We start from the raw sequence: 57400 nt of genomic DNA on the forward strand, positions 1-57400 counted from the left end.
TGCGGCTGCGCGAACGAATGCAACGTTCACCAGCATGCGCACGCGAGCGCATGGGCGAACGCATTGCCGACGTCGGACGCGAAGGGTTTCTGGGGCGCGTTCGGCTGTTCGTGCTGGGCGGTCTGACAGGGCGATGCGTGCCACTTGCGACACCGCGGCGCAGGTCCGCGCGCTGCCGTCGCGGCCATGGGAAATCCAGCAGCGCGTCACCGTGCTCGACGATATACGACGCCAGACCGGCAGCGTTCCCGCCATTCGGTGACGTTGCGGCGACCGCGCTGAAACGACGAGTCTGCGCCGTCTCCCGCCGAGCGGGAAGCCGCGCGCCGCTCGTGTTTCTCGCCGGTCGTCCGGCCGCCCGGACGCGTGGCCCGTATCCCGCTGAATCCGAATCCGCGCGCGGCGCTGGCCGCGCGCATCACCATCAAGGAGAAAACCGATGAGTTCATTGAACCTGCGCAACATGCTGCGCATGACCGCCGCGTCGTCGGCCGTGCTCGCCGCGCTGCTGGCCGGCGCGCCGGCGCTCGCCGACGAAACCCATCTCGACGACATCGCGTCGCCGGCCGCCGCGGCGCGGTTCCCCGCCGTTGCGGTCGGCCCGCAGTACGACACGACCCACGTGTGCGTCGCGCCTGAGGACTTCGACCGCTTCACCGACAGCTTCGTCGCGACGTTCGGCGGCAAGAAGTCGAAGCAGGGCGTGTTCCAGGTCACGCCGACGCCGAGCCAGACGATGTCGCAGCTCGTGCTGACGCCGGTCGGCACGATCTCGGTGTTCGGTTTCAAGACGCCGATCCCGTATCCGTTCTGCGAGGAGCGCACCGGCTATCTCGTCACCGACATGGACGTCGCGGTGAAGTCGGCGCACGCGCATGGTGCGGACATCGTCGTGGCGACGTTCCCAGACCCGATCGGCCGCGACGCGATCGTCCGCTGGCCGGGCGGCGTGAACATGCAGCTGTACTGGCATACGCAGGCGCCGAACTACGACCCGCTGCAGACGGTGCCGGAGAATCGCGTATACGTGTCGCCGGAAAGCGCGGGCAAGCTCGCGCGCGACTTCGCCGCGTTCTCGCACGGCAAGATCGTGTCGGACGTGCGCCATGCGCCGGGCATCGAAATCGGGCGGCCGAACGACACGTATCGCCGCATTCGCATCGAATCGGGCTTCGGCAAGATGACCGTGCTCGCGACCGACGGTCATCTGCCGTACCCGTTCGGGCGTGAAATGACGGGCTACGAAGTGGCCGATCTCGCCGCGACGCTGAAGCAGGCCGAAGCCGCGGGCGTGACGGTGCTCGTGCCGCCGTTCAAGTCGGACGGGCGCGACGCGGCGCTCGTGCAGTTCCCGGGCGGCTACGTCGCCGAGATCCACGCGCGGTCGAAATGACGGTGCGCCGGCCGATGAAGCGATCGTGGCGCGGCGCGCTGTCGTGCGTCGTGCTCGCGGGCGGTGCCGCGTCGCACGCGGGTACCGCCGTCGGCGCCGAGGCCGAGGCGGCGTCGGCCGGCGCGGCCGCGTCGCCGGCTGCCGCGGCCGCGTCGTGCACCGCGAAACGCCCGACGGTGCTGTTCAACCGCTGGCAGGAAGACTGGTCGGCGCTCGCGAATCCGTGCGTGCCGCGCAAGCCGTTCGACGCGCTGAAGTACGTGCCGCTCGGCGACGACCCGTCGACCTATCTGTCGCTCGGCGCGAACCTGCGCGAGCGCTTCGAGCTGAACAACGCGCCGCTGTTCGGCCTCGGCGCCGCGCACGACGACAACTACGTGATCCAGCGCGCGAACGTGCATGCGGACCTGCGCTATCGCGGGCACCTGCAGGCGTTCGTGCAGTTCGTCGATGCGCGGCCGTTCGGCAAGGATACGGTCGGCCCGGTCGACAAGGACCAGCTCGACCTCCAGCAGGCGTTCGTCGCGTACGTCGATCAACTGGGGCACGGCACGTTCAAGACGCGGATCGGCCGGCAGGAGATGGCGTTCGACTTGCAGCGCTTCGTGTCGGTGCGCGACGGCCCGAACGTGCGCCAGGCATACGACGGACTGTGGACCGATTACGAAATCGGCAAATGGCGCGTGATCGGCTATGTGACGCGTCCGGTGCAGTATCGCAACGCGGCCGCGTTCGACGACGTGTCGAACCGGCACCTGCGATTCGACGGCGTGCGCGTCGAGCGCACGGGCACGGGGCCCGGCGATCTGTCCGCGTACTGGTCGCGCTACACGCGCGACAACGCGCGCTATCCGGATGCATCCGGCACCGAGCGGCGCGACGTGTTCGACATGCGCTACGCGGGCAAGACCGACGGGTTCGACTGGGACGTCGAAGCGATGCTGCAGACGGGCCACGTCGGGCAGGACACGATCGGCGCGTGGGCGTTCGGCGCGCTGGGCGGCTACACGTTCGCGAAGACGGCCGGCACGCCGCGCGTCGGCATCCAGGTCGACGGCGCATCGGGCGACGCGCATCCGGGCGACCGGCGCGTCGGCACGTTCAACCCGATGTTTCCGAACGGCTATTACTTCACGCTCGCCGGGTATACCGGATACAGCAACCTGATCCACGTGAAGCCGTCGCTGACCTTCAAGCCGGCGAGCTCGGTGACGGTGCTCACCGCCGTCGGCTTCCAGTGGCGGCAGACGACGGCCGACGCGATCTACGGGCAGGGGATGTCGGCGGTGCCGGGCACGGCGGGCAAGGGTGGCGCGTGGACGGGGATGTACGCGCAGGCGCGCGTCGACTGGCTCGTGAACGCGAACGTCGCGCTCGCGCTCGAAGCCGTGCACTTCCAGCTCGGCTCGTCGATTCGCGCGCTCGGCGCGCGCAATGCCGACTATGTCGGGATGGAAGCGAAGTTCGGCTGGTGACGCGCCGCGCCGGGCTCTCGCGTATCAGGGCTGCGCGCGGGCGAGCGATTCGACGAAATCGATGAACGCGGTCACGCGCTTCGAGCCGCGCTGGTTCGGCAGGTACAGGGCCGTGATCACCGCGCGCGCCGAGCCCGGCGTCACGTCGTACTGGTCGAACAGCCGCTGCAGGCGGCCGGCTTCGATATCCGCCCCGACCAGCCAGTCGGGCAGCAGCGCGATGCCGGCGCCGTCGAGCGCGGCCTCGCGCAGCACCTCGCTGTGATTCGATTTCAGCCGCCCGGTGACGACGACCTGCGTCGTGCGTGGCGCGCCGGCGAACGTCCACGCCTGCTGGTCGACGCCGAAATGAAAGCGCAGGCACGCGTGATCGACGAGTTCGCCGGGTGTCGCCGGCGTGCCGTGCGCGTCGAGGTAGCCGCGGCTCGCGACCACGTAGCGCCGGAACGTGCCGAGCGGACGCGCGACGACGTCCGCGGTCGGGGCCGCGTCGCCGAGCCGGATCGCGACGTCGATCCGCGCGGACACGAGATCGACGCGTTCGTCGGTCAGTTGCAGATCGAGGTCGAGCTTCGGATGGCGCGCGACGAACGCGGCGACGTGCGGCGCGATGCGGCGCAGCCCGTAGGCGACGGGGACCGATACGCGCAGCGGGCCGGACGGCGCGTCGCCGCGGTCGGCCACCAGCGCGTCGGCATCGGCGAGCTCGCCGAGCACGCGTTTCGCCCGCGCATAGTAGACGGCGCCCGCGTCGGACAGCGTGACTTGCCGCGTCGTGCGGTTCAGCAGCACGGTGCCGAGCGACGCCTCCAGCGCGTCCACCGCGCGCACGACCGACGAAGCGGCGAGATCGAGCCGGCGCCCCGCGCTCGAGAAGCCGCCGGCTTCCGCGACTTCGACGAACGCGCGCAGCGCGGAGAATTTGTCCATGAGATCGTCCTTGGGCGGGTGGCAACGTCGCGTTGCATGCGGTTCGCATTCTAGCGCCGGGCGGTGCGGCGGCCGGATCGCGTGCGGCGTGTCTTCAGGACAATTCAGGCGTCGCTCAGGATTTTCGCCGCGGCGGCCGATAAGCTGCGCGACATCGCGTGTTGCGCTGGCCGTTCCGTTCGTGACGGGCCACGCGCACGATTCGCCACGGAGATCCGATGAAGAACCTGTTTCGGCACGCGTGCGTCGCGCAGGCGGCCCGTTGGTTGATCGTGGCCGGGTGCGCGGGCCTGTTGGCGCCCGCGGCGCATGCGCAGGCCGGCGTGCGGGCCGATGCGGCGTCCGGCGTGCAGCCCGATGCGCCGGTGCCCGCCGCGGGCCGGCAGCCGCCCGGCTTCTATCGGCTGAAGATCGGCGACTTCACGGTGATCGCGCTGTCCGACGGCACGCATCCGTTTCCGGTCGACACGGTGTTTCGCGACATCTCGAAGGACGAGATCCGGCGCGACCTCGACCGCGCATTCCTGGAGCCGCCCGTGCAAGGGTCGATCAACGCGTTCCTCGTCGATACCGGAGCGAAGCGGATCCTCGTCGACGCGGGCGCCGGCACGCTGTACGGCGACTGCTGCGGCAAGCTGCTCGACGACCTGCGCGCGGCCGGCTACGCGCCCGCGCAGATCGACGAAGTGCTGCTCACGCACCTGCACAAGGACCATGTCGGCGGGATTGCGTCGAATGGCGCGATGACGTTTCCGAATGCCGTCGTGCGGGTGAACGCCGTCGAGGCCGCATACTGGCTCGATCCGGCGAACAAGGCGCACGCGCCGGCGTTTCTCGCGTCGTTCTTCGATGCGGCCGCCGCGGCGGTCGCACCGTACGTCGCGGCCGGCCGCTTCAAGACGTTTCGCGGCGACGCGACGCTCGCGCCCGGCATTCGCGCGGTGCCGATGCCCGGCCATACGCCGGGCCATACGGCTTACCTGATCGAGAGCGGCCGCGCGGGCCTGCTCGCGTGGGGCGACATCGTGCACGTGGCGGCGATCCAGTTGCGCGACGTCGACGCGACGGTCCAGTACGACAGCGATGCCGAGGCCGCCCGCCGCACGCGGCGGGATACGCTGAAGCGCGTCGCCGAGCGGCGCTATCTCGTCGGGGCCGCGCATATCGCGTTTCCCGGTCTCGGCCACCTGCGCCGGCACGGTGCGCAATACGACTGGGTGCCGGTCAACTACGACGCGACGCCGGTGCGGTGACGTCCCGGCGTGCGTCCCGGCGTGCGCCATGCCGCCGGTCAGCGCGCCCGTGCGCGCCGCCACGCGCCGGGCGGGTGCCCGACGATCCGCGCGAATACGCGGTTCAGGTGGCTCTGGTCGGCGAAGCCGCACGCGACCGCGATGTCGGCCAGCGTCATGTCGGACGTCTCGATCAACTCGCGCGCGCGCATCACGCGCTGTTCGAGCAGCCACTGGTGCGGCGTGCGGCCCGTGGTGCGCGAGAACGCGCGGATGAAATAGCCGCGCGACAGGTCGCATTCGTTCGCGACTTCCTCGATCGACACGCCGAGGTCCGCCTTTTCCATCAGCAGCTCCTTGGCGAGCGCCACCTTCGCGGGAGACAGCGCGCCCTTGTGCTCGAGTTCGCGCGCGCACGTTGCCGTAGCGGCGCACGAGATGCGTGCCCATCGCGAGCCCGACCTGCTCGATGAACAGCGCGTTCAGCGGGCCGGGCGCGTCGAGGCTGTCGGCCACCGCGTGCGCGAGATGCCCGAGCACCGGGTCGCGCGCATCGACGCGGCACGTGAGGCCGTCGACCGGGCTGCCGCCGTGTTCGGGGCCGATGCGCGCCAGATACGGGTGCGGCAGCTCGACCAGCACGAAGTCGAAATTGCCGTACAGGTCCGCGTGGAAATGGCGCGAGAAGTCGCGAATGTAGATCGAGTGATGCTGGAACCGGCGTTCGCTCGCGCCGGCGCGCCCATAGAGCGTGCGGCGGTGGCCGCCGTTCAGCGACACGCCGACCAGGAAGCCGCGGTCGCACGCGGGCATGTCGATTCGCTCGACGTGCGCTTCGCGCATGCATTTGCGGTGGAGCTTCAGGCCGCCGGATGCCGTCTCGACATCCTTCGCCAGCAGGCTCGACACGCACCCGAGCGTGTCTTTCGGCCGTGGCGGAGGCGATGCCGTCGGGGCTGCGATGACGGAGTCTGACATGGAATTCCCCAGCGAGGGACTCGGAGCGTGAAATGACGAGTCCAGTTTAGATGCGCGCGCGAACGTTCAAAATGAATTTGCATAAACGTCCGCTCTTCATCCTGACAAATTGCTTTCAATGCGTGCGCGCGGTGAGTGCGTGCCCCGGCGCGACGCCTGCGCGAGCGGCCCGGCAGAGTATAGCGCCCCACTTTTACACGCAAGCGATCGTGCCGGCCGCGCGTGCGCGGCATGCGCGGACAGCGCATTTTCCTTCAAGATTTTCACGGCATGCCCCTCTACACTCGACCCGTATTTCGACATTTATCGTCCGGCGCGGCAGCACGCCGGACTTGGACTCTCCGCCGGGCGAACTGCCGCGTTCACCCGGCGCTCATCCCGAGGTACCCGGAGGCGGCCATGGTCCAGATCGGAACTTTGTCGGTGGATTTCGAGCAGCGGGACATTCGCCGTCACGGCGCGTCGCTGCGCATCGGCGCGCGCGCGCTCGACATTCTCGAGGTCCTGCACCGCGCGAGCGGTTCGGTCGTGTCGAAAGACGACATCATGGATGCGGTCTGGCCGGGCCTGATCGTCGAGGAAAACCGGCTGCAGGTGCATGTGGCGACGCTGCGCAAGGCGCTCGGCGCGAGCCGCGATCTGATCAAGACGGTGCCCGGGCGCGGCTATCTGCTGGTCGCGAGCCCGTCGCCCGGCCCGGACCTCGTGCCCGCGGCCGACGCGCCGGCTGTCGCGGCGCCGCCCGACGCCCCCGCGTCGTCGCTGCTCGCGCCGCTCGTCGGGCGCGACGCCGAAATCGCGCAGATCGTCGACATGCTCGAGCGTACGCCGGTCGTCACGCTCGTCGGCGCGGGCGGCATCGGCAAGACGAGTCTTGCCGTACGCGTCGCGCACGGCGTGCGCAGCCGCTCGCGCGAGCGCGTGCTGTTCGTCGAGCTGGCGCGCGCGTCGACGCGCGACGACATGCTGATCGCGCTGGCCGCCGAGCTCGGCCTCGACACGCAGGGCGTGCCGGCCATCGAGCGCATCGGCGACGCGTTCGCGACGTCGCGCTGCCTGCTCGTGCTCGACAACGCGGAGCACATCATCGATCTGGTGGCGAGCCTCGTCGAAACGCTGACGTCGCGCGCGGGCTCGCCGCGCGTGCTCGTGACGAGCCGCGAGCCGCTGCACATCTCGGCCGAAGCGGTGCTGCGGATGAGCCCGCTCGCGGTGCCGGACGGCGGCGCGTCCGTCCCGGAAATGGCCCGCTGTTCGGCCGTCGAGCTGTTCCTGGAGCGCGTGCGCACGGCCGCGCCGGATTGCCCGGTCGACGAAGCCGGCGTGCGGGTGATCGCGGACATCTGCCGGCGCCTCGACGGGCTGCCGCTCGCGATCGAGCTGGCCGCGGCGCGCGTGGCGACGCTCGGGCTCGCGGTCGTCGCGTCGCGTCTCGACGACAGGCTGAACCTGCTGACGGGCGGGCTGCGCTCGGCGCTGCCGCGTCATCAGACGCTGCGGGCGACGTTCGACTGGAGCTACGTGCTGCTCGATCCGGCCGCGCGCGCGCTGTTTCGCCGGATGGGATGCTTCATCGGGCCGTTTTCGTTCGATGCCGCGCGCGCGGTCGCGACCGAGCCCGGCACATCGGCCGCGGACATGATCGCGGTGCTCGGCGAGCTGGTGGCGAAATCGCTGGTGACCGTCGAGTTCCATGGCGCGTATGCGCGCTACCGGCTGACCGAATCGACGCGCGCGTACGCGCTCGAAAAACTGCACAACGAAGGCGAATTCGAACGCATCGTCGCGCGCCACGCGGCGTACGAGCGCGAGCATGCGCCCGCGCGTCCCGCGACGCTCGCCGACGCGCTGCCCGCGGATGCACCCGCGCCGGCCGCGGACGAACCGGCGGAGGCCGCCGTGGCCGCAGGCGTGCCCGAGCCCGACCGGCTGGCGCGCGCGCTGCTCGAGCCGGCGCGGATGCGCGCGTGCACGGCGCGCGCGCGCCAGGTACTCGACGCGCTCGACACGGGCGCCGCGGGCCCGGTCGACGCCGCGCGCGAGATGCGGCTGCGGGCGGCCTGCGCGTCGGCGCTGCTGCATACCGATGGCGATGCGCCGGCCGCCGCCGCGATGTGGAACCGCACGCTCGGTCTCGCCGCGCATATCGGCGACGATGCGTTCGACGCGCGCGCGCTGGTCGGGCTGTGGCATACGATGCTGACGCTGTCGGACATCCACGAATCGCTGCGCTACGCGACGCGCTTCGAGCGCGCGGCCGAGCGGCGCGGGGACCGGTCGCAGCGGTTGCTGGCGAACACGATGGTCGCGACGTCGCTGCATTACTTCGGCGAGCATGCGCAGGCGCGCGAGCGGCTGGAAGCGGCGACGGCCGAACTCGCCGACGCGGACGAACCGGCGTGCGCGCAGGCCGCGCTCGGCGTCGACATGGCGACGCTGGGGCGCACGATGCTGATCCGTCTGCTCTGGATGCAAGGCGAGCCCGAGCATGCGATGCGCGTCGCCGCGCAGGCGGTCGAGTGCGCGCGCCGCGGTCCGTCGGCGCTCACGCTGTGCATCGTGCTCGGTGCGGCCGCCGCGCCGATCGCGCTGCGCTACGGCGATCACGACATCACCTCCGACTATCTCGCGACGCTGCGCGCGACCGCCGACGCGCACGGCTTCGACATCTGGCGCAGTCACGCGGAATGCCTGACCGGGCAGTTCGACATCCAGGCCGGCCATCCCGGCGCCGGCCTCGCCCGCCTCGAACCGGCGCTGCGGCGCGTCGAGGCGAGCGGTTTCCGGCGTCTGCTCGCGCCGTTGACCGTTGCGTACGCGGAGGGCCTCGTGCGGACCGGTCGCGCGAACGAAGCGCGCTCCCGGCTCGATGCGACGCTCGCGCGCTGCCGCGCGCACGGCGAGCACCTGTTCGTCCCCGAATTGCTGCGGGTGAACGGCGTCGCGATGCTCGAACAGGCGCGCACCGTCGGCGCGGATCTCGCGGTGGCGTACGAGGCCGACGGCCATCGTCATCTGCAGATGGCGATCCAGACCGCGAACGCGCAGGGCGCCGCGATGTGGGCGCTGCGCAGTTCGCTCGATCTCGCCGATCACCTGATCGAGCGCGGGCACACCGCGCAGGCGTCGACGCTGGTCGCCGCGGGCGCGCGGCACTTCGATCCGGATTCGCGCGCGCACGACGTGCGCCGCCTGCTGCGCGTGCAGAACTTCGTCCGTCAGGAGGCGCCGCTCGCGCCGTGCCGGACGCGCGCGCGACGCGATGCCGCCGACGCGGCGCAGCAGGCGGCATAGCGATGCGCGAATCCGGTGCAGCAGCGCGCCCGCGCGATCGCGGCATGCGTGCCGACGCGCGCGGTGCGGCCGCCTGCCAGGCAGCGGCGCCGAGCAGCGCGTCGCGCGCGGATGCGCACGGGAGGGCCGACGGTGCTTAGGGCGACGGAACCCGCGCGCTCGGCGGACCTCGTCGTCTTCAACGGCAAGATCGCGACCCAGGACGAACGACGCTCGTTCGTCCGCGCGCTCGCCGTGAAGGACGGGACCATCGTCGCGACCGGCGACGATCGCGACGTGCTGCGCCATGCGCGCGACGGCACGACCCGTATCGATCTGAACGGCCGTACCGTGATTCCGGGCCTGATCGACGCCCACCTACAGGCGATCCGCGGCGGCATGAACTTCAACCTCGAGGTGCGCTGGGACGGCGTGCCGTCGCTTGCCGACGCGCTCGAACTGCTGGGCCGGCAGGTGCGACGCACGCCCGCGCCGCAATGGGCGCGCGTGGCGGGCGGCTGGACGGCGCTGCAGTTCGCGGAAAAGCGCGGCCCGACGGTGGCCGAGCTCAACGCGATCGCGCCCGACACGCCCGTATTCATTCAGCATCTGGGCGACAGCGCGTGGCTGAATGCGGCCGCGCTGCGCGCGCTCGGCTACGGCCGCGACACGCCCGATCCGCCCGGCGGCGAACTGCGGCGCGATCGCCACGGGCGGCCGACCGGGCTGCTGCTCGCGCGTCGGGATCCGGCCGTGCTGTTCGCGGCGCTCGCCCGCGCGCCCATGCTCGATGCGGCCGACCGGGTCAACTCCACGCGGCAGTTCATGCGCGCGCTGAACCGCGTGGGCGTGACGAGCGCGATCGACGCCGGCGGCGACGGCCTCGCGTATCCGGACGACTATGCGGCGGTCGCGACGCTCGCGCGGCGCGGCGAACTGACGACGCGCATCGCCTATGCGCTGGGCGCGCGGCACGCCGGCCGCGAACTCGACGATTTCGCGACATGGATCGCGCGGACGGCGCCCGGCGACGGCGACGCGTTCCTGCGCGTGAGCGGCGCGGGCGAGCGGCTGCTGTGCTCGGCGATCGATCTCGGGAATTTTCTCGAACCGCGCGTCGAGCTGGCCGCGTCGGTCGACGCGGACCTGGCGGCCGTCGTCCGGCTGCTCGTGCGCCATCGCTGGCCGTTCCGGCTGCATGCGACCTACGACGAATCGATCGGCCGCTTCCTCGACGTGTTCGAAGCGGTGGATCGCGACACGCCGTTCGACGGGCTGCGCTGGTGCTTCGACCGCTGCGAGACGATCTCGGATGCCAATATCGCGCGTGTCGCGGCGCTGGGCGGCGGCATCACCGTGCAGCCGCGCATGGCGTTCCAGGGCGAAGCCTTCATCGCCCGCCACGGCGCGGCGGCGGCCACGCGCGCGCCGCCGATCCGCGCGATGCTCGCGGCCGGGCTGCCGGTCGGCGCGGGCTCCGGGGCGACGGGCGCGGCGAGCTACAACCCGTTCGTCGCGCTGTACTGGATGGTGTCGGGGCGCTCCGTCGGCGGCACCGCGCTGTATCCGGCGCGCAACCGGCTCGGCCGGATGGAGGCGCTGCGCCGCTATACGGTCGGCAGCGCATGGTTCTCCGCCGACGAGCATCGCAAGGGCGCGCTGGTGCCCGGCCGGTACGCCGACTTCGCGGTGCTGAGCGACGACTACTTCACGATCGACGCACGGCGCATCCCCGCGTTGTCGTCGGTGCTGACGGTCGTCGACGGCAAGGTCGTGCACGCGGAGCAGGAATTCGCGCCGCTGGCGCCGCCGCCGCCGCCCGTCAGTCCCGCATGGTCGCCGGTCGCGGAAGGCGGCGTCGGCGGCGCGGCGCTCGCCCGTCCGCATGCATCGGCGGCGGGCGACGCATGCGCGGCGCCCGGCAGCGATGCGTGCCGGGCGCGCGGTCACGGCCGCCGTTTCGCGCGGCCGCGCTATCCGACGGCAAGTGCGGCCGCCGAGCGCTGCGAAGCCTTCGGCCGCTGCTGCGTCGCGTTTTGAGCGGCGCATGCCGGTGTGCGACGCGCCGCGCGCCGGGTGCCCCCGGGCATTGAACGATTTTCCGCCCCGTGCGCGGGGTATGAAGGAGACAGGATGAATGCTGCGCACCCGCGCGCACCGGCCATCGGCGACGAAGTGGCCGGCGTTCGCATTCCGCGCACGCCCGTTGCGCTCGATGCTGCCGACGCGGCCCGCGCGTCGTTGCCCGCCGTGCTGGTCGATCATGCGGCGCGCGTGTTCGTGTTCGCGTCGCTCGCCGCGCGGCGGGCAGGCGTCGCATGCAACGCATGCGACGCCGACGCGCTGTACGTCGCCGCGATGTACGCGAACATGGGGTTGAGCCACGCGTATTGCCGCTCGACCGAGCGCTACGAGCTCGACGGCGCGGATGCCGCATGCGCGCTGCTGTTGCGCCATCGGCGCTCGCGGCGCGTGCGCGACGACGTGTGGCAGGCGATCGCGCTGCATACGACGCCCGGCGTGGCCGCCCGCGCGTCGCCGCTCGCGCGCGCGCTGGCGGCCGCCGTGTCGACCGATCTGATGGCGACCGACTTCGACGCATACACGCTCGACGAGCGTGACGCGTTGCTCGCCGCGTATCCGCGCGGCAGCGGCTTTCGCGAAACGTTCCTCGCGACGGTCGCGCGCGGCGTCGAACATCGGCCGCAATCGACGTTCGGCACGTGGAGCGCCGACGTGCTCGAACGCGCGGATCCGGATTTTCATCGGCCGAATTTCTGCGGGCGCGTGCTGGGCGCGCGGTGGAACGATACGTGACGGCGCCGCTCCGGCACGCGGCGGCCGGACGCGTCGCGGCACCGCGTCCGGCATGCCGGGCCCTGCGCGCCGCATGCGCGGATCATGCGTGCGACTGCACGGCGTCGTGCCGCGCATAGTCGACGTAGCCGGCGCGGTCGCCGCCGTACCAGCCGATGGTCTTCGGCTCCGCGAGCGGTGCGCGGGCCGCGATGCGCTCCACGAGATCCGGGTTCGCGATGTACGCACGCGCAAACGCGACGAGATCGGCGTCGCCCGCGTCGATCAGCGCGTTCGCCGCGTCCGGTGAAATGCCGCCGTTGACGATCAGCGTGCCGCGGAACGACCGGCGCGCGTGCTCGACGATGCGCGGCAGATCGGGCTCGCCGCTCCAGCCGTTGGTATCGGCCGCGTGCAGATAGGCGACGCCTGCCGCGTCGAGCATCCGGCCGACGTAGGCGAGCGTCGCGTCGGGGTCGGCGTCGCGCACGTTGTTGTATTTCGCGTACGGCGAGATGCGCACGCCGACGCGGTTCAACGGCATCACGCCGCCGACCGCGTCGACGATTTCCTCGAGAAAGCGCGCGCGGTTCGCGACCGAGCCGCCGTAGCGATCGTCGCGGCGGTTCAGCGTCGACGACAGGAACTGGTGCGGCAGGTAGCCGTTGGCCGCATGGATCTCGACACCGTCGAAGCCCGCGGCCATCGCGCGCGCGGCCGCCTGCCGGAATTCGTCGACGGTCGCGACGACTTCATCGGTCGTCATCGCGCGCGACGGCGTCGCATGAATCTTCGTGTAGTAGCCGTTCTGCAACTGTGCCCAGACCTGCAACTGTTCGAGGTCGTCGTTCACGCCGGACGGCGACAGCGGCGCGGCGCCGCCGAGCAGCGTCAGCGAGCTGACGCGGCCGCCGTGCCACAGCTGCGCGAAGATGCGCCCGCCGTTCGCGTGGACGGCGTCGGTGACGATTTTCCAGCCGGCGGCCTGTGCATCGTCGACGAGGCCGGGCGTCAGCTCGAACGCCGCGGAGGCCGCGCTGACGTTGGTGGCCTCGGTCACGATCAGGCCGGCCGACGCGCGCTGCGCGTAGTACTCGGCCATCAGTTCGGTGGGCAGGCCGCGCGACGGCGCGCGCGAGCGCGTCATCGGCCCCATCACGACGCGGTTCGGCAGCGCGAGGCCGCGCAGATCGTAGGCACTGAGCAGGGAAGACATGATGGACTCCTGTGGTTCGACGTGGAGCGGGGCGGCGGCGCGCCCCGCGAACGGATCGATTCGATGGGTGAGGGCGGCTCAACCCGCGGCGTGACGTTGCGCGTGCGTCCGCCCGACGAGCAGGTAGTGGGCGAGCGCGACGATCGGGAACGCGCCGGCCGCCGCGGCGACGAGCGGCCAGCCGCCACGCTCGTACAGCGGGCTCGCGAGCGCGGAGCCGACGGCGCCGCCGACGAAGATGCTCGTCATGTACAGCGCGTTCAGCCGGTTGCGGCTCGCCGCGTGCAGTGCGTAGATCTCGCGCTGGCCGAGCACCATGTTCATCTGCACCGCGAAGTCGAGCACGATGCCGGTGACGACGAGCCCGTACAGGCCGGTGCCGTGCACGAACCCGACCGCATACGACAGCGCGCCGGCCACGAGCGCGATCAGCGTCGCGCGCACCGTATGGCCGGCATCCGCCAGACGCCCCGCTACCGGCGCCGACGTCGCGCCGATCGCACCGACCAGCGCGAACAGGCCGATCGCCGATTGCGACAGCCCGTAGTGACGCGTCAGTTCGACCGGCACGGCCGTCCAGAACAGGCTGAACGACGCGAACATCAGGCCCTGGTAGAACGCGCGGTGGCGCAGCACCGGCATCGTGCGAACGAGGTGCAGCAGCGAGCCGATCAGCTCGAAATAGGTCGCGCGGTGATCGGGCTGGCGCGACGGAATCGTCAGCGCGAGCACGGCCGTGACGAGCGTCATCAGCACGGCCGCGGCCGCGAACACGAAGCGCCAGCCGAATGCGTCGGCCACCACGCTCGACAGCGGACGGGCCAGCAGGATGCCGAGTAGCAGCCCGCTCATGATCGTGCCGACGATGCGGCCGCGCGAATGATCCGGCGCGAGGTGCGCGGCGAGCGGCACGAGAATCTGCACGGCCACCGAGCTGAACCCGATCAGCAGCGAAACCGCGAGAAAGAGCCCGGGCGTGCGCACGAGCGCCGCCGCCGCGAGGCTCGCGATCGACACGACGGCCGTCACGATCATCAGCTTGCGGTTTTCGAGCAGATCGCCGAGCGGCACGATGAAGAAAAGGCCGAACGCATAGCCGATCTGCGTTAGCGACACGATCAGGCTCGCCGTGTCGCCGGACATGTGCAGGCTCGGCGCGATGAGCTCGGTGATCGGTTGCGCGTAGTACAGGTTCGCGACGATCGCGCCGCAACTGAAGGCGAACAGCAGGATCAGCCCCTGCGTGAGCTTGGCGCCGTGCGCGGGCGGCGCGAGCGGTGTTGAATCCGTTGACATGGTCGACTCCTGGAAAAGGGAAAGGCCGGCTACCGGAGCGCCGCGCCGGCATGGAGGCCGGCCGCGATACGGTGCACCGCATTGCCGTCAATACTATTGATCAATCGATAAAGCCGGAAGCGGAACGCCGCGCAATCGAGCGTTGCGCGGCACGCAAAGGTACCGCGCCGGGCGGGTTCAGCCGCGTTTGCCCTGCAGCGTCGGAATCTGCTCGAACAGCCCCGCGAGCCAGTCGACGAACACCTTCAGCTTGACCGGAATGTGCCGATTGGGCGGATACAGCACCGAGATCGGCCGGGCCGGCGCGTTGAAATCGGTCAGCACCTCGCGCAGCCGGCCCGATTTCAGGTACGGCTCGACGAGGTACAGCGACGTCTTGATCAGCCCGATGCCGGCGACGCCGCACTCGATGTAGTTGTCCGCGTCGTTGACGGCCACCGTGCCGCACATCTGCACGATGCGCGGCTCGCCGTCGACCACGTAGTCCCACGCGCGCGGCCGGCCGGTATCGGCGGAGATGTGACTGACCGCGACGTGCCGTGCGAGATCGTCGACGGTCTCCGGCTCGCCGAACCGCGCGAAATACGCGGGCGAGCCGCACGTGCAGGTGGTCAGGCTGCCGATCCGCCGCGCGATCATCCCCGAATCGTCCAGCGCGCCGATGCGCACCACGCAGTCGACCCCTTCGCCGACGAGGTCGATCTGCCGGTCGGTCACGCCGAGTTCGAGCATGATGTCCGGATGGGCGTCGAGAAACGCCGGCAGCGCGGGCACCACGACCTGCTTCGCCATCGCCGGCGGCAGGTTCACCTTCAGCCGGCCGCGCGGCACGTTGCGCGCCTGCGAGACCGACGCCTCCATGTCGTCGATCTCGCGCAGCACCGCGACGGACCGTTCGTAGTAGGCCTGGCCGTCCTCGGTCAGCGAGATGCGGCGCGTGGTGCGGTTCAGCAGCCGGCAGCCGAGGTGCTGCTCGAGACCGCTCAGCAGCGCCGACACGCGCGGCGTGGTGAGGCCGGTCGTGTCGGACGCGCGCGTGAAGCTGCCGGTTTCGACGATGCGCGTGAACACGCGCATCGAAAGCAAGGTATCCATCGTCGGAAGTTCTCCAGCCTGTCGGCATGCGGCGCCGGTGCGTGCCGGCGCCGTCTGGTCGGATATCGGGTATCGCGTAGCGGGGGCGACCGGGCCGCTATGCGTCGATGCGCTTTCTCAGCGCGTCGCCGGCAAACGGCATTTCACGCATGCGCTGGCCGGTCGCGTCGAAGATCGCGTTGGCCAGCGCGCCGGCGGTCGGCCCCATCGACGCCTCGGCCGCGCCGAGAAACGGCGCGCCGGGACGATTGATCAGATGAACCTTCACGCTTTGCGGCGCCGCCGAGAAACGCAGGATCGGATAGCTGCTCCAGTCGAAGCTGCGAATCCGTTCGGTGTCGTACTTCAGCGCCTCGTACAGCGTCCAGCTCGCGGCCTGCACGATGCCGCCCTCGATCTGGTTGCGGATCCCGTCCGGCGACACGACCTGGCCCGCGTCGACCGCCGCTTCCGCGCGCTCGAGCGTCACCTGGCCGGTTTCCGGCACGACCGACACCTCGACCGCGATCGCGACGTAGGCCATCAGGTTCTTGTACTTGCCGAACGCGAAGCCGACGCCACGGTTGCGCGCACGCGGCGGCCGCGGCCAGCCGAAGTGCGTCGCGGCGAGCTTGATCACCTGCCGCGCGCGATGGTCGTCCATGTGGCGCAGCCGGAATTCGACCGGATCGACGCCGGCCGCGTGCGCGAGCTCGTCCATGAAGCTTTCGATCGCCCAGACGTTGGTGTGCGCGCCGAGCGAGCGCATCGCGGAGGTCTGCAGCGGCATCGTCGGCGAGAAGTTGTTGACGATGTGCTGGTTCGGCAGCGCATACAGCGGAATCGCGTTGCGGTCGCCGCCGCCTTCCGGTTGCAGCATCGGCGTCGACGGCGCGGGCACGAACGGCGGCTCCAGCATGCGCGCGGGCAGCAGCCGGCCGGCGTTGACGATCCGCTCGTTGTGCGAGCTGCTCCACAACGCATAGTTCCAGTCGACGATGCGCCCGCTCGCGTCCAGCGATGCGCTGACCTCCGTCACCATCGCGGGCGTGAAGTGGTCCCACGTGTGTTCCTGTTCGCGCATCCATTGCACGCGAATCGGCTTGCCCGGCATCGCGGCGGCGATCAGCGCGGCGTGCGCGGCCGCGTCGTCCGCCGCATTGTGCCCGTAGCAGCCCGACCCCTCGGTGTGAATGCAGCGGATGCTCGCCTTCGGCATCGACAGCATCTCGGCGAGCGCGTCACGCAGCGGGTAGACGCCCTGCGAGTGCGTCCACACCGTCATCATCCCGTTCTCGAGATGCGCGACCGAACACGACGGCCCGATCGACCCGTGCAGCAGGTAGTTCTTCAGGAACGTCGCATTGAGCGTCTTCACGGCCGGCGCGGTGGCCGCGTGCGTGTTCGCGATCTCGATGCGCTGTGTCGCGATCCGCTTCAGGTCCGCGTGCACGGTGCCGCGCTCGGGCAGCGTGCGGCCCGGCGACCAGCGGCAGCCGGCGGCGAGCGCGCGCTGCGCGACCACCGCCTGCCATTCGCCCTGCGCGACGACCGCGAGCATGCTGCCGTTGCGCACGATCCGCACGACGCCCGGCAGCTTCAGGACCGCGGCTTCGTCGAACGACAGCAGCTTCGCTTCATATACCGGCGGCATCACGACGCGCGCGTGCAGCATGCCGGGCAACTGCATGTCCTGCACGTAGCTGACGCCGCCCGTGACCTTGTTCGGGATGTCCACGCGCGGCAGCGACGTGCCGATCACGGCGAACGTCGCCGGGTTCTTCAGCGGCGACGTGGGCGTCGCATTGCGATGCAGGTCGACCGTGCGGATCGCGTCGCCGTAGGTCATCGTGCGTCCGTCGGGCGCCGTGATCACCGCGTCGGCGGTCGTCAGCACGCGCGGCTCGACGCCGAAGCGCTTCGCCGCGCCTTCCACCAGCAGCGCACGCACCTGCGCGGCCGCGTTCAGCAGCGCGGAGCCGCTGTCGGCCATCGTGTGGCTGCCGGCGGTCAGGCCCTCGTCGGGCGACGCGCCGGTGTCGGCCGTCAGGAACGTGATCAGCGACGGCTTCATGTCGAGTTCCTCGGCGGCCACCTGCAGCAGCGCCGTGCGCACGCCGGTGCCGAGCTCGACCTTGCCGGTAAACACGGTGACCTTGCCGTCGGGCGCGATCTTGATCCACGCGTCGAGCAGCGGATTGGTCTTCAGGCTGCCGGCGAGCGCCTGCGTGGCTTTCGCCACGTGCACGGCCGCGCCTTCGTCGGCGATCACCAGCTGCGCGGCCGCGCGCGATGCGGGCGCGAGACTGAACGCGACGAACAGCGCGCCGGAGACGATGAAGTGCCGGCGGCTTTCGTCGATGTCGTCGTGGGAATTCATTACAGCCCCTTGCTGATCGTGACGGGAGCGGAAGCGGGTTCGGGGGCCGGCAGCCCCGCGACCGAGCGCACCGCCGCGAGAATCCGCATGTGCGTGCCGCAGCGGCACAGGTTCGGTTCCATGTGCGTGCGCAGTTCCTGTTCGGTCGGTTTCGGGTTGCGTTCGAGCAGCGCCTGCGCGCGCATGATCATCCCGGCGATGCAGTAGCCGCACTGCGCGGCCTGGTGCTCGATGAACGCGCGTTGCAGCGGGCCCGGACGCTCGGCGGTGCCGAGGCTCTCGATGGTACGCACGCTGCGCGAACCGACCGCGGCCACGGGCATCAGGCACGAGAACGTCGGCTTGCCGTCGACGATCACGGTGCACGCGCCGCACTGCCCGAGGCCGCAGCCGAACTTCGCGCCGTGCAGGTGCAGGTCGTTGCGCAGCGCGTACAGCAGCGGCGTGGACGGGTCGATGTCCAGCGTGTGGCGCACGCCGTTGACGGTGAGGGTGATCATCGTGCGGTGTCCTCTTTTCTGAGCTTCGCGGCCATCGCGTCGACGCCCGACCACGCGGGGCGGTCGGTATAGGTTTCTCGCACGTACGCGGCGAGATCGGCGATCTGCGCGTCGTCGTACTGGTCGATGAACGACGGCATGTAGTTGAGCGTATCCTCGCCGTGCCAGCCGATGCCGTTGAACATCATCTGGATCGCGTTGCGCGGCGTGTCTGCGTTGACCGCCGTGCTGAACGCGAGCGTCGGCCGTTCGCCGATCGACTGCATCGGCGCCGCCGGCCCGTGGCACTGCGCGCACGATGCCTGGAACAGCACCGCGCCGCGCTGCGCGGCCGGCGTCGTCGCGACGCGTTCGACCGGATGCGCGGCCGCGGCCGCACGTGCGTTCGCCGGTTTCTGGATCGACAGGATGTACGCGGCGATCGCCTCGACGTCCTCCACCGGCACCGTCGCGAGGTCGCGCGTGACAGGCAGCATCGGCCCGGCCGCCGCGCCGTGTTCGCTCGCGCGGCCGGTGCGCAGGTAGGTGACGAGCTGCGCCTGCGTCCACGGCCGCGCGGCATCGCCGAGCGCATTGAGCGGCGGCGCTTCCCAGCCGTCGACGATGCCGCCGTCGAACGCGCGGCCGCGCTGCTCGCCGCCGATCGCGTTCAGCGGCGAATGGCACGATGCGCAGTGGCCCAGCCCGTCGACGAGCATCCTGCCGCGGTTCCATTGCGCGGACTGCGCGGGATCGGGTTGATATGCGCCTTCGCGCAGGAACAGCACGTTCCAGAACGCCACCAGCGGCCGGAAGTTCAGCGGGAATATCAGGTCGTTGGCGGGCGCCGTCGCGCGCACCGGCTCGCGGGTCATCAGGTACGCATACGCGGCGGCGATGTCGTCGTCGGACATCCGCGTGAAATGGATGTACGGAAACGCCGGGTAGAGCGGCTGGCCGTTGCGTCCGATGCCGGTGCGCAGCGCGCGGGCGAACGCGTCGCGCGACCAGCGGCCGATCCCCGTTTCGGCATCCGGCGTGATGTTGGTCGCGTAGATCGTGCCGAACGGCGTCGCGAGCGGCAGCCCGCCCGCGAACGGCTTGCCGTCCTTCGCGGTGTGGCACACGACGCAGTCGCCGAGCGCGACGACGCGCGCGCCGGCGCGCACGAGTTGCGGATCGAACGAAGCGGGGGCGGGCGGATCGATCGGCGCGATCGACGGCCGCACCATGATGCCGATCGCGATCGCCAGGCCGGCGACCGCGATGCCGGCCGCGCCGAACCAGAGTCGTTTGTGCTTCATGCGCGCTCCGCGCGAAGCGGTGCGCCGCACGTCGCGCGCGGCGTGCCCGGGCCGTCGTGCGGCGGCCGGCCGGGCCGCGAACGCGTTGCGGCGAGGCGGTAATTGGCAACTGGATTCACGTCGTCACTCCATCAGTCGAAAAGGCGCGCGGGCTGACCAGCGCGGTCGCTCTTGCAGCCAGTCTACGCAGACGCCCGCATCATTTCCTGAAGTCCGGCTGAAACGTTCTGAACGGCGGGCCGGGCCGGTTCGGCGACATCCGGCACGCGCGCGCCAGCTAGATCCGCAGCAGCCGGCCCGCATTGCCGCCGAGCACCATCGCGCGCTGGTCGTCGGGCAGGTCCAGCCGATCGAGAAAACGCACCGGTTGCGCGTAGCCCATGTCGAAGCAATAGTCGCTGCCGAGCACCAGCCGGTCGATGCCGACGTTCTCGATCAGGAAGCTCAGCACCGGCCCCGAGTGGGACACCGTGTCGTAGCTGAAGCGCCGCAGGTAGCTGCTCGGCTTGTGCGCGAGCCGACGCGTTTCCGGCCGGACGGTCCAGCCGGCGTCCAGCCGGCCGACGAGGATCGGCAGCGCGCCGCCCGCATGCGGCAGCGTGACATGCAGCGCCGGATGGCGGTCGAGCACGCCGCCGAGGATCAGGTGCGAGGCGGCGATGGCCGTATCGAACGGATTGCCGAGCAGGTTGCTCAGGTAGAAATCGCCGAGGCGCGCGCCGCCGACGGTTTGCTGCGGATGCAGGAACACCGGCAGCCCGAGCTGTTCGATGCGCGCGAACACCGGCGCGAACCGCGGATCGTCGAGGTCGCGGTTGTCGATGTTCGTGCCCATGTACACGCCGCGCACGCCCGGCAGCGTCGACGCGCGCTCGAGCTCGTCGATCGCGTCGGTCGCGTCGAGCATCGGCAGCGTCGCGAGTACGACGAAGCGCGCCGGATGCTGCTGGTGCACGCGCGACGCGGCCGTATTCCATGCGCGCGCCAGTTTCGCGTTGAACGGCCGGTCGCCCCAGTACGCCATCGGCACGCTCAGCGACAGCGCCTGCACGTCGACGCCCGACGCGTCCATGTCCGCGAGCCGCGCATCGACGTCGATGAATTTCATCGGCAGCGGCCCGAGGCCGCCGGCCGGCGTGCGGAACGTGAACGTCGTGCCGTCGCACGCGAATGCGCCGCCGAAGCGCTTGCCTTCGCCGCCGACGAGGTCGCAGAAGCTTTCCGGGTAGTAATGCGCGTGGATGTCGATCGCGCGCGGACGCCGGACAGCCAGCGTGGCCGAAGCGGCCGACGCGGGCGACACGGCCGACACGGGCGACGCGGCCGACGCGGGCGCCGGTTGCGCTGCCGCGGCGGGGCGTCCGGCAACGGCCGCGCCGGCAAGCGCGGCGAACGCGCCGAGCATGCGGCGGCGCCCGGCGGACAGACAGCAGGAGCAGGTCATCGAATCGTCTCCAGGTCGGGATTGTCGTGTTGCCGCGCGCCGTGGCGCGGCAGGGTGCCGAGTTCGCATGCGACGAGCTGCGCGTCGAAGCGCGCGCGTTCGCGTCGCGCGCGGGCGGACCCGTCGGTGGCCGATACCGCGACGATCGCGATGAACGCGGCGGCCATCGAGAACAGCGCCGGATATTCGTACGGGTAGGGCGCGTGCGCGTGGCCGAGCACCTGGACCCAGACGGTCGGGCTCAGCACGGTGAGCGTGACCGCCGTGACGAGGCCGATCGTGCCGCCGGCCACCGCGCCGCGCGTCGTCAGGCCGCGCCAGTAGATCGAGAGCAGCAGCACCGGAAAATTCGAGCTGGCGGCGATCGAGAACGTGAGGCTGACGATGAACGCGATGTTCTGCTTCTCGAATGCGATGCCCAACACGATCGCGAGCACGCCGAGCACCAGCGTCGTCGCGCGTGCGACGCGCATTTCGTCGCGGTCGGTCGCCCGGCCGCGGCGCAGCACGTTCGCATAGAGGTCGTGCGAGATCGCGGACGAGCCGGCGAGCGTCAGCCCGGCGACCACGGCGAGAATCGTCGAGAACGCGACCGCGCAGATGAAGCCGAGGAAAAAGTTGCCGCCGACCGCATGCGCGAGATGGATCGCCACCATGTTCGCGCCGCCCGCGACCGCGCCGGACGCATCGTGATACCGCGGGTCCGCCGCGACGAGCGCGATCGTGCCGAAGCCGATCACGATGATCAGCGCATAGCCGGCCCCGACGATGCCCGTCGCATGGAGGATGCTCTTGCGCGCCGCGCCGACGTCGCCGACCGTGAAGAAGCGCATCAGGATGTGCGGCAGGCCGGCCGTGCCGAAGATCAGCGCGAGGCCGAGCGATACCGCGGACACCGGATCGGACACGAGGCCGCCCGGCCGCATGATGGCCGCGTGCTTCGGATGGACGCGCAACGCCTGCGCGAACAGCGCGTCGAGGCTGAAGCCGAAGCGGCTCAGCACCATGAACGCCATGAAGGCCGCGCCGGCGAGCAACAGCACGGCCTTGACGATCTGGATCCACGTGGTGGCGAGCATGCCGCCGAAGAATACGTAGACGACCATCAGCACGCCGACGATCACCACCGCGACCGTGTAGTCGAGCCCGAACAGCAGCTCGACGAGCTTGCCGGCGCCGACCATCTGCGACACGAGATACAGCAGGACGATGACGATCGAGCTCGACGCGGCGAACGCACGGATCGGCCGTTGCTGCAGCCGATACGACACGACGTCGGCGAGCGTGTACTTGCCGAGATTGCGCAACGGCTCCGCGATCAGGAACAGGATGATCGGCCAGCTCGCGAGAAAGCCGACCGAATAGATCAGCCCGTCGTAACCGCTCGTGAACACGAGCGCCGAGATGCCGAGCAGCGACGCGGCCGACATGTAGTCGCCGGCGATCGTCCAGCCGTTCTGCAGCGCGGTGATGCGCCCGCCGGCCGCGTAATGATCGGCGACGCTGCGGTTCTGGCGGGCGGCCCAGCGCGTGATGACGAGCGTCGACGCGACGAACAGCACGAACATGCCGATGGCGACCGGATTGTGCACGTGCGCGAACGCGGCGGGGCCGGCCGCGAACGCCGGCGCCGCCGCGACCGCGGCCGCGGTGACGAGGATGGCGACGGTGCGTTTCATTGGCCGCCTCCGTCGCGGATCGACGCGACGAGCGCGTCGTGCACCGCATTCGCACGCCACACGTACAGCGCGACGAGTGCGAACGTCGCGACGAACATGCCGAAACCGACCGGGATGCCCCACGTGGTCGGGCGGCCCGCCACGATCGGCCGGCCGAGCCATGCCGGCGAGAACGCCAGCGACAGGATGAATGCGAAGTAAAGCGCGAGCATGACCGCGGTCAGCGACCACGCGAATCGCCTCCTTCGCGTGACGAGATGGCGGAAGCGGGCATCGCGCGGCAGCGGATGCGTGGCCGCGGCGGGCAGGTCCGGATCGGGTGCGGGGCCGGCGGCAGCCGGAATCGAGCGGTTCACGGTGTCTCCTTGTCGGTATCGGATGGGGCGCGATGCGGCGGGCGCGACACGTCGTGCATGCGCCCGCCGGTGGTCAGAGCGACGGCGGCACGGCCGTTTCGCGCATCACGACTTCCGCGGTGCGGTAACGCTCGGCCATCTCGCGTTCGGTGTCGTTCTTCAGTTGCGCCTGCATGTACGCGCCGAGATGGCGCGCGTGTTCGACGATCGCGGCGCCGAACGCGGTGCGCGTTTCGCTGTACGCGTGCAGTGCGTCGAGCGGATCGGCATGCGCGGCCAGCGCGCCGACGAGCGCCAGCGCGTCGCCCGCGGCCTTCGTGACGCCCATTCCGCAATGCGGCCGCGCGACGAATGCGGCATCGCCGAGCAGCGCGATGCGGCCGAACGCCATGCGCGGCACCTCGAGATCGTAGATCGGCTGGAACAGCGGCTGCGCGGCGCGCGACACGACTTCCGCGAACTGCGGCGCGAGCAATGCATGCGCGGCGTCTTCCATGTCGGCGAGCACGTCGCGGCGGATCAGCGTCGGCGGAATGCCGGCCGCCCACAGCTTGCCCGTCGCGTCGGTGAGCAAGTTCGGCAGGTCGGTGTCCTCGCGGGTCGCGCGATACCACACGAAGTTGTAGCGGCGCTCGCCGGGCTGCGTGCTGTTGTGCTGGCCGGCGACCGGGTAGCCGAGGATCTGCTCGTGCGGCGGCAGGCCGAACGCGAACTTGTCGAACAGCGCCGCATGCGTGCGCCCGGACAGTTCGCGTTCGTCGACGAGGCCGCGCCACGCGACATAGCCCGCGTACTGCAGGCGCGCGTCCGGCAGCAACCGTTCGCGGATTGCCGAACGGAAGCCGTCGGCCGCGACGACGAGGTCGGCATGCACGACCGACCCGTCGGCCAGCGTGAGCGTCGCGCGCTCGGGCCCGTCCGCGACGTCGGCGACGACGGCCCCCGCGTGATGGTGCTGGTCGGGCAGCGCGGCGCGCAACACGTGGTACATCTTGCTCCATGCGGTCAGCGTCTGCGGCTGTTGCCGCTCGGCGGCGAGTGAACCGTCCCGCGCCAGCGTGATGCGCGATTCGACGTTCACGCCGATCGATGCGTCGATGCGCACGCCGGCCGCGCGCAGCACGTCGAACAGCTCCGGATGCGTGACGATGCCGGCGCCCCGGCCGGACAGCGCGTCGGGCACGCGTTCGAACACGTCCACGTCCCAGCCGTGGCGCAGCAGCAGGTTCGCGGCGAACAGCCCGCCCAGCGAGCCGCCGACGATGGCGGCCTTGCGATGCGTCGAAGTGGTGCGCATGTCAGTCTCCACGGGTGGCGGCGGCCGCTGCGGCGCCGCGTATGTCGAGGCCGGCGACTTCGGCGGCCGGGTAGTTCAGTTCGATCGTCACGCCCGACGGATCCTCGATGAACACCTGATGCAGCCCGAGGCTCGGCACGGTGCGGTCGCGCCACGCGATGCGCTCGTCACGCAGCGTGCGCCACATCGCCTCGACGCCGGTCGCGACGAACGCGATGTGGTCGACGGTGCCGGTGCCCGCGGCCGGCACGGGCTTGTCGCCGAGATACGCGGCCAGCCCGTGGGGGTTGGCCGGATCGATGCCGATCAGGTGGACCGTGCCGTAATCGGCTTCGTCGTCGCCGAGATAGAGCCACGCGCCCGGAAAGTCGAACGGCGGGCGGTAGCCGCGTCTGAAGCCGAGCACGCGTTCGTAGAAGCGGCACGAGGCTTCGAGATCAGGCGTGCGGATCGAGTAATGCGCGAGTCGCGAGACAGGCATGGCGAACCTCTTGTTTATCGAAGGATAAGTTATCGTTCGATAAATTCTAGGCCGAAAACGACGCGGCGCAAAGCCGTGATCCAGCCGTGTTAATCCTTGGCCCGGAACCGGGGGCGAATCGGCGACGAACGGGCGCCGAGTGCGCCGCGCGTCACGTTACGACGGCACCTCGCCGGCGACGACTTCGTCCTCGTAGCACCAGATCCAGCGCTCGCCGGGCTCGATCGAGCGGACGAGCCGGTGTCCGGTGTCGCGGAAATGCCGGCTCGCGTGGCGATTCGGCGACGAGTCGCAGCAGCCGACGTGTCCGCAGATCAGGCACATCCGCAAATGCACCCAGCCGCTGCCCGATTTGATGCATTCCTCGCAGTAGTCCTTGTCGGTGTCGAGCACGCGTGCTTCGTCGAGATGCGTACAGGCGATGGCCATCTTGCGCTCCGGTGCCGGCGCGGGGAACGACGCTTGCGACGCGGCCGGCGCGATGCCGCAAGCGGGGACGGGGATGCCGCATTGTGCGGCGCCGCGCGGCGGCCGCGCCTTAATTGTTATGAAATCGCGCGTGCGGCGCGTCGGCGCGGCGTACAGTCGCGGTGCGTCCGGCTCACCCTTTCACCCTGGCGACGGCCGGACCGTATCCAGCATCGATTTCTTCGGGAGCCGCACATGATTCAGTCGCAACTGGTCCGGATCGTCGGCCTGCCGCACAGCAAGGACGCGTACGCGATCCGCGATTTCCTGCAGCGGCGCATGGTCGCGTACGACTGGTGCGAGCTGACGTCCGACGCCGACTGCGCGCGCGAGCTCGGCATCGCGCCGCTGCGCGACATCCGGCTGCCGGTCGTGATCTTTCCGGACGGCTCGCGCCTGTACCAGCCGACGCTGGCCGACATCGCCGCGCGGCTCGGCTGGGTCGCGCGGCCGCGCTTCGTCGAATACGACGTATCGATCTACGGCGCCGGGCCGGCCGGGTTGTCGGCGGCGGTCTACGCGGCGTCCGAAGGGCTGCGCGCGGTCGTGATCGAGCGCGGCGCGGTGGGCGGGCAGGCCGGCACGAGTTCGCTGATCGAGAACTACATGGGCTTCCCCGACGGCATTCCGGGCGCGGAACTCGCGGAACGCGCGCGCGAGCAGGCGGTCAAGTTCGGCGTCGAGCTGCTGACGATGCGCGAGGGCGTGCATGCGACCTTCGTCGACGGCAAGATCCGCGTCGAGCTCGCCGACGGGTCGACCCTGGTCGCGCGCGCGAACATCTGCGCGACCGGCATCGAATATCGCAGCCTCGGCCTGCCGGAAGAGCCGGCGTTCCTGAATGCCGGGCTGTTCTACGGCGCCGGTTCCAGCGAAGCGCCGATGTGCGCGGGCGAACAGGTGTTCATCGTCGGCGGCGGCAACTCGGCCGGCCAGGCCGCGATGAATTTCTCGCGGCATGCGCGTCAGGTGACGATGCTCGTGCGCGGTGCGTCGCTCGCCGACACGCTGTCGCGCTACCTGATCGACCGGATCGAGCGGACGCCGAACATCGAGGTCCGCTACCAGTCGAGCGTCGTTGCCCTGCACGGCGACGGCTGGCTCGACGCGATCGAGCTTCGCTCGGCGGACGGCACGCGCGAACGGCTGCCGGCCACGCGCCTGTTCGTGTGCATCGGCGGCGCGCCGAACACCGACTGGGCGAAGGATACCGACATCATCCGCAATCCGGACGGTTATCTCGTGACCGGCGGCGACCTGTACGACTGTCCGGCGTTCGAGCGCGTGTGGCCGCTCGAGCGCCGGCCGTACCATCTGGAAACCAGCGTGCCGGGATCGTTCGCGGCCGGCGACGTGCGATCGGGGTCGGTCAAGCGCGTCGCGTCGGCGGTCGGCGAAGGCGCGATGGCCGTGACCTTCGTGCACCGGTTTCTCGGCGAGGACGCGCATCGGCTCGCGAGGGCCTGACGCGCGTGCGAAGGCGTCGCGACCGCCCGGATCGCGGCTTCATCCGGCTTCATCCGGCGTCGGCCTGCGTCGAACCGCGCGACCCGTCACGGCCCGTCCGCGCCGGCGGCGTCCACCCGCCGCCCAACGCACGCACGAGGCTCACCGTCGCGATCGCGAGCGCCTGCCGGCTGTGAATCAGCTGGCGCCGCGCGTTCAGTGCGTCGCGATCGGCATCGATGACTTCGAGGTAGCTGACGTAACCGTGCGCGTAACGGCTCAGCGACAGGCGCGCCGCCGCGTCGGTCGCGCGCGCGGCGCTGGCGTAGCGTGCGATCCGTTCCTTTTGCGCGGCGATGTCGTTGAGCGCGTCCTGCACGTCGCGCAGCGCGCCGAGCGCCGTCGCGCGATAGTTCGCGTCGGCGATGTCCGTGCCGGCCCGCGCGGCGGCAACCGCCGCGTCGCGCTTGCCGCCGTCGAACAGCGTCAGTGCGACGTTCGCGCCGAGGCTCCACAGCGAGCTGTTGCGGTCGAGAAACGAGCGCAGGTCGCGGGTGGCGAAACCGCCGTCGGCGGTCAGCGTCAGCGTGGGCAACCACGCGGTGCGCGCGATGCCCAGTTCGAGCGACGCCGCATCGGCGCGCCGCGCGGCCGCGAACACGTCGGGGCGTCGCGCCAGCAGCGCGGACGGCAGCCCGGCCGGCACGTCCGGCACGCGCACGGGTACGGCGCGCGTGTCGACGTCGAACGCAGTCGGCGACACGCCGGTCAGCACCGCGATGGCGTCGACGAGGTTGTCGCGCAGCCGGCGGCTTTCCGCGAGATCGGCATGCGCGGTATCGAGGTCGGCCGACGCGCGCAGCCCGTCGAGGTCGCTCGCCGCGCCGGCCCGCACGCGTGCGGCGATCACGTCCAGCGCGGTGCGGCGCAGCCCGATCGCTCTGTCGAGCGTCGCGAGATCGTCGTCGACGTAGCGTAGCGTCAGGTAGTCGACGGCGACTTCGGTCGCGATCCTCAAGCGGATCGCATCGCGATCGGCCGCGGCCTGCAGCACGTTCTGTTCGCCGACGTCGGCGTCGCCGCGCAAGCGCCCCCATAGATCGACTTCGTAGCTCGCGGCGACGGGAACCGACCAGTTGTGCATCGTCCGCTTCGGCAGCGCGTTGTCGACCGTGCCCGATACGCGCGTGCGGCTGAACGACGGATCGACGCGCACGGTCGGCGCGAGCGCGGCATCGCGGATGCCGAGCAGCGCCCGCGCCTGGTCGACGCGCGCGGCCGCCGCGCGGATATCGAGGTTGTGCGCGAGCGCGGCGTCGACGAGGCGGCCGAGCTGCGGATCGCCGAACCACGCGGGCCATGCCGCGAGCGACGGCGCACCCGCATCGGTCGACGGATCGGCATGGCGGAACCCGTCGTGTCCGACCGGGACGGGCGCGAGCGGTTGCGGCGAGATCGAGCACGCGGCCAGCACGCTCGCGGCGACGAGGATGCATGCGCGCTTCATCGCGATTCACCGCCGGGTTGCAGCGTGACGACGACCGACAGCCCGGGCCGGATGCGCGGCTCCGTCGCCGCCGGGCCGTCGAGCAGGATCTTCACGGGCACCCGTTGCGTGACCTTCGTGAAATTGCCGGTCGCGTTGTCGGGCGGCAGCAGCGCGAACTGCGCGCCCGTCGCGGGCGACAGGCTGTCGATGCGGCCGGTGAACGCGCGCTGCGGCAGCGCATCGAAGCGCAGTTGCACGGCGTCGCCGGCGCGCACGTGCCGCAGTTGCGTCTCGCGGAAATTGGCGACGATCCACGGATGCGGCTCGACCAGCGTGAGCAGCGCCTGACCGGGCGCGACATGCTCGCCGGTCTCGACGGTCTTCTTGCCGACGTAGCCGTCCGACGGCGCGACGACCGTCGTGTACCCGAGCTGCAACTGCGCGTCGCGCAGCTCGGCATCGTTCTGGCTCGACGCGGCATCGGCGGCCTGAGCGGCGGCGGCGGCGCTGCGCCGTTGCGCATCGGCCGCCGCGACGCGCGCGCGGGCCGACTTGCGTGCGGCATCGGCCGCATCGAACTCCTGCTTCGACAAGCCGCGCGGCGTCTCGCGGGTCAGCTCGCGGGCACGCGCGTAATCGAGTTCGGCTTTTTCGGCATCGGCGTGCGCCGACACGAGCGCCGCGTCCGCCTGTTCGATCAGCGCGCGTGCGCGGCTCGCATCGGCATGCGCCTGGGCGACGCGTGCGCGCTGCACCGCGACGCGCACGTCGAAATCGCGGCGGTCGATCTGCACGAGCGCGTCGCCCGCATGCACGAACTGGTTGTCGTCGACGAGCACGCGCTCGACCGCGCCGGCCACGCGCGGCGAGATCACGTGCAGGTGGCCGGTCACGTACGCGTCGTCGGTGCCGCGATCGCGTGCGTCGAACTCGTACACGAGCAACGCGACGAGCAACAGCGCGAGCACGGCGATCGCGACGACGGCCGGCCGGCGCGAGCGCGCGGGCGCGGGCGTGGAAGGCACGGAGGCCGCGGAAGATCGGGTATCGGGCGAGGGCGGGGTCATGATCGGCACACTCCATCGTACGGACGGGATTCGGCGCATCGCGTTATGCTTGCGCCAGCTTGACAAACGGGAGCCGCTCGACGATGAACACGACGTTCGCCACCGGCAGTGCCGCGCCAGGGCCGGCCGCGGGCGCGGCCTCCGACGTTCCGACGTTCCGGTCGATCGCCGCGATCGCGGCCGTGCTGCTCGGTGCGGTCATCGCGACGCTGACGTCGCGCATCACGTCGCTCGGCTTGGCCGACGTGCGCGGCGCGCTCGGCATCGGTGTCGACGAAGGCGCGTGGATCAACACCGCATTTACCGCGTCGCAGATGTTCGTCGGGCCGCTGGCGATCGCCGCGGCCTACCTGTTCGGCACACGCCGCGTGCTGCTCGCGGGCGCCGTGGTGTTTCTCTGCGCCGAAAGCGTGCTGCCGCTCTGCACGCGATTCGGTGCGTTCATCGTGTTTCAGGCGCTCGCCGGGTGCGCATCGGGCGTGTTCGTGCCGCTGACGATCGGCTTCGTCGTGCGCACGCTGCCGCCGCGGCTCATTCCGTTCGGCATCGCCGCGTATGCGATGAATCTCGAGATGTCGCTGAACCTGTCGGCCACGCTCGAAGGCTGGTACAGCGAGCACCTGAGCTGGCGCTGGCTGTTCTGGCAGAACGCGGTGCTGACCCTGCCGTTCATCGCCTGCCTGATGCTGTCGCTCGCCGACGAGCCGGTCAAGCGCTTCGCGTCCGGCATCGACGCGCGCGGCATGCTGCTCGGCGCGGGCGGGTTCGCCTGCCTGTGCATCGCGCTCGACCAGGGCGAGCGGCTGTTCTGGCTGCAGTCGCCGCTGATCGTCGTGCTGCTGGCCGTCGGCATCCTGATGGTCGCCGCGTTCCTGATCCACGAGCTCGCGTCGCCGCGCGCCGGCATCGATCTCGGCTACCTCGCGCGGCCGAACGTCGCGCTGCTGATCGTGCTCGTCGGCCTCGTGCGCTTCACCGTGCTCAACACGAGCTTCATCCCGTCGCTGTTCCTCGCGAGTACGTACGGGCTGCGCCCGCTGCAGATCGGCGATACGCTGCGCTGGATCGCGATTCCGCAGTTGCTGTTCGCGCCGTGCGTCGCGCTGTTGCTGCAGCGTGTCGACCCGCGCCGGCTGATCGTCGCCGGCTTCGCGGTGGTGGCGATCGCGTTTGCGCTCGGCTCGCGGCTCACGCCGGTGTGGGCCGAACCCGACTTCATTCCGTCGCAATTGCTGCAGGCGCTCGGCCAGACGATGGCGCTCACGTCGGTCATCGTCTTCTTCGGCAGGCACGTGACGGCCGAGCATGCGCTGACGTTCGGCGCGGTCGTGCAGACGACGCGCCTGCTGAGCGGGCAGCTCGGCACGACGTCGATCGCGGTGATTCAGCGGATCAGGGAGGCTACCCATTCGAATCTCGTCGGTCTGCATGTGTCGCTGTCGGATCCGGAAACGCTCGAACGGCTGCGGGCCGGCGCGGCGTCGCTGGTGGCGCACGGCGCCACGTTCGCGACGGGCAACGAGGCGGTCTATGCGCTCGTCGATCGTGCGGTGCGCGTGCAGGCCACGACGCTCGCGCTGGCCGACAACTTTCGCGTGGCGATGGCGTTCGCGCTCGCCGGCGCACTGCTCGGCATCCTGTTGCGCCCGGTGCGGGCGCCGTGAATGCGGCGCCGCATGGGCTGAAATGTCCTGAAAAGTCCTGAACGGCACCTGCGGCGTCCGTCGCGGCGGCATGCGCGCCGCCGCGACGGACGGCAGGCTTACGCCTGCAGGAACGCGAGCAACTCGGCGTTGATGCGATCGGCGCTCACCACGCACATGCCGTGCGAGCCGCCTTCGATCACCTTCAGCACCGCGTGCTTCACGATCTTCGACGACAGCCGGGCCGAATCGTCGATCGGCACGATCTGGTCGTCGTCGCCGTGCAGCACGAGCGTCGGCACGTCGATCTTCTTCAGGTCCTCCGTGTAGTCGACTTCGGAAAACTCCTTCACGCACAGGTACTGGCCATGGATGCCGCCCATCATCCCCTGCGACCAGAATGCGTCGATCGTGCCCTGCGACACCTTCGCGTTCGGGCGATTGAAACCGAAGAACGGCACGGCCAGATCCTTGTAGAACTGCGAACGGTTTTCCGCGACGTTCTTGCGGATGCCGTCGAATACCTCCATCGGCAGGCCGCCCGGATTGGTCGCCGATTTCACCATCTGCGGCGGCACCGCGCCGATCAGCACCGCCTTCGACACGCGTTTCGTGCCATGCCGGCCGATGTAGCGCGCGACTTCGCCGCCGCCGGTGGAGTGGCCGACGAGCGTCGCTTCGCGCACGTCGAGCGCGTCGAGCAGCGCGGCGAGATCGTCGGCGTACGTGTTCATGTCGTTGCCGTTCGACGGCTGGCTCGAACGGCCGTGGCCGCGGCGGTCGTGCGCGATCACGCGATAGCCGTGCTGCACGAGGAACAGCATCTGCGCGTCCCACGCGTCCGCGCACAGCGGCCAGCCGTGCGAGAACACGACCGGGCGGCCGCTGCCCCAGTCCTTGAAGTAGATCTGCGTGCCGTCCTTCGTGGTGATCGTGTTCATCGTGTGCGCTCCTGAATGCGCGGAAGAGGGGTGGCGGGAGGGCGTGCCGGCCGCGGTCGCCATCGCGGGCAGCGCGGCGGCCGCGACGGCGGTCGCGCCGGCGAGCAGCATGTCGCGGCGGCGAGCCGACGAAACGGCGTCGGTCTGTTCGGGATGCATCTGGACTCCTGAGGTGTGCGGCGGCGAGGCCGCGGGATGGTGGATCGGTGGCGGCCGGCCGCGGCCATCCCGCCCGGCGGCCGTCCGGCGTGCGCCGTCGCGTCGGTTGGTGCGCGCGGACGATCGGATGCCGTCAGGAGCGTATCCCGGCGCGGTGCGCGCCGTACTGAAATCCGGCTGAATTTTCTTGAACGCCGCGGCGCCGCGAGCGGCATTGCCGCACTGCAGAAAAATTAAGCGCGTGACCGGGACTCTTCAGCGCACGGCGACTATCGTCAGCATCGGGTCACCCGCCGTGTGTTTGCCGCGACGCGAGCGGGCCCCCACGCCCGCACCGCCCGTCACTTGCCTGGATAAGCCGCCATGGACGCCTTCAATCGTTGGGAGCACATGATCACGTCGCTCAGGCCGTCGCCCGCCGCGAGCCTCCGGATGATGCCGCACGAGCGGACGGCGGACGGCTCCTGTCGCCCGCATCGGGACGACGCGCCGACGCCATCGAGCGGCGACGTGCGCCGCCGCAGCGCGATCGTCGCCGTCGAGCGGCAGACCGATTCGTCGATGCTGGTGTCGTGGAGCGATCCGACGCGCTGCCGCTACGACGAGCAACGCTGGATCTGCGCGAAGGCGCGCAGGCTGGCGCGCTGCGCGCTCACCGGGCAACCGATCCGGGTGGGCGACGTGATCTACAAACCCCAATGGCGCGGCGAGAGACGCCCCGCGAACTGCCGCGAGATGATTCTCGCGGCGGCGCTCGAGCAGTTCGCCGCCCGGCAGTCCCGCGCATGACGCGCCGCGCCGCACGCTTCGGCCGCGCCCACATCCGCGGGCGCGGCTTCCCTATTCGGAAGGAACCCTCATGAGCACGTTCACCACCCGCGACGGCGTGTCGATTCACTACAAGGACTGGGGCAGCGGCCGCCCGGTCGTGTTCATTCACGGCTGGCCGCTGAATGCCGACATGTGGGACGTGCAGATGCACCATCTCGCGTCGCACGGCCTGCGCTGCATCGCGTACGACCGGCGCGGCTTCGGCCGCTCCGGCCAGCCGTGGGGCGGTTACGACTACGACACGCTGGCCGACGATCTCGCGACGCTGCTCGACACGCTCGACCTGCATGACGTGACGCTCGTCGGCTTTTCGATGGGCGGCGGCGAGGTGGCCCGCTACATCGGCCGGCATGGCACGAAGCGCGTGTCGAAGGCGGTGCTGATCGGTTCGGTGACGCCGCTCATCGCACGCCGCGACGATCATCCGGAAGGCGTGGACGTCGCGCTCTTCGACGGCATTCGCGCGGGCATCGCGGCCGATCGCGCCGCCTTTCTCGACGGCTTCTGGCCCCTCTTTACCGGGTCGAACCGCGACGGTTCGACGGTTTCGCGCGCCGCGCTCGACTGGACGTCGTTCATGGCGTGGCAGGCCGGGCTGAAGGGCACGCTCGATTGCGTTCGCGCGTTTTCCGAGACCGACTTTCGGGCCGACCTGCAACGATTCGACGTGCCGACGCGCGTGATTCACGGCGACGACGACCAGACGGTTCCGCTCGCGCTGACCGGCGCCGCGACGGCGAAGCTGGTCCCGCATGCGACGCTGAGCGTCTACGAAGGCGGTCCGCATGCGCTTTACCTGACGCACGCGACGCGGCTGAACGACGAGCTGCTGGCGTTCGCGCGGTCCTGAGCGCGCGCCGCGGCACCGCGCGGCGAATCGATTCGAGGCGATGCCGATAATCCCGCGGATATTCGGCCGGTGCAACGGATCGAGCGGAAATGAATCGGGAATCGGCCGGGCGAATCGAAAAGGAAAATGCGCGGCATTTCCGCGCTCGGCAATTTCGTCTGATATATCGAAATCGCGTTCATGGGCGCATCCATGATTTGCACATGAAACGGGCATCGTCGTGCCGCATGCCGGTGCATGCGGACGTGTCGGGCGCCGCGCCCGCCGCGGCATTATCGTCATTTCAAAAAATTCGAGCCGTCCATTCTGATAATTTGAATCATTCGATCATGCAAATACCGTAGCATTGATGGCGAACCGGCACCCGATTTCAGCCGGGCGCCGTTGAATGTCACCCTCAAGAAATTCCCATGATCCGGATTGGAACACTTCACGTTTTTCTCGACAGACGTGAAATTCGTTCGAACGGCAAGCTGCTGCGCATCGGCAGCCGCGCATTCGAAATTCTCGAACTGTTGATTCGGGCGAACGGTGCGCTGGTATCGAAAGATGAAATCATGCAGCGCGTGTGGCCGCACACCGTGGTGGAAGAAAACAACCTGCAGGTGCACATCGCATCGCTGCGCAAGGCGCTGGCCGGCGACCGGAACCTGATCGTGACGGTACCCGGTCGCGGCTATCGGCTGGTTTCCGGGCAGGACGCGGGCGCCGCGCCCGTGCGCCCGGCGACGTGGCGGCCGTCCGCCGCGCCGGGCGCGTTGTTCGGCCGCGAACAGACGGTCGCCGACGTGCTGGCCGCGCTGCGCACGGCGCGCATCGTGACGCTCGTCGGCGCGGGCGGCATCGGCAAGACGCGCGTCGCGATCGAAGCGGCGGCGCGTGCCGACGCGCGCTTTCCGGAAGGCACCGTATTCGTTTCGCTCGCCACCGTCGCGTGTCCGCGCTTCGTGCCGGACGCGCTCGCCGGCGCGTTCGGCATCACGCAGCCGACCGGCTCGCTGACGCTCGAAGCGGTGCTCGCCAGCGTCGCGCGGCGCCGAATGCTGCTCGTGCTCGACAACTGCGAGCACCTGCTCGACGCCGCCGCGCGGATCGCGAGCGCGCTCACGGATGCGGACGACGGGCTGTGCGTGCTCGCGACGAGCCGGGAATCGCTGCGCATCCACGGCGAGCGCGTGTGCCCGGTGCCGCCGCTCGACATACCGGGCGAAGACGCCGGCGATCACGAGGCGATGAGCGCGAGCGCGGTGCAGTTGTTCGCGGCGCGCGCACGTGCGGCCGATCCGCGCTTTCCGCTCGATGCGCGCAGCCTGTCGTTGATGGCGTCGGTCTGCCGCCGCCTCGACGGCCTGCCGCTCGCGATCGAGCTGGCCGCGGCACGCGCCGCCGTGCTCGGCATCGACGTGCTGGCCGCCCATCTCGACGATCACTTCCGGCTGCTGACCGGCGGTTTTCGCACCGCGTTGCCGCGCCATCAGACGCTGCAGGCGATGTACGACTGGAGCTACCGGTTGCTCGGGGAGTCCGAGCGCCTGCTGCTGCGATGGCTCGGCGTGTTCCGCGACAGCTTCGCGATCGAGGCCGTGCGCGAGGTCGTCGGCGCCAACGGGCTGGCCGGCGCCGACCTGCTCGATACGATCGCCGGCCTCGTGTCGAAGTCGCTGCTGATCCTCGAGACCGCGCACGGCACGCCGCGCTACCGGCTGCTGACGACCACGCGGGCCTACGCGCAACAGCAGCTCGACAGTCACGGCGAGGGCGAGGCTGCCGCCCGCGCGCATGCGGCCTACTTTCTCGCGCTGTTCCGGAGCGCGACCCACGGCGGCGAGCAGCCAGGCGGCGAGCCGGGCGGCACGACCCGGCTCGACGCGGTCCGGTGCGAACTCGGCAATCTGCGTGCTGCGCTCGACTGGGCATTTTCGGCGCGCGGCGACGCGGCGCTCGGCATCGCGCTCGCGGCCGTCGCGGTGCCTTGCCTGTTCGATCTGTCGCTCGTCGACGAATGTCGGGAGCGCGCGCGCGTCGCGCTCGATGCGATGCGCGACGCGGATGCCGCCCTGGTGTCCGACGATGCGCGCGTGCGATTGCTGGCCGCGTATGCGGCTGCGCTCGCGCATACGGCGGAGTCGACGCAGGCGGCGCATGATGCGTGGTCGGAAGTGCACGCGCTCGGATTCGATGCGGCCGAGGCCGAGTTGCCGTCGCGCGAGTCGTGACGCCGGGTTCGCGCGCTGCTCGCCTGTTTCAGAACGATTCAGCCCGGATACAGGACAGCGGCAGGCGGCACGCGTAGATTGCCTGGACGGCGGGCGCCGGCATGCCACCCGGCGCACGCCGCCGTGCATCCCGCTCAATCGACGAAACGCCGTATGAATCCTGCCCACTCCGATCTTTCCAGCCACGCGACCGATCTCGGCCTGCTGTTCCTGCGTGTATCCGCCAGCGTGCTGCTGCTCGTGGTTCACGGCCTGCCGAAGATCCTGCATTACACGGCCGAAGCCGCGGCCATCGAGGATCCGTTCCATCTCGGCCGCACGCTGTCGATCGTGTTCGCGATCTTCGCGGAGGTCGTGTGCCCGATCTTCATGATCGTCGGCCTGTACCCGAGGCTCGCGGCGCTGCCGGTGATGATCGTCACGCTCGTCGCGCTGGTGTTCGTGCACCCGGACTGGCCGCTGCGCGATGCGCAGTTCGCATGGATGCTGCTGATCCTGTTCGGCACGATCGCGATCGCGGGCGCCGGCCGCTACGTGTTGCCGTTGCCGGGCGTCGCGCGCCGGCGGGACTAGCCGCGACCGGCGCGACGGCGGCCGGCACGCGATGCGTCCGATGATTCCGTTCCCGCGGCGACGTTCGTCTTGCCGCCTTGACCCTTTCGCGCGCCGCGCTGGCGATCCGACATGTTGAATTTCTCCGATACGGCGATCTACGGCGCGCCGATCGTGCTGGCCGATCTCGCCGCGTGGCGGCTGTTCGGGCACGCGCGCCCCGTGACGCGCGCGATCCGGCGCTGTGCGGCGTTCGCCGCGCTGAGCGCCGTGCTGTTCGCGACCGGCGTGAGCCCGCTCGCGGTGCCCGCATCGATCGGCGGGCTCGACCGGATCGCGGTCCAGGCGATCTGCATCGCATGGTGGCTCCAGTGCGCGATCGTGTTCAGCCTGCTGCTCAATCATCTGCTGCTGCCGCGTGCATGGCACAGCCAGCGGCTCTTTCACGACATCGCCGCGGGCATCGTGTTCGGCGCGGCCGCGGTGGCCGCGCTGGGCTACGTGCTCGGCCTGCCGTTGAGTGGCCTCGTCGCGACCTCCGGCGCCGTCGCGGTGATACTCGGTCTCGCGCTCCAGAACACGCTGAACGACGTGTTCTCCGGGCTCGTGCTGAATACCACGCAACCGTTCCGGCTCGACGATACGGTGTCGATCGGCGAGCTCGAAGGGCGGATCGTCGAGAGCAACTGGCGCGCGACGAAGCTGATCGACAGCCTCGGCAACCTGGTCGTCGTGCCGAACAGCGCGGCGGCGCGCGCCACGATCGTGAACCTCAGCGAGCCGGCCGGCCTGCACGGCGTCACGCTCGCGCTCGACCTCGATCCCGCGGTGCGGCCGGCCGTCGCCGTCGGCGCACTGGAGCGGGCCGCGGCGAGTTCGCTCGACGTGCTCGCGCGCCCCGCGCCGATCGCCGTCGTGAAGGCGTTCCGCGCGAACGCGATCCAGTACGAACTCGTCTGTTACGTCGACGCACTGCAGAAGAAAACCACCGTGCGCAACGCGCTCTACGATCTCGCGCATCGGCACCTGGCCGCGGCGGGCGTCGCGTGGCGGCCGCTCGCGGGCGCCGCGCCGGCGTGTGCGTCGCCATCGACATCGCAAGCGCATCCGGTATCGCGCCGGCTGCTGCTGTTGCGGGCGGTCGAATTGTTCGCATGCGTCGACGACGACGATCTGGCCGTGCTGGCCGATGCGCTGGTGGCGCGTTCGTTCGGCAAGGGCGACGTGATCTATGCGTCGAATGCCGAGTCGCGCGTGCTGACGATCGTCGAATCGGGCGTCGCGGCGGTGTTCGTGCCGGGCGCGGCGGGCGACGTCAAAGTCCGTCGGATGGCGCCCGGCGATGCGATCGGGCAGTCGGTCGTGCTCGCCGGCACGCGGCTTCATGCGACCGTCCACGCGGTGACCGCGATGACCGTGCATCAGCTTCGCAGCGAGGATCTGGCGGCGCTGATCGGCAGGAAGCCGGCGCTCGGCAGGCTGATGTGCGAGTCGCTCACCGAACATGTCGCGACCGAGGAAAGGATGATGATTCCGCCGGTCGAGCAGGCGCACGCGGGGTTCAGCCTGATCGGATGGCTCGAGAAGGAAATGAAGCGGCTGCACGATTCGCTCGGCTGACGCGCGGCGCGGATCGCGAAGGTTGCCGGCGGGACGGGAGGACGTGCGCTTGCCGTCGCGGCGCGTGGCGCCGTGCCGGGGCGCTGCGTGACGCGTGCGATGCCGGGCCGTCAGTCATCGGCGGGCGGCCGGGGGGGGCAGCGCGTGCGGCCCCGGCGTGCCGACGGGCGGTGAACGGGCGCGTCAGTCGGGTGTCGTGAAACGCTCGACGAGATCCGGCTGGTCGAGTTGCTCGACCCACCAGTGCAGCGCGCGGCCCGCCTCGTCGCCGCGCCACGCGAGATAGCAGTGCGTGGTGTCGCGCATGCCCGTCACCTGGCGCGCGACGAGCTTGCCGTCGGCGATCGCGCGCGCCGCGATGCATTCCGGCAGCGTGCCGACCGCGAGCCCTTCGCATTGCGCTTCCAGTTTCGCGGCCAGCGTCGGTACCGCGAGGTAAGGCTGGCCCGCATCGATCGCGACCGACTGCGGCTGCAATTCGCGCGACGTATCGCTGATCACCGCGCCGCGATACTGGACGACCGACGCCATCGCGAGCGGTTCGGGCAACGCCGCGAGCGGATGGGACGGCGCGACCGCGAACACGTGCCTGAGCGAGCCGATCGGCCGCGCGACGATGCCCGGCAATTCCGGCGGTTCGCCCGCCGCGCCGACGACGAGATCGGCCCGCCGCGAAATCAGCGCATCCCACGCGCCGCCGAGTACTTCGGTCGACAGCCGCAGCCGCGTGTCCATTCCGAGCGCGTAGAAGCGGTGGACGTACGGCCACAGCGCGCCGAACGGCAGAATTTCGTCGATACAGACGCGCACTTCCGTTTCCCAGCCCTGTTGCGCACGCAGCGCCTTCAGCTCGAGTTGCTCGGCCGCGCGCAGCAGGCGGCGGCCTTCCTCGACGACGATGCGTCCCGCATGCGTGAGCTTCGCGCGCCGGCCGCTGCGGTCGAACAGCGCCACGCCGAGATCGCTTTCAAGTTTCTGCACGAGGTAGGTCAGCGCGGACGGCACGCGATGCAGCAGTTCCGCGGCTTCGGCAAAGGTTCCGGTGCGGTCGATCGCGTCCAGGGCTTCGAGCGCTTCGAATGACAGCTTCATCGCAAATTCCGGTAGGGGGTGGCTGGCGCATCATACCAGTGCCGGTGCGGCGCGAGCGGCGTGCGTCACCGGGATTTGCTAGAGTGGCCACTCCTGTCATTCGTCTCTTCGCATCGTCCCATGACCACCGCTCAGCCGGACACCGCATCCTCCGATTTCATCCCGGCCGACGTCAGGCAGACCATCGTCACGCAGGCGTTGCCGAAGGGGCAAATCGGTATCGTCCGACTCAAGACCTTGCGCCGGAACATGGGGCTGACCGCGCCCTATGAACTGGAGAATACGGATCTGATCGTCTTGCAGTTGCATGCGTTCGGCGAACAGGATCTGTGGCTCGATGGCCGCCCCGCGCCGTTCGTTCCGTACGACGCGGGAACCGTGTCGATCTACGATCTCGACCGTCGCTGGGTGGCCGACCTGAAGGGCGCGTTCGATTGCCTGCATTTCCACCTGCCGCGCCCCATGCTCGAGGAAACGGTCGACGACCTCGGCGGCCGGCGGCGGCCGCAGCTTTATCTGCCGCCGCATCTGAGCACCCACGATTCGGTCATCCATGCGCTCGGACGCGCGCTGCTGCCCGCGCTGGCCCGGCCTGGCGAGGCATCGCAGATCTTCATCGATCACGTAGGGCTGGCGTTCCAGGCGCACGTCGCGTGCCGATACGGCGGCATCGGCAAACGGCGGGAAAAGTCGGACGGCAAGCTCACGCCGTCGCAGGCGCGCCGCGCGAAAGAGCTGCTGCTCGCGCATCTCGACGGCAACGTCGGGCTGGCCGACGTGGCGAGCGCGTGCGGGCTGTCTCGCAGTCATTTCGTCAAGGCGTTTCATCGGACGACCGGGCTGCCGCCACATCGCTGGCTCATCGTGCAGCGCGTCGAACGGGCGAAGGAGTGGATGCGCAACCCGGACGTGCCGTTGAGCCTGATCGCCGCCGCGTGCGGCTTCGCCGATCAAAGCCATTTCTCGCGAACCTTCACGCGGTTGACCGGTGTCACGCCACGCCGGTGGCGCGCGGACCATACGTGATCGCGATCGTCGCGATGCGAAGGCGGGGTGCGCCGGTCCGCGCCGCGAGCTGCCATGGCGGATCGGCGGCGTATGTTTCGGGCAGCCGGTGCGACTGCGTGGCCAGCACGAGATCGCGGGCGATGGACGGATGCGATGCGTGCGCGTGCAACCATGACGCGGTACAGTGCGGGTTCGCGACCCGCACGAGCGCTGCGCGCTTCGTTGTCCGCGTCGTCCTGCAGCGTCGCGCGTAGACGACGTCATGGGCCCATGCCGCGAGCTCGATGGCCGGCCACGGCGGTTCCGTACGATACGGCGCGAGGTGCGCGAACAATTCCGCCAGATGCGCGAGCGTGTGATCGAAGCGCCGCGGCTCGCCGTATTCGCGCTCGACGAGCGGCCACACGGCCGCCGTGCCGAAGCAGGCATCGCGGGCGGCGCGCAGCATGCGCGCGATATCGGGGGATACGGCGTTCATGGCGGCGCTCGCTCGGGCGGACGATGCGCGCAGCATGGCAAACGTGGCGCCGTGCGGGCATGCAACTTGCGCGCCTGCACGGGCCGCATCACTTTGGAGATTTTCATGAAACGACGCTGGCCGCGACAACCGATGCTCGCGATAGGTGTGTTCGCAACGTTCGGGCTGCACGCAGCCGTCGCATCGGCGGCGCCCGACGTGTCGATCAGCCGCGCCGATTACGGGACGACCGCGAGCGGGCAGGCGGTGAGCCAGTACACGCTCGCGAACCGGCACGGCGTGACGCTGAAAGTCATCACGTACGGCGGCATCGTGACCGCGCTCGACGTGCCCGACCGCACCGGCCACGTTGCCGACATCGTGCTCGGCTTCGATTCGCTGCGCGACTACGAAGCGCACAACGGCAACATCCATTTCGGCGCGCTGATCGGCCGGTATGCGAACCGCATCGCGGGCGGGCGTTTCACGCTCGGCGGCAAGACGTGGACGCTGCCGGTCAACGACGGGCCGAACACGCTGCACGGCGGCCCGGACAGTTTCGACGCGAAGGTGTGGAAGGTCACAGGCACGCACAGCGACGCGGCCGGTTCGAGCGTCACGCTGCGCTACGTGAGCCCCGACGGCGAGAACGGCTTCCCCGGCACGCTGACGACGGACGTCACCTACACGCTGACCCGCGACGACGAGATCCGCATCGACTACCGCGCGACGACCGACCGGGACACGGTCGTCAACCTGACCAACCATAGCTACTTCAATCTGGCGGGGCAGGCGGCCGGCAGCGTCGAGCGGCAACTGATCGAGATCGCCGCATCGCGTTTCACGCCGACCGACGGCACGTCGATTCCGACCGGGCAACTGGCGAGCGTCGCGGGCACGCCGATGGATCTGCGCCAGTTGACGCCGATCGGCGCGCATTTGCGCGATGCGTATCCGCAGCTCGCGATCGCGCATGGCTACGACCAGAACTGGGTGCTCGACCAAGGCGGCCAGACGGCGCCGGCGTTTGCCGCGCGCGCTTACGACCCGGCGTCCGGGCGGTTCCTCGAGCTGTACACGACGCAGCCGGGGCTGCAGTTCTATACGGCCAACGGGTTGAACGGCAGTGTCGCGGGCAAGGGCGGGACGGCCTACCGGCAAACCGATGCGTTCGCGCTGGAAGCCGAGCACTTTCCCGATTCGCCGAATCATCCGGCCTTCCCGTCGACGGCGCTCAAGCCGGGCGAGACGCTGCATGAAGTGACGGTGTGGCGGGTAGGCGCGCGATGAGCGTCGGCGGACGTGCGTCGGTCACACGTTGATCACGCCGCGGCCGATTTCGATCACGCGCCCGCCGACGCCGATTTCGCCCGCGGCATCGACCGACAAGCGCAGCAGGCAGGGCCGGCCGACGGCTTCGCCTTGCTCGACCCGAAACGCGGCCGGCAGATCGTGTCCGGCGGCGAGCAGCCAGCCGCCCAGATTCGCGCAGGCCGATCCGGTGCCTGGGTCTTCCGACACGCCGCCGCCTTGCTTCACGAAGAAGTAGCGGGACACGACCGTCCCCGGGCGCGCGGCATCGAACGCGAACACATAGGCGGTCTTGCGGCCGAGGCTGCTTCGCGGCCAGACGTCGAGGTGCGCGCTATCGGGCTGCGCGCGCCGCACGGCGGCCGGGTCCTTGAGCGCGACCAGCAACTGGTCGGCACCGGTGTCGACCCACAGCGGCGGCGCGAGCAGGTCGCTTTCCGCGATTCCGAGCAGCGCCGCGACCTGCGCATTCGGCAACGCGCACGGCGCCGTGTTCGGCATGCCGGCGTGCGGCGCGATGAAGGTCCACACGTCGCCGCGCGCGGCGACGTCGACGACGCCGGCCTTGAATTCGAGCGACAGCGCATCGCCTGCCTCGAGCAGGTCCCGCACGACGTGCGCGGTGCCGAGCGTCGGATGGCCCGCGAAAGCCATCTCGTAGCCGGGCGTGAAGATGCGCACGCGTGCATGCGCGCGCTCGGACGGCAGCACGAAGGTCGTCTCCGACAGATTGAACTGCACGGCCAGCGCCTGCATGGTCGCGTCGTCCATGCCGCGCGCATCGTCGAACACGCACAGCGGGTTGCCGCCGAACGTCGATTCGGCGAAGACGTTCAGCAGGCGGAAGGTGTACTGGGTCATCGGTATCTCGTGTGGGTCAGCCCTGTTTGTCGAGCGGTGCGAGCATCGCCTGCATGTCGGGATGCTTCAGCACTTTCCGGTATTCTGCCGGACTCGTCGCGTCGATCAAGACGCGGCCGCTCACGTCGGCCTTGATGGACTCGACCGCGAGCAGCGCGATGACCGGATGGGTCGTCAGCGTCGCGTGGTCGGGCGACTGGTCGCCGAATTCCGCCATCACTGCCTCGGTATTGTCCGCTACCGCGACGGCCAGCCGCCGGCCCGAGAGCCGAAGTCTCGCGCTGGCGCCGCAGGGCATCCGGGGCGTGACCGCGTTCATCCTGAAGTCGCCGCCCGGCCGCGCGCTCGATGCGGCGCGATGAACGCGCGCGTCGCGGCGGGGGGTCGGCGCACGTCAACGACGTCAATGCGACGACACGAACACCGCATCGTCGAACGCTTCCGGAATCGCGAAGCTCGCGCGCATGCGCTGCGCTTCCTTCGCCGGCGTCAAGCCGAACAGGCGCTTGAATTCCCGGCTGAACTGCGACGGGCTCGTATAGCCGACCGCATAGCCGGCCGCCTCCGCCGTCAGGTCCTGGCGCACCATCAACAGCCGCGCCTGATGCAGCCGCGTCGATTTCAGGTACTGCATTGGCGACACCTGCGTGATCGCCTTGAAGTGACTGTGAAAGCTCGGCACGCTCATGCCGGCTTCGTCGGCCAGTTGCGACACGTCGAGCGGCCGCGCGTAATCGGCGTGGATCATGCGCAGCGATCGCCCGATCCGGCCGTATTGCCCGCGCATCGCCAGCGCGCTGCGCATCGCGTGGCCTTGCGCGCCGGTCAGCACGCGGAAATACAGCTCGCGCAGCAGCGCCGGGCCGAGCACGGCGGCGTCGAGCGGCCGCTGCATCGCGTCGACGAAACGCAGCACCGACGCGTGCATCGCTTCGTCCATCGGCGTCGACATCATGCTCTTCGGCGCCTGCACCGTTTCCGCGACGCCCACGCGGTCGATCTGCGCGGCGAGTTCGGCGGCCAGCGTGAAATCGAGGTGCAGGTACAGCGCGAGCAGCGGGCGCTCCGGCGTCGCGTCGGTTTCCATGCTGAACGGGACCGGCACGGAGACGGCCAGGTAATGGTGTTCGTCGTACAGATAGCACTCGCCGCCGAAGTAGCCGCGCTTCGACCCCTGGCACACGATCACGATGCCCGGGTCGTACAGCACCGGCGTGCGCGACAGCGCGCGGTTCGAGCGCAGGATGCGCACGCTCGGCAGCGCGGTCAGGTTGTAGCCCTCGTTCGGCGCCAGCGCGCGCAGCAGCGCCACCAGGCGCTTCCGGTCGCGCGGCGACAGCGCTGGAGGTCGGGCGGAGACGGACACGGTGCTCATAGTTTTGTGCAAGAAAATCAGCGGAATCGGGCTTATTCGGCGTCGTTCGTCAGACTAGTATGCACGCTTGAATCGACATTCGGGAGAAGCTCACATGGCATCCGGCAACATCATGCTCATTACCGGCGGCAGCAGCGGTTTCGGCCGCGCGCTGGCCCAGGAAGCGCTGGCCGCCGGCCACACGGTGGTCGGCACGGTGCGCAGCGCGCAGGCGGCGCGCGACTTCGAGGCGCTGTCCGCGCAGGCGGCCGTCGCACGCGTGCTCGACGTGACCGATTTCGAGCGGATCGACGGCGTCGTCGCAGACATCGAGGCGAACGTCGGGCCCGTCGACGTGCTGGTGAACAACGCGGGTTACGGGCACGAAGGGATCATGGAGGAGTCGCCGCTCGACGAGATGCGCCGGCAGTTCGACGTGAACGTGTTCGGCGCGGTCGCGATGATGAAGGCCGTCGTGCCGTTCATGCGCGAACGCCGGCGCGGCCGCATCCTGAACATCACGTCGATGGGCGGGCACATCACGATGCCGGGCATCGCGTACTACTGCGGCAGCAAGTTCGCGCTGGAGGGCATTTCCGAGACCCTCGGCAAGGAACTCGAGCCGTTCGGCATCGCGGTGACGGCCGTCGCGCCGGGTTCGTTCCGCACCGACTGGGCCGGCCGCTCGATGGCGCGCACGCCGCGCTCGATCGCCGACTACGACGCGCTGTTCGACCCGATCCGCCGTGCGCGCGAGGAAAAGAGCGGCAAGCAGCCGGGCGACCCCGCGAAGGCCGCGCGGGCGATGCTCGCCGTGATCGCGGCGGACCATCCGCCCGCGCATCTGCTGCTCGGCAGCGACGCGCTGCGGCTCGTGCGGAGCAAGCTGGCGGCGCTGGACGACGAAATCCGCGCGTGGGAGGCGCTGACGGTGTCGACGGACGGCTGACGCGCCGCCTCGTCCGTTTCCTGCCGGTGGAGGATCGGCCATCGCATTGCACGATGGCGTCGTGGTTTCACAATAAAGCCGATAATGGCGGCGGCCCGTTCGCCACGTTCATCCACCTCACAGGAGTACCGCGATGCCATACGTCACCACGAAGGACAACGTCGAGATTTTCTACAAGGATTGGGGTCCGAAAGACGCGCAGCCCATCATGTTCCACCACGGCTGGCCGCTTTCCAGCGACGACTGGGATGCGCAACTGCTGTTCTTCGTCCAGCACGGCTATCGCGTGATCGCGCACGACCGGCGCGGGCACGGCCGCTCGGCGCAGGTCTGGGACGGCCACGACATGGACCATTACGCGGCGGACGCGTTCGCGGTCGTCGAGGCGCTCGACCTGCGCAATGCGGTGCATGTCGGCCATTCGACGGGCGGCGGCGAAGTGGCGCGCTACGTCGCGAAGCACGGCGAGCCGGCCGGCCGCGTCGCGAAGGCCGTGCTGGTCAGCGCGGTGCCGCCGCTGATGCTGAAAACCGAATCGAACCCCGAAGGCCTGCCGCTGGAGGTGTTCGACGGCTTCCGGAAAGCGCTCGCCGACAATCGCGCGCAGTTCTTCCTCGACGTGGCGAGCGGCCCGTTCTACGGGTTCAATCGCGAAGGCGCGACCGTGCACCAGGGCGTGATCCGCAACTGGTGGCGGCAGGGGATGGAAGGCAGCGCGAAGGCGCATTACGACGGCATCAAGGCGTTTTCGGAAACGGACCAGACCGACGACCTGAAGTCGATCTCCGTCCCGACGCTCGTGCTGCACGGCGAGGACGATCAGATCGTGCCGATCGCGGATGCCGCGCTGAAGTCGATCAAGCTGCTGAAGAACGGCACGCTGAAGACGTACCCGGGCTATTCGCACGGCATGCTGACGGTCAATGCGGACGTGCTGAACGCCGATCTGCTGGCGTTCGTGCGGGCATGACGGTGGCGGCGCCGGCCCGCCGCGGCGGGCGGCGCCGCGATTGAAAACCGGCGATCCGGCCGCGCGAGCAAAAGGGCCGATCGCCCGCCCTCTGCTTCACCCCAAATCGACGAAGCGAACGCCCGGATGCGCGAGGCGCGGCATCCGGCCGGCCAGGAACGCATGCAACTCGCGCACCTGCGCGGTCTTCGCTGAGTCTTCCGGCCACACGAGGTAGTACGCATCGCCGGTGCTCACGGCCGTCTTGAACGGCAGCACGAGCTGCTTCTCGTCGAGGGCCGTCGCGCACAGCGCGAGGTCGCCGATCGACATCCCGTGGCCGGCGATGGCCGCCGCGATCCCCTGTTCGAGCATGTCGAACACCTGCCCTCGCGTGATGTCCACATCGAGATCGTGACCGCTGCCGTTGAGCCAGCGGCGCCAGTCGCGCCGGTCGGGCGACGGATGGATCAGCTCGCACGCGGCGGGATTCGTACGCGCGAGCGTGGCGGTGGCCCGCGAGCACACCGGAATCAGCCATTCGTCGAACAGCTTCACGCAATGCGTGCTTTCGCCGAACTTGCCCGCGCCGAGCAGGATCGCGCAATCGTAGGATTCGCTGAAAAAATCCACGGTATCGACATCCATCCACACGCTCGCGATCTGCACCTCGAACGCCGGCCGCGTGCCGCGAAAGGCGGCCAGCGCGTCGAGCAGCCAGCGCATCGTGAGCGTGGAGGGCGCCTTGAGCCGCAGCACGTCGCGTTGCGTGCGGAACAGCATGCACGCTTCCTCGATCTGCCGGAACCCGCGCCTGAGGCCGGCCGCGAAGATATGGGCTTCCGCCGTCACGGTCATCCTGGGCCCGCGTCGGACGAACAGCTTCCGGCCGAAGTAGGCTTCGAGCGTCTTCACGTGCTTGCTGACCGCGCTTTGCGTCAGGCTCAGTTCCTCGGCGGCCAGCGTGAACGAGCCGGTGCGCGCGGCACTCTCGAATGCGCGCAACGCGTAGACGGGCGGAAGCGGTTTGGCTTTCATGGATTTCGAATATGAATAAAACTCATGTCATCAGACAGGATTTTCCGTTTTAGCTCGACAGAGCGGGCGCGTGATACTGCTTATCGCCGTGTCTTTCGCGATATCGGACCTCCATGATGCCACTGTGACGTACACGCCCCCGACTCATCAAACAGAACTTTTTGTCATGACGCTCCATTACCCGCTGCTGTTCGCCTACCTCGCCGCGATCGTGCTGCTCATCGCGACGCCCGGCCCGGTCGTGATGCTCGTGACGGGCACCGTCGCGCGGCACGGGTTCCGTCAGGGCGTGCTGACCGCGGTGGGCGCGAACGCCGCGAGCCTCGTGATGATCGCGGGTGCGATGCTGATGGTGTTCGGCGTCGTGATGGTCAGCGCCCGCCTGCTTGCCGGGCTGCATGTCGCGGGGTGCCTGTTCATCGCGGGGCTTGCCATCCGGACGCTGCTCGGCGAATGGCGCGCCGCCCGCGAGCGTGGCGGCGACGGCGCGGCCGCAGCGGAGGCGGCGGCGGGCGAACCCGCGGCGGGCGAACCCGTGGCGCGGCCGCGCGGTTTGCCGGGCATCGTGCGCGGTTTCCTCGTCGGCATCGCGAACCCGAAGGACCTGCTGTTCTTCGTCGCGTTCTTTCCGCAGTTCGTCGCCATCACGCCCGATTCGCGCGTGAGCCTCGCGATCCTCGCCGCGTTGTGGATCGCGGTCGATTTCACGATCCTGACCGGCTATATGGCGGCGATCAACCACCCGGCGATGCATCGGAAGCAGCGATGGATCTCGGCGTCGTCGGCGCTCGCGCTGCTCGCGATTGCGCTCGCCGGGCTCGGCAGCACGATCGCGGGCGCCGCTTAGTGCAGCGTACTGCCGCGGCGTTCGGCGTTACCGCTTCGTTGGCGCCGCGTGCGGCCCGTTATCAGCGTGGACGGGTTTCAGCCGTTGCGCAGGAACACGACGTAGCCGCGGAACCACGGGTTCGTCGCGAGATACGGCGGCGCGTCCCAGTCGCCGCCCTGGATCACGCCGATGCGAAACGGCAGTTGCAACCGCGCGACGCGCGGCAGGTACGCCGCATAGTCGGGGATCGTGCGGCGGCCCTGGTAGGTCTGAACGACCACCTCGTCGACGATGCCCTTGAGCGCGTTGACCTGGTCGGTATCGATGCGGCTGCTCCAGTCGAGCAGCCCCGTGATGCTGAGCCGGCAATCGGCGGGCAAGGTCTCGCGCAGCGTGCGCAGGAACGCGAGGTAATCCTGCAGGTGGCGCGTGCCCGCATCGAAATCGATCTGGATGCCGGCGATCGTGCGGCCCGATGCACGCCAGCGCGCGAGCTGCGCGAGCATGATCCGCGTGACGCGCGGCGTCCAGCGCAGCGTATGCGCACGATAGACGAGCCACACGCGCGCGTGGGGCGCGGGCGGCAGCGCAACGCCCTGTGCGATCACGCGCACCTGCGACTCGTCCCGCGGCGACGCCTCGATCTGTCCTTGCAGCACGTAGACGATGCGCGCGTCGCGCACGACCGCCTGCGGCTTCACGCCGGCCCACAGCCAGAACGCGTCGTACCGCGCGGCGTCGACGGTGCCGGCCAGCGCGACGCGCGCGGCCAGCAGCAGCGCGACGCACGCGATGCGCTTCATGCGGCCTACCAGTAGTAGCGGAGCTTCTGCGCCCACGGGCTGCCCGGATAGGCTGTCTTCAGCGTGTCGAACCAGCGCTTGCGCGTGCTCTTCGACACCTCCTTGCCGCCGCATTCGTTGGCGCCGGCCGGTGCATAGCACCTGATCGCACGGTAGAACGCGTACGCGCGATCGTTCGGGTTCGCCTGCGTATCGGCCATCACCGTCACGTAGCTCGACATCCGCTCGTACGGCTTGCCGGCGAACTGCGACGGCGCCGCGCCGAGTGTCGGCGGCACGCGCGTGGCGGCCGCGCTCGATCCGTTGCGGACCCACGCGGGCACCGGATCGATTTCGAGGCCCGACGCCGGCGGATGCACGCGCACGAAATCGGCGAGGCAGTTCAGCCCTTTCGGATCGGCCGGATTCTGCTGCAGCGTCGCGGCGACGTCGCGCGCCGACGGGCACGTGTAGCCGTCGTCGTTTTTAGCGCCGGCGGCGATGAAGGGCTTCAACGGATCGGCGGGCGTGCCCGCCACCAGCGCGGTATCGGCGAGGAAGTCCGCGTAGTGCGAACGCGTGAGTTCCTTGTACAGCAGTGTATACAGCGCGGTGTCGCGCAGCGCGCCGCTCGTCGCCTGATTCTGCGCCTGCGCGCGCAACAGGTCGGCATTGGCCGCGCGCTGCAGCAGCACCGCACGGATCGCGGCGTTCTGCACGAGCGAATCGTCGGCGAATGCGTCGTTGACGAGCCCGGCCTGTTCCAGGTTGATCGCGAGCGCGAGTTCCAGCATTTCGCGCTGGAAGCGGAATTTCGCGAGCGGGATCAGGTCGCGCCACAGCTGGCGGGCCGTGTCGTTCTGGCCGCTGTCCTCCAGCGCGAACCCGCGCAGCGCCTGCTGGCTGAGGCCGAAGTAGTCGAGCGGCGCGGCGGGCGTCCGCGGCAGCAGATCGAGGGCGGCGTCCGGCTTGTGCCCGATCTGCACGTACCAGGTCGCGAGCAGGTAGTCGTACAGCGCGGGCGCGTTCGCGAAGCGCGGCTTCTGCGCCTGCAGTTCGTCGAGCGTCATCGGCTTGCGGCTCGCATCGCTGCTGTCCGACGCGCGCATGCGCAGCAGGTCGACGGTGGCGAGCACGGTCGGCGACTGGATCTGGCCGGCGTCGAATTCCGGGCCGAACAGCAGCTTGCTGTCGAGTTCGTTCGCCAGTTGCATCAGCGGCACGTTCGACGTCGCCGGCGACCAGCGCGCGAGCGCATGGCCGTACAGGTCGGCCTGCTGCGTGACGTTGCCGCCGAGCCACGCGACCCGTCGCAACAGCCCGGCCGCGGACACCGCATAGCGCCCCTTCGGATACACCTTCAGGTAGGTGCGGAACACGGTGTTCGCCGCGTCGAGCGACACCTTCGTCACGCGCGCGCGCGTCGGCGTCGGGCTGTCGTGGTCGAATGCGTTGGCTTGTGCGGCGTTCAACTGCGCGCGCCCGGCCATGTAGAGGCCGGTTTCCTTCAGCCACGGGTCCGCGCTGTGCGATGCGTTCGCGAACGCGCGGGTCGCGGTGAGGAAGTCGGCGCGATAGAACGCGTTCGTGCCGTCGAGGTACGCGGCGAACTGCTGGCCGAGCGGCGACTTGACCGGCGGCTTCGCCCACGCGGCGCTCGCGGCGCCCGCGCCACAGGTTTTCTGCGCGATGTCGGCGCGTGCCGCGCGCAGGCGGGCGGCTTCGTCGGCGGGCAGGCCGCCGGCGCTGCCGAGTGCTTCGTTGAACGCGTCCGCGCCGGCGCTCATGCTGCGGCAGATGCTGCCTTCGCCGTCCGCGTACCGGTTCGACGACGCATCGGCGTCCGCCGCGCTACCGGTCTTGTCGGGCTCCTTCTGGCCGATGTAGATCCATCCGGAGAAATCCATCGGGAACGGCACGACGATCTGGTTGATCCGCTCTTTCGCCGGGATGGTCTTCGGGTCCGGGAACACCTGCGCGACCTTGGCGCTGTCGGCCATCATCAGCATCGCGTTGATGCGCGTGTCGTTGGCGGGCGTCAGCATCGGCACGTTGCCGCACGAGTATGAAGCCTGCCGGAGCGTGGTCGGCACGTAGCAGCCGTCGTCGCCGCTGGCATGGGCGGCCGGCATCCAGAGCAGGCTGGCCGCCAGCGCGGCGAACAGGTTGCGGTGCAGCGTCGGTGTTTTTCGCATTTTTCTTGTGCTGGTTAGGGGCCGCGACGGCCGGGTCTCTCAGGGGGGCGCGCTGCCCCGGCGCGTATCGTACCTCACGCCGCGTGACGGCCGGCGGGGCGCCAACCGAGCCGGGCGCGCGCGAGCGTCGCGGCCGTGCCCGCGCCTCACGCGCACACGCTGCTGGCGATGCCTCCGTCGTTCATTTCGTCGAGCGTGGCGCGCAAATCGTCGATGGCCACCATCAGCTCGCGCACTTGCCGCAACGACGGGTACTGATGCAGCACGGCTTGCCATTGCGGCAGCGTCAGCAGGGCATGCCAGATGACGCCGAGGCCGTCCGGATCGGCGTCCGGCCGCCGCGCGAGCGCGCTCGCGTATTCGAGGCTCGCCTGCGCGGACAGCAACTGCATCCGGCTCGCGGCGCCGAGCAGGCGCGGCGTCGCGTCCGCGGACGCGTCGCAGCAATACAGTACTTCGCGCGGCAGCGCCGCTTCGTCGGTCGTCAATGCGTGCAGCGATGCGCCATGCACGCGCACCGTGCCCTGGTGCGTCTCGAATGCATAGACCGTGTCGGGATCCGCCTGCGCGAGCAGGTTCAGGCCGCGCAGCAGCCGCGGCAGATCGGTCGTCGCGGCATCCGCGGAGGCCTTTGCTTCGACGAGGAAGCGCACGTTCCACGCAGGCGCCGGGTCGCCGCCGCGCGCACGTTCGAGCAGGATCGCATCCCATTCGGTTTTCGCGCGGTCGTGCCGGCCCGGGATCGACGACGGCACGCGCATCGACGTGACCACGCGGTAGGTACGCTGCTCGTCCACCGCGTCGAGCCGGCGCGCCAATGCGTCGAGCGCCTGTGCCGCCAGCGCTTCGACGGCCGCGCCGCGCCGCTGGGACGCGGCGCCTTGCGCGACGGCCACCGTGCTGCCGACGAGCGGCCCCTGCCGGACCCACAACGCGCGGTAGCGACGAACGTCCTCGTCCGCGGCGAGCGCATCGAGCCGCAGCATGCGTTCGAGCGCGGGGCTGTCCTTGAGCCTGACGATGTCCTGCTCGAATGCCGTGTCGGTCGCCGTCTCGGGCCGCGCGAGCAGGTGCGCGAGCGCCGCGTGCAGTTCGGCCCACGACGCCGCGGCCGCGGCCGCGTGCAGGCGCGCGAGGCCGTCGCGTTGCCATGCGTGGGCGCTGCGCTCGAGCTTGGCCGGGTGCGCGATCGCATTGACGGCCGAGTGCAGCGCGCGCCGGTCCTGCTCCGCGTGCGCGGACAACGACGCGTATTCGCGCACGTTCGGCGCATCGTGGCGCAGCACCGATGCCTGAAACGACGGATCGCCGGACGACGGATCCATCGCCTCGCGGATCATCCGCCCAAGCGCGTCGATGAAGCGCTGCCGCAAGTCCGCGCCGGGCGCGTGGCCGTCCGCCCGCATGCTGCGCGCTTCCTCGATCACGATCGCCAGCGCGGTGGCCGGGTTCGTCGCGTCGGTCAGCGCCGACGCGCGGTCGAGCGGCGGCAGCCGGTAACGGCGCGCGACGGTGCGCAGCGTCGCGTCGAGCAGGGCGGGAAGCGGTGTCAGCGACATGGCGGACGGCGTGAAAGCGACCGAACCGTCACGCGGTCAACGTCACCGACAGGCTGCCGAGCTCGCCGAAGCGGACCGTCAGCACATCGCCGAGCGGCACGTCGATCGCGCCCGCGTACGAGCCGGTCGTCACGATCTGGCCGGCGCGCACCGCGTCGCCGCGCGACGCGAGGAAATTGACGAGCCACACCAGCGGCTTGAGCGGATCGCCGTCCGGATGGCTGCCGTCGATCGTGCGGTTCAGCGCGCCTTCGAACGACAACGCCAGCGTCGCGAGCGGCACGTTCAACCCATCGGGCACGACCGGGCCGACGCACAGCCCCTGGTTGAATTGCCCGTCGGCCAGCAGCTCGAACTTCGACGCGCGCGCGGGCTCCGCGTAGCGGCAGCCGAGCACCTCGAGCACGATGCGCACCTCGCGGATCGCCGCGCGCACGTCGCCTTCGTCGTACGGCTGCTCGCGCGCGGGCAGGTCGCGATCGAGCACGAATGCGATTTCCGGTTCGATCCGCACGATCGGTCCGCCGACGACGCGGTACGGTGCATCGGCGTCGCGGATCGTCGACGCGAAGATCGGCGCGAGGATCACGCGATCGGGCGGCGGCAGCGCGCATTTCCATCCGCCGACGGGTTCGCCGAGCAAATCGGCCACGCGCTGCTGGATCGCGAGCGCGGTCTCGATGTCGTCGGGACGCAGTGCATCGGGCAACAGCGGGCCGGGCGAGCCGGCATGGCGGGCGGCGACGAGATGCTGGGCGGCGCCGTCCACGCGTTCGATAGTCGTTGTCATGTCGGTTGAGCGAGTTGAAAGTGGGGCCGGCAAAAAAGGGCCGGACGAAAGTCGCATGGTTGATGATAGCGCCTTCGGCGCGATGGCTGTTCGGTCGTGTCGGGATCGAGAGCGGCAACGCGAGCACGGAAGCCGGCGGAATCCGCCCGGACGCTCCGACCGACATGCGGATCGGCGGCCTGATCGACGACGTGGTTCGCACTTCCGGTTCCGCTTCGCCGCTTGTCCGGGCGACCGCGTCCTCCGGTCGCAGGCCGGACGTCTGCCGGCTTGATCGTCGTCAAGACTGGAGCCCGCTGTCGGCCGATGATGGTGACATGGCCGCGCGACAGGGCGCACGGCAGTTCACCCCAGCGAGGTTCGCATGTACGAGAAAATCATGGTGGCCGTCGACGGCAGCGCTTCGTCGAAACAGGCGCTTGCCGAGGCCGTGAAGGTGGCGCTGGCGGGCGACGCGCACGTCAGCGCCGTGTATGTGGTCGACAAGTCGGTGCTGTTCACGTATGCGGGCCGTCTCGATCCGCATGCGCTCGTCGAGGAAATCCGCGACGACGGGCGCAAGGTGCTGCGCGAAGCCGAACAGGTCATCGCGCTGGCCGGCGCGAAGGGCGACGCTGAACTGGTCGAGACCGAGAGCATCGGCGAGGACATCGCGGAGCGGCTGCAGCGCTACGTGAAGGAGCGTGGCATCGATCTCGCGGTGGTCGGCACGCACGGGCGGCGCGGCATCCGGCGCGTGCTGCTCGGCAGCGTCGCCGAGCGCTTCGTGCGCGGCTCGAAGTGCCCGGTGCTGCTGATTCGCGGCGACGACGCCGACGTGAAGGCGGCCTCGGCCGCGGCATGACGCGGTGCGCGCGATGATACGCCGCCAGTACCGCATCGTCGTCGCGGCGATCGCCGTGTTCATGTCGCTGGCCGGAATGATGGCCGTCGTGACGGGCCTGTTGTTCGATGCCGCGACGATGCTGCGCGGCGGCGCCATCGCGTTGATCGTCGGCGTGGCCGGCTTCGTCGTGATGTTGAACCCGGGGCCGAAAGGCGAGGAGTGATGCGTCGCGTCGCGCTCGATGGCGAACGCATCCGCACACGTCGACATGCTGTCCCGCGACGATCCGCGCCAGCCGTGATGTGGGGTTTCCCGACGATCACGGCTTGCCGCGCGTGTCGTCACGTGCGGCTCGTACCGGGCGCCGTCGCACCGGCCGAGCGCGCCTGCACGTTCAACCGCTTCAACGTTTCCGCCAGCGCGGCGTTCGCCGGCTGAATTTTCTCCGCCTGCGCGAACGCGTTGCGCGCTTCATCCCGGTGGCCCAGCTTCCACAGCACTTCGCCCTTGCGCTCGAGCCCGATCGCCAGGGCTTCGCGCGCGTCGTCGTCCTTCGCGAGGATTGCGATCGCGCGGTCGAACCATGCGAGCGCGTCGTCGTTGCGGCCGAGGCGATACAGCGCCCAGCCCTTGCTGTCGAGCGCATACGCCACGTCCGGCGATTGCGCGAGATGCGTGTCGATCATCGCGAGCCCGCGCTCGACCGCGACGCCCGCATCGGCGAGCCGATAGCCGACGTCGTTCAGCAGATCGTCCGGAATCCTGTCGAAAGATCGACGTTGCTCGGCGTGCGCGACTGCGCGTAGTCGGGGTAGCCGTTCGCATCCGAATGGCCGCACGGCAGATATCCGTTCTCCACGTCTAGCAGATACGGGACGCCGGCGTGCACCTTTTGGCCGCCCGGGTCGATCAGATGGAACGACTCGCCGAGGTCGCCGTCGCCGACGACCGCGTTGAACACCCACTTCTTTTGCGGATGCCATTTCGGCAGGCGAATCCTCGCCGTGCGGCCGGCCGCGTCCGTCGTGCCGAAGATCACGCTGTCGTGCTGGTCCGGCTTGACGGGCACCCCCGCAATGACCTGGCCGGGCAAAAACAGCCGGTCGCGCACGTTCGGCCGCGGTTGTTGCGCGCAGCATAGCAGGCGGCGCGATTCGAGCGCTCACCCTTTGCCCTCATTGTTGCGGGCAGATGAACGATTCCGTGATTTGTATCAACTTGTGATATTTGGATCCGTCTGACAATGGGTTCGACCACGGTGAGCAGGGCGAAATGATCGAAATCCGATTGTCCTTTACAACCGGCATTTCACCTCCTTAAATAATCAGGGTCTGCAAAAAGACCGGAAAAACGAGATCCCCATGAGCCATTTCCTGGATAGATTGCGTTATTTCTCCACCACGAGGCCACGCTTTTCCGATGGACACGGCGCCGTCACAGACGAAGACCGCAAGTGGGAAGACGGTTACCGGATGCGCTGGCAGCACGACAAGATCGTCCGTTCGACCCACGGTGTGAACTGCACGGGTTCGTGCTCGTGGAAGGTCTACGTGAAAGGTGGGATCGTCACGTGGGAAACCCAGCAGACCGATTATCCGCGCACGCGCCCCGACATGCCGAACCACGAGCCGCGCGGCTGCTCGCGCGGCGCATCGTACTCGTGGTATCTGTACAGCGCGAACCGTCTCAAGCACCCGATGGTGCGCAGCGCGCTCGTGAAGCTGTGGCGTGAACGCCGCCGCACGCTGGGCGCCGTCGACGCGTGGCGCTCGATCGTCGAGGACGACGAAGCACGCCGGTCGTACCAGAGCCGGCGCGGGCTCGGCGGGTTCGTGCGCGCGAGCTGGGACGAGGTCAACGAGCTCGTTGCGGCCGCAAACGTCTACACGGTCGAGCGTCATGGCCCCGATCGCGTGGTCGGCTTCTCGCCGATCCCGGCGATGTCGATGGTGTCGTACGCCGCCGGCTCGCGCTACCTGTCGCTGATCGGCGGCGTGTGCCTGAGCTTCTACGACTGGTATTGCGACCTGCCGCCCGCGTCGCCGCAGACCTGGGGCGAGCAGACCGACGTGCCGGAATCGGCCGACTGGTACAACTCGACGTTCATCATGATGTGGGGCTCCAATGTCCCGCAGACGCGCACGCCCGACGCGCACTTCCTCGTCGAGGCGCGCTATCGCGGCACCAAGGTCGTGTCGGTGTTCCCCGACTACTCGGAAGGCGCGAAATTCGGCGACCTGTGGCTGCATCCGAAGCAGGGCACCGACGCGGCGCTCGCGCTCGCGATGGGGCACGTGATCCTGAAGGAGTTCCATTTAGCGCGCAAGAGCGACTACTTCATCGACTACTGCAAGCGCTACACCGACATGCCGGCGCTCGTGCGCCTCGTGCCGCACGGCGACGGCTACGTGCCCGAGCGCCTCGTGCGCGCGTCCGACTTCGACGACGCGCTCGACGAAGCCGCGCATCCGGAGTGGAAGACCGTGATGATCGACGACGCGACCGGTGAATTCGTCGTGCCGGTCGGCTCGATCGGCTTCCGCTGGGGCCAGCAGGGCAAGGACGGATCGAGCGACAAGGGCAAGTGGAACCTGCGCGGCGAGACGTCGAAGGGCGCGGCGCTGTCGCCGCGGCTGTCGTGCACGACCGCGCACGACGACGTGGTCGACGTGCTGTTCCCGTACTTCGGCAACCAGCCGCATGCGCACTTCAATTCGACGCAGCACGCATCCGAGCTGTCGCGCCGGATCGGCGTGCGGCGCGTGGCGAACCGCGACGGCGACATGCTGGTCGCGACCGTCTACGACCTGTTCGTCGCGAACTACGGGCTCGACCAGGGGCTGGGCGGGCGCGACGTGGCCGCGAGCTACGACGACGACCTGCCGTACACGCCCGCATGGCAGGAGGCAATCACCGGCGTGAAGCGCGCGGACGTGATCTCGGTCGCGCGGCAGTTCGCGGAGAACGCGCACAAGACGCAGGGCAAGTCGATGGTGATCATCGGCGCGGGGATCAACCACTGGTTCCACATGGAC

48 protein-coding genes and 2 pseudogenes (1 of these 50 cut by a window edge) are annotated in these 57400 nt (G+C 69.7%); 21 read left to right on the plus strand and 29 right to left on the minus strand.

Annotated elements, in window-relative coordinates; all coding sequences use genetic code 11:
- Positions 1–439: 439 nt before the first annotated feature.
- Both LGN10_RS25810 and LGN10_RS25815 read left to right on the plus strand, forming a co-directional pair.
- Positions 440–1393 (plus strand): VOC family protein, encoded by a 954-nt coding sequence (locus LGN10_RS25810; protein WP_226225467.1) that lies wholly within the window; start codon positions 440–442, stop codon positions 1391–1393.
- A gap of 14 nt (positions 1394–1407) precedes the next feature.
- Positions 1408–2868: an alginate export family protein gene (locus tag LGN10_RS25815; protein WP_226225469.1), complete on the plus strand. Its 1461-nt coding sequence runs from the start codon at positions 1408–1410 to the stop codon at positions 2866–2868.
- 24 nt (positions 2869–2892) lie between these two features.
- On the opposite strand, the gene LGN10_RS25820 is transcribed toward LGN10_RS25815, so the two are convergent.
- Positions 2893–3798, minus strand: coding sequence for a LysR family transcriptional regulator (locus LGN10_RS25820; RefSeq protein WP_226225471.1), 906 nt, complete (start codon positions 3796–3798; stop codon positions 2893–2895).
- 218 nt (positions 3799–4016) lie between these two features.
- Here LGN10_RS25820 and LGN10_RS25825 point away from each other — a divergent pair, with 218 nt between their 5' ends.
- A complete protein-coding gene (locus LGN10_RS25825) occupies positions 4017–5051 on the plus strand; it encodes an MBL fold metallo-hydrolase (protein ID WP_226225473.1) in 1035 nt (344 codons plus the stop codon).
- A gap of 38 nt (positions 5052–5089) precedes the next feature.
- Here the strand turns inward: LGN10_RS25825 and LGN10_RS25830 are convergent.
- Positions 5090–6008: pseudogene (locus tag LGN10_RS25830) on the minus strand (helix-turn-helix domain-containing protein).
- Between the two features lie 399 nt (positions 6009–6407).
- On the opposite strand from LGN10_RS25830, the gene LGN10_RS25835 reads away from it, so the two are divergent.
- From LGN10_RS25835 to LGN10_RS25845, 3 genes are all read left to right on the plus strand, one after another.
- Entirely contained in the window at positions 6408–9302 is a 2895-nt protein-coding gene (locus LGN10_RS25835; RefSeq protein ID WP_226225475.1) for an ATP-binding protein, read from the plus strand.
- 132 nt (positions 9303–9434) lie between these two features.
- Complete coding sequence (locus LGN10_RS25840; protein ID WP_226225476.1) at positions 9435–11321, plus strand: amidohydrolase; 1887 nt, start codon at positions 9435–9437, stop codon at positions 11319–11321.
- Positions 11322–11414: 93 nt separating this feature from the next.
- Complete coding sequence (locus LGN10_RS25845; RefSeq protein ID WP_226225477.1) at positions 11415–12098, plus strand: phosphohydrolase; 684 nt, start codon at positions 11415–11417, stop codon at positions 12096–12098.
- Positions 12099–12180: 82 nt separating this feature from the next.
- Here the strand turns inward: LGN10_RS25845 and LGN10_RS25850 are convergent, their stop codons facing one another.
- The 12 genes from LGN10_RS25850 to LGN10_RS25905 all read right to left on the minus strand — a co-directional run bounded on the left by LGN10_RS25850 (position 12181) and on the right by LGN10_RS25905 (position 25512).
- A complete protein-coding gene (locus LGN10_RS25850) occupies positions 12181–13293 on the minus strand; it encodes an alkene reductase (protein WP_059640767.1) in 1113 nt (370 codons plus the stop codon).
- A gap of 78 nt (positions 13294–13371) precedes the next feature.
- Entirely contained in the window at positions 13372–14589 is a 1218-nt protein-coding gene (locus LGN10_RS25855) for an MFS transporter (protein WP_226225478.1), read from the minus strand.
- Positions 14590–14766: 177 nt separating this feature from the next.
- Positions 14767–15684, minus strand: a complete 918-nt coding sequence (locus LGN10_RS25860; protein WP_059640765.1) for a LysR family transcriptional regulator — start codon at positions 15682–15684, stop codon at positions 14767–14769.
- 97 nt (positions 15685–15781) lie between these two features.
- Complete coding sequence (locus tag LGN10_RS25865; protein WP_104013377.1) at positions 15782–18043, minus strand: xanthine dehydrogenase family protein molybdopterin-binding subunit; 2262 nt, start codon at positions 18041–18043, stop codon at positions 15782–15784.
- Positions 18043–18543 (minus strand): (2Fe-2S)-binding protein, encoded by a 501-nt coding sequence (locus LGN10_RS25870; protein ID WP_060310513.1) that lies wholly within the window; start codon positions 18541–18543, stop codon positions 18043–18045. Before LGN10_RS25870 ends, LGN10_RS25865 begins: the two co-directional genes overlap by 1 nt.
- Positions 18540–19826, minus strand: a complete 1287-nt coding sequence (locus LGN10_RS25875) for a cytochrome c (RefSeq protein WP_226225479.1) — start codon at positions 19824–19826, stop codon at positions 18540–18542. Before LGN10_RS25875 ends, LGN10_RS25870 begins: the two co-directional genes overlap by 4 nt.
- Positions 19827–20103: 277 nt before the next feature.
- Positions 20104–21270, minus strand: coding sequence for an amidohydrolase family protein (locus LGN10_RS25880; RefSeq protein WP_226225480.1), 1167 nt, complete (start codon positions 21268–21270; stop codon positions 20104–20106).
- The gene (actP, locus tag LGN10_RS25885) at positions 21267–22949 is read right to left on the minus strand and encodes a cation/acetate symporter ActP (protein WP_226225481.1); all 1683 of its coding nucleotides are present in this window, start codon (positions 22947–22949) and stop codon (positions 21267–21269) included. The genes LGN10_RS25880 and actP overlap by 4 nt, the downstream gene beginning before the upstream one ends.
- The gene (locus LGN10_RS25890) at positions 22946–23305 is read right to left on the minus strand and encodes a DUF485 domain-containing protein (protein WP_060310509.1); all 360 of its coding nucleotides are present in this window, start codon (positions 23303–23305) and stop codon (positions 22946–22948) included. The genes actP and LGN10_RS25890 overlap by 4 nt, the downstream gene beginning before the upstream one ends.
- Positions 23306–23378: 73 nt before the next feature.
- On the minus strand, positions 23379–24602 hold the full coding sequence (locus tag LGN10_RS25895; protein WP_226225482.1) for an FAD binding domain-containing protein: 1224 nt from the start codon (positions 24600–24602) through the stop codon (positions 23379–23381).
- A gap of 1 nt (position 24603) precedes the next feature.
- Positions 24604–25083 carry a VOC family protein gene (locus tag LGN10_RS25900; RefSeq protein WP_099318384.1) on the minus strand — a complete coding sequence of 160 codons (480 nt, stop codon included), beginning with the start codon at positions 25081–25083 and terminating at the stop codon, positions 24604–24606.
- A gap of 156 nt (positions 25084–25239) precedes the next feature.
- Positions 25240–25512, minus strand: coding sequence for a UBP-type zinc finger domain-containing protein (locus LGN10_RS25905; protein ID WP_059574850.1), 273 nt, complete (start codon positions 25510–25512; stop codon positions 25240–25242).
- A gap of 234 nt (positions 25513–25746) precedes the next feature.
- Here LGN10_RS25905 and LGN10_RS25910 point away from each other — a divergent pair, with 234 nt between their 5' ends.
- The gene (locus tag LGN10_RS25910) at positions 25747–27018 is read left to right on the plus strand and encodes an NAD(P)/FAD-dependent oxidoreductase (RefSeq protein ID WP_059574852.1); all 1272 of its coding nucleotides are present in this window, start codon (positions 25747–25749) and stop codon (positions 27016–27018) included.
- A 49-nt stretch (positions 27019–27067) separates the two neighbouring features.
- Here the strand turns inward: LGN10_RS25910 and LGN10_RS25915 are convergent, their stop codons facing one another.
- The gene (locus tag LGN10_RS25915; protein ID WP_226225484.1) at positions 27068–28504 is read right to left on the minus strand and encodes an efflux transporter outer membrane subunit; all 1437 of its coding nucleotides are present in this window, start codon (positions 28502–28504) and stop codon (positions 27068–27070) included.
- Positions 28501–29553 carry an HlyD family secretion protein gene (locus tag LGN10_RS25920; protein WP_226225485.1) on the minus strand — a complete coding sequence of 351 codons (1053 nt, stop codon included), beginning with the start codon at positions 29551–29553 and terminating at the stop codon, positions 28501–28503. Before LGN10_RS25920 ends, LGN10_RS25915 begins: the two co-directional genes overlap by 4 nt.
- Positions 29554–29636: 83 nt before the next feature.
- On the opposite strand from LGN10_RS25920, the gene LGN10_RS25925 reads away from it, so the two are divergent.
- Complete coding sequence (locus LGN10_RS25925) at positions 29637–31217, plus strand: MFS transporter (RefSeq protein ID WP_226225486.1); 1581 nt, start codon at positions 29637–29639, stop codon at positions 31215–31217.
- Between the two features lie 98 nt (positions 31218–31315).
- On the opposite strand, the gene LGN10_RS25930 is transcribed toward LGN10_RS25925, so the two are convergent.
- Complete coding sequence (locus LGN10_RS25930) at positions 31316–32296, minus strand: alpha/beta fold hydrolase (RefSeq protein WP_226225487.1); 981 nt, start codon at positions 32294–32296, stop codon at positions 31316–31318.
- Positions 32297–32659: 363 nt separating this feature from the next.
- Between LGN10_RS25930 and LGN10_RS25935 the strand changes: the two genes are divergently transcribed.
- From LGN10_RS25935 to LGN10_RS25955, 5 genes are all read left to right on the plus strand, one after another.
- Positions 32660–33085 (plus strand): DUF3331 domain-containing protein, encoded by a 426-nt coding sequence (locus LGN10_RS25935; protein WP_319001258.1) that lies wholly within the window; start codon positions 32660–32662, stop codon positions 33083–33085.
- A gap of 70 nt (positions 33086–33155) precedes the next feature.
- The gene (locus tag LGN10_RS25940; protein ID WP_226225489.1) at positions 33156–33977 is read left to right on the plus strand and encodes an alpha/beta fold hydrolase; all 822 of its coding nucleotides are present in this window, start codon (positions 33156–33158) and stop codon (positions 33975–33977) included.
- A gap of 410 nt (positions 33978–34387) precedes the next feature.
- Complete coding sequence (locus tag LGN10_RS25945) at positions 34388–36193, plus strand: winged helix-turn-helix domain-containing protein (RefSeq protein WP_226225490.1); 1806 nt, start codon at positions 34388–34390, stop codon at positions 36191–36193.
- Between the two features lie 153 nt (positions 36194–36346).
- Positions 36347–36766 (plus strand): DoxX family protein, encoded by a 420-nt coding sequence (locus LGN10_RS25950; protein WP_059574865.1) that lies wholly within the window; start codon positions 36347–36349, stop codon positions 36764–36766.
- A gap of 111 nt (positions 36767–36877) precedes the next feature.
- The gene (locus tag LGN10_RS25955; protein WP_226225491.1) at positions 36878–38365 is read left to right on the plus strand and encodes a mechanosensitive ion channel family protein; all 1488 of its coding nucleotides are present in this window, start codon (positions 36878–36880) and stop codon (positions 38363–38365) included.
- 183 nt (positions 38366–38548) lie between these two features.
- Here the strand turns inward: LGN10_RS25955 and LGN10_RS25960 are convergent, their stop codons facing one another.
- On the minus strand, positions 38549–39457 hold the full coding sequence (locus LGN10_RS25960; RefSeq protein WP_059574869.1) for a LysR family transcriptional regulator: 909 nt from the start codon (positions 39455–39457) through the stop codon (positions 38549–38551).
- Between the two features lie 120 nt (positions 39458–39577).
- Between LGN10_RS25960 and LGN10_RS25965 the strand changes: the two genes are divergently transcribed.
- Positions 39578–40483 carry a helix-turn-helix domain-containing protein gene (locus LGN10_RS25965; protein WP_226225493.1) on the plus strand — a complete coding sequence of 302 codons (906 nt, stop codon included), beginning with the start codon at positions 39578–39580 and terminating at the stop codon, positions 40481–40483.
- Here the strand turns inward: LGN10_RS25965 and LGN10_RS25970 are convergent.
- Complete coding sequence (locus tag LGN10_RS25970; protein WP_226225494.1) at positions 40449–40943, minus strand: hypothetical protein; 495 nt, start codon at positions 40941–40943, stop codon at positions 40449–40451. The two genes, LGN10_RS25965 and LGN10_RS25970, sit on opposite strands and share 35 nt — an antisense overlap.
- Positions 40944–41048: 105 nt before the next feature.
- Here LGN10_RS25970 and LGN10_RS25975 point away from each other — a divergent pair, with 105 nt between their 5' ends.
- The gene (locus LGN10_RS25975; protein ID WP_060967504.1) at positions 41049–42212 is read left to right on the plus strand and encodes an aldose epimerase family protein; all 1164 of its coding nucleotides are present in this window, start codon (positions 41049–41051) and stop codon (positions 42210–42212) included.
- A 21-nt stretch (positions 42213–42233) separates the two neighbouring features.
- Here the strand turns inward: LGN10_RS25975 and LGN10_RS25980 are convergent, their stop codons facing one another.
- From LGN10_RS25980 to LGN10_RS25990, 3 genes and pseudogenes are all read right to left on the minus strand, one after another.
- Positions 42234–43094, minus strand: coding sequence for a PhzF family phenazine biosynthesis protein (locus tag LGN10_RS25980; RefSeq protein ID WP_059574872.1), 861 nt, complete (start codon positions 43092–43094; stop codon positions 42234–42236).
- 16 nt (positions 43095–43110) lie between these two features.
- Positions 43111–43386, minus strand: a pseudogene (locus LGN10_RS25985) (TrmB family transcriptional regulator); the annotation flags it as partial.
- 111 nt (positions 43387–43497) lie between these two features.
- Positions 43498–44469, minus strand: a complete 972-nt coding sequence (locus tag LGN10_RS25990) for an AraC family transcriptional regulator (RefSeq protein WP_226225495.1) — start codon at positions 44467–44469, stop codon at positions 43498–43500.
- A gap of 94 nt (positions 44470–44563) precedes the next feature.
- Here LGN10_RS25990 and LGN10_RS25995 point away from each other — a divergent pair, with 94 nt between their 5' ends.
- On the plus strand, positions 44564–45397 hold the full coding sequence (locus LGN10_RS25995; RefSeq protein ID WP_226225496.1) for an oxidoreductase: 834 nt from the start codon (positions 44564–44566) through the stop codon (positions 45395–45397).
- Between the two features lie 133 nt (positions 45398–45530).
- Entirely contained in the window at positions 45531–46367 is an 837-nt protein-coding gene (locus LGN10_RS26000) for an alpha/beta fold hydrolase (RefSeq protein ID WP_226225497.1), read from the plus strand.
- A 96-nt stretch (positions 46368–46463) separates the two neighbouring features.
- On the opposite strand, the gene LGN10_RS26005 is transcribed toward LGN10_RS26000, so the two are convergent.
- Positions 46464–47384: a LysR substrate-binding domain-containing protein gene (locus tag LGN10_RS26005; RefSeq protein ID WP_059574882.1), complete on the minus strand. Its 921-nt coding sequence runs from the start codon at positions 47382–47384 to the stop codon at positions 46464–46466.
- Positions 47385–47550: 166 nt separating this feature from the next.
- On the opposite strand from LGN10_RS26005, the gene LGN10_RS26010 reads away from it, so the two are divergent.
- On the plus strand, positions 47551–48231 hold the full coding sequence (locus tag LGN10_RS26010; RefSeq protein ID WP_226225498.1) for a LysE family translocator: 681 nt from the start codon (positions 47551–47553) through the stop codon (positions 48229–48231).
- 77 nt (positions 48232–48308) lie between these two features.
- Here LGN10_RS26010 and LGN10_RS26015 read toward each other — a convergent pair whose 3' ends face one another.
- The 4 genes from LGN10_RS26015 to LGN10_RS26030 form a co-directional block, all read right to left on the minus strand.
- Complete coding sequence (locus LGN10_RS26015) at positions 48309–49016, minus strand: DUF3142 domain-containing protein (protein WP_060967369.1); 708 nt, start codon at positions 49014–49016, stop codon at positions 48309–48311.
- 5 nt (positions 49017–49021) lie between these two features.
- Positions 49022–51190, minus strand: a complete 2169-nt coding sequence (locus tag LGN10_RS26020; RefSeq protein WP_226225499.1) for a hypothetical protein — start codon at positions 51188–51190, stop codon at positions 49022–49024.
- 146 nt (positions 51191–51336) lie between these two features.
- Positions 51337–52749 (minus strand): 3-deoxy-D-arabino-heptulosonate 7-phosphate synthase, encoded by a 1413-nt coding sequence (locus LGN10_RS26025; protein WP_226225501.1) that lies wholly within the window; start codon positions 52747–52749, stop codon positions 51337–51339.
- A 28-nt stretch (positions 52750–52777) separates the two neighbouring features.
- Positions 52778–53539, minus strand: a complete 762-nt coding sequence (locus LGN10_RS26030) for a 2-keto-4-pentenoate hydratase (protein WP_226225502.1) — start codon at positions 53537–53539, stop codon at positions 52778–52780.
- A 364-nt stretch (positions 53540–53903) separates the two neighbouring features.
- On the opposite strand from LGN10_RS26030, the gene LGN10_RS26035 reads away from it, so the two are divergent.
- Positions 53904–54383 carry a universal stress protein gene (locus LGN10_RS26035; RefSeq protein WP_226225504.1) on the plus strand — a complete coding sequence of 160 codons (480 nt, stop codon included), beginning with the start codon at positions 53904–53906 and terminating at the stop codon, positions 54381–54383.
- Between the two features lie 13 nt (positions 54384–54396).
- On the plus strand, positions 54397–54588 hold the full coding sequence (locus LGN10_RS26040; protein WP_059640780.1) for a DUF2964 family protein: 192 nt from the start codon (positions 54397–54399) through the stop codon (positions 54586–54588).
- Positions 54589–54706: 118 nt separating this feature from the next.
- Here the strand turns inward: LGN10_RS26040 and LGN10_RS26045 are convergent, their stop codons facing one another.
- Positions 54707–55204 carry a tetratricopeptide repeat protein gene (locus tag LGN10_RS26045; protein WP_226225506.1) on the minus strand — a complete coding sequence of 166 codons (498 nt, stop codon included), beginning with the start codon at positions 55202–55204 and terminating at the stop codon, positions 54707–54709.
- The gene (locus tag LGN10_RS26050; RefSeq protein ID WP_226225508.1) at positions 55108–55434 is read right to left on the minus strand and encodes a hypothetical protein; all 327 of its coding nucleotides are present in this window, start codon (positions 55432–55434) and stop codon (positions 55108–55110) included. The genes LGN10_RS26045 and LGN10_RS26050 overlap by 97 nt, the downstream gene beginning before the upstream one ends.
- Positions 55435–55726: 292 nt before the next feature.
- Between LGN10_RS26050 and LGN10_RS26055 the strand changes: the two genes are divergently transcribed.
- Positions 55727–57400 carry the 5' end (the start) of a nitrate reductase subunit alpha gene (locus tag LGN10_RS26055; protein ID WP_059574902.1) on the plus strand. It continues 2106 nt past the right edge of the window, so only the first 1674 of its 3780 coding nucleotides appear in the window; it begins with the start codon at positions 55727–55729; the stop codon falls past the right edge of the window.

The sequence above is a fragment of the Burkholderia sp. AU32262 genome (assembly GCF_020419985.1).
In the GTDB taxonomy this organism is placed as follows: domain Bacteria; phylum Pseudomonadota; class Gammaproteobacteria; order Burkholderiales; family Burkholderiaceae; genus Burkholderia; species Burkholderia semiarida.

Bases quoted from the DNA above. Each gene is read 5' to 3' on its own strand.
- LGN10_RS25810 (WP_226225467.1), top strand. From the start codon at position 440: ATGAGTTCATTGAACCTGCGCAACATGCTGCGCATGACCGCCGCGTCG.
- LGN10_RS25815 (WP_226225469.1), top strand. From the start codon at position 1,408: ATGAAGCGATCGTGGCGCGGCGCGCTGTCGTGCGTCGTGCTCGCGGGC.
- LGN10_RS25820 (WP_226225471.1), bottom strand. From the start codon at position 3,798: ATGGACAAATTCTCCGCGCTGCGCGCGTTCGTCGAAGTCGCGGAAGCC.
- LGN10_RS25825 (WP_226225473.1), top strand. From the start codon at position 4,017: ATGAAGAACCTGTTTCGGCACGCGTGCGTCGCGCAGGCGGCCCGTTGG.
- LGN10_RS25835 (WP_226225475.1), top strand. From the start codon at position 6,408: ATGGTCCAGATCGGAACTTTGTCGGTGGATTTCGAGCAGCGGGACATT.
- LGN10_RS25845 (WP_226225477.1), top strand. From the start codon at position 11,415: ATGAATGCTGCGCACCCGCGCGCACCGGCCATCGGCGACGAAGTGGCC.
- LGN10_RS25850 (WP_059640767.1), bottom strand. From the start codon at position 13,293: ATGTCTTCCCTGCTCAGTGCCTACGATCTGCGCGGCCTCGCGCTGCCG.
- LGN10_RS25855 (WP_226225478.1), bottom strand. From the start codon at position 14,589: ATGTCAACGGATTCAACACCGCTCGCGCCGCCCGCGCACGGCGCCAAG.
- LGN10_RS25860 (WP_059640765.1), bottom strand. From the start codon at position 15,684: ATGGATACCTTGCTTTCGATGCGCGTGTTCACGCGCATCGTCGAAACC.
- LGN10_RS25865 (WP_104013377.1), bottom strand. From the start codon at position 18,043: ATGAATTCCCACGACGACATCGACGAAAGCCGCCGGCACTTCATCGTC.
- LGN10_RS25870 (WP_060310513.1), bottom strand. From the start codon at position 18,543: ATGATCACCCTCACCGTCAACGGCGTGCGCCACACGCTGGACATCGAC.
- LGN10_RS25875 (WP_226225479.1), bottom strand. From the start codon at position 19,826: ATGAAGCACAAACGACTCTGGTTCGGCGCGGCCGGCATCGCGGTCGCC.
- LGN10_RS25880 (WP_226225480.1), bottom strand. From the start codon at position 21,270: ATGACCTGCTCCTGCTGTCTGTCCGCCGGGCGCCGCCGCATGCTCGGC.
- actP (WP_226225481.1), bottom strand. From the start codon at position 22,949: ATGAAACGCACCGTCGCCATCCTCGTCACCGCGGCCGCGGTCGCGGCG.
- LGN10_RS25895 (WP_226225482.1), bottom strand. From the start codon at position 24,602: ATGCGCACCACTTCGACGCATCGCAAGGCCGCCATCGTCGGCGGCTCG.
- LGN10_RS25900 (WP_099318384.1), bottom strand. From the start codon at position 25,083: ATGCCTGTCTCGCGACTCGCGCATTACTCGATCCGCACGCCTGATCTC.
- LGN10_RS25905 (WP_059574850.1), bottom strand. From the start codon at position 25,512: ATGGCCATCGCCTGTACGCATCTCGACGAAGCACGCGTGCTCGACACC.
- LGN10_RS25910 (WP_059574852.1), top strand. From the start codon at position 25,747: ATGATTCAGTCGCAACTGGTCCGGATCGTCGGCCTGCCGCACAGCAAG.
- LGN10_RS25915 (WP_226225484.1), bottom strand. From the start codon at position 28,504: ATGAAGCGCGCATGCATCCTCGTCGCCGCGAGCGTGCTGGCCGCGTGC.
- LGN10_RS25920 (WP_226225485.1), bottom strand. From the start codon at position 29,553: ATGACCCCGCCCTCGCCCGATACCCGATCTTCCGCGGCCTCCGTGCCT.
- LGN10_RS25925 (WP_226225486.1), top strand. From the start codon at position 29,637: ATGAACACGACGTTCGCCACCGGCAGTGCCGCGCCAGGGCCGGCCGCG.
- LGN10_RS25930 (WP_226225487.1), bottom strand. From the start codon at position 32,296: ATGCATCCCGAACAGACCGACGCCGTTTCGTCGGCTCGCCGCCGCGAC.
- LGN10_RS25935 (WP_319001258.1), top strand. From the start codon at position 32,660: ATGGACGCCTTCAATCGTTGGGAGCACATGATCACGTCGCTCAGGCCG.
- LGN10_RS25940 (WP_226225489.1), top strand. From the start codon at position 33,156: ATGAGCACGTTCACCACCCGCGACGGCGTGTCGATTCACTACAAGGAC.
- LGN10_RS25945 (WP_226225490.1), top strand. From the start codon at position 34,388: ATGATCCGGATTGGAACACTTCACGTTTTTCTCGACAGACGTGAAATT.
- LGN10_RS25950 (WP_059574865.1), top strand. From the start codon at position 36,347: ATGAATCCTGCCCACTCCGATCTTTCCAGCCACGCGACCGATCTCGGC.
- LGN10_RS25955 (WP_226225491.1), top strand. From the start codon at position 36,878: ATGTTGAATTTCTCCGATACGGCGATCTACGGCGCGCCGATCGTGCTG.
- LGN10_RS25960 (WP_059574869.1), bottom strand. From the start codon at position 39,457: ATGAAGCTGTCATTCGAAGCGCTCGAAGCCCTGGACGCGATCGACCGC.
- LGN10_RS25965 (WP_226225493.1), top strand. From the start codon at position 39,578: ATGACCACCGCTCAGCCGGACACCGCATCCTCCGATTTCATCCCGGCC.
- LGN10_RS25970 (WP_226225494.1), bottom strand. From the start codon at position 40,943: ATGAACGCCGTATCCCCCGATATCGCGCGCATGCTGCGCGCCGCCCGC.
- LGN10_RS25975 (WP_060967504.1), top strand. From the start codon at position 41,049: ATGAAACGACGCTGGCCGCGACAACCGATGCTCGCGATAGGTGTGTTC.
- LGN10_RS25980 (WP_059574872.1), bottom strand. From the start codon at position 43,094: ATGACCCAGTACACCTTCCGCCTGCTGAACGTCTTCGCCGAATCGACG.
- LGN10_RS25990 (WP_226225495.1), bottom strand. From the start codon at position 44,469: ATGAGCACCGTGTCCGTCTCCGCCCGACCTCCAGCGCTGTCGCCGCGC.
- LGN10_RS25995 (WP_226225496.1), top strand. From the start codon at position 44,564: ATGGCATCCGGCAACATCATGCTCATTACCGGCGGCAGCAGCGGTTTC.
- LGN10_RS26000 (WP_226225497.1), top strand. From the start codon at position 45,531: ATGCCATACGTCACCACGAAGGACAACGTCGAGATTTTCTACAAGGAT.
- LGN10_RS26005 (WP_059574882.1), bottom strand. From the start codon at position 47,384: ATGAAAGCCAAACCGCTTCCGCCCGTCTACGCGTTGCGCGCATTCGAG.
- LGN10_RS26010 (WP_226225498.1), top strand. From the start codon at position 47,551: ATGACGCTCCATTACCCGCTGCTGTTCGCCTACCTCGCCGCGATCGTG.
- LGN10_RS26015 (WP_060967369.1), bottom strand. From the start codon at position 49,016: ATGAAGCGCATCGCGTGCGTCGCGCTGCTGCTGGCCGCGCGCGTCGCG.
- LGN10_RS26020 (WP_226225499.1), bottom strand. From the start codon at position 51,190: ATGCGAAAAACACCGACGCTGCACCGCAACCTGTTCGCCGCGCTGGCG.
- LGN10_RS26025 (WP_226225501.1), bottom strand. From the start codon at position 52,749: ATGTCGCTGACACCGCTTCCCGCCCTGCTCGACGCGACGCTGCGCACC.
- LGN10_RS26030 (WP_226225502.1), bottom strand. From the start codon at position 53,539: ATGACAACGACTATCGAACGCGTGGACGGCGCCGCCCAGCATCTCGTC.
- LGN10_RS26035 (WP_226225504.1), top strand. From the start codon at position 53,904: ATGTACGAGAAAATCATGGTGGCCGTCGACGGCAGCGCTTCGTCGAAA.
- LGN10_RS26040 (WP_059640780.1), top strand. From the start codon at position 54,397: ATGATACGCCGCCAGTACCGCATCGTCGTCGCGGCGATCGCCGTGTTC.